We start from the raw sequence: 57,671 nt of genomic DNA, 5'->3' as shown, positions 1-57,671 counted from the left end.
AAAGGAACAGAAAATTAACAAAAATGAGATGGAGATAAAAGGGAATAGTGAGGTGACTCAGTGGATAAAAGGTTATTTGACAATGAAGAAGCCAGCTGGATAAAAGGCATTAAAGATTATTCGATTGAGTGTATTATTATGCTTGATAAGGCAGGCTATATTCGTTATCAAAATACAACGATTTCAAAAGTCTTTGGCTACAAAGAACAAAGTATGCTTGGCAAAAGTATTTTAACGTATATGCATGAAAAAGATCGTGAAGATATTGCAAAATATTTCACAAAACTAACCAATCAAGAAGTCAGTCAATTACAAGGGGAAGTGAGATTTAGAGATGCGAGTGATGTGTGGCGCCATATTACATTACAAGCTTGTAACTATGATAGCCATGTGTTAATTAATTTTATTGATATTACAAAATTAAAACGAAAACATTACTTGGAATTGGACGAATCAACAAGAGACCCTTTAACACATTTACCTAATCAACGTAGTTTAGAGCGCTATGTTGAACGTTTAGTAAATCGTACGAAAAGAAGGCCATTTTTATTTTATAAGATTGATGTTCATGATTTAAAAACTATTAATGATACATTAGGGCGAGAGATTGGTGATCAGCTACTCATTCGTATTGTAGAGCGCTTATTGACTGTCTTTGTTAAAGAAGCTGCATTTATTGCAAGATTAGAAGAGGATGCCTTTGGCTTAATTTTTAAGCATGACTGTGATTTAACAACAGCAAAGGAAATTGCCACACATATTACAGCGACGCTCAATGGTGAGATGATGATTAAAAGTTATACGTTACAAGTAGCTGTGAGTGTAGGTGCTTGTTGTTTTCCAGAAGCGGGCGAGACATTCAAACAATTATCCTTAGCAGCGTCACAAGCTTTGCAGTTAGCAAAGCATAAAAAGGAAGCGGCCTTTGAAATTTATGCGCCGCATTCAAGTGTAGCCGCTTACCGCGCTTTTACGCTACGTCAAGAACTAGTTACAGCTATTGAGCAATCACAATTTGAGTTATATTATCAACCTATTGTCTGTGCTAAGACGGAACATATTGTAGCAGGTGAAGCATTGATTCGCTGGATTCATCCTGTGTGGGGGACTGTATCACCACAAGAGTTTATTCCTGCGCTAGAAGAATCGGGATTGATTGTGTCGCTTGGCGAATGGATTATAGCAGGTGTATGTGAACAATTATCACAGTGGCATCAAGCAGGTTATGGCATTAAAGCCTCTTTAAATATGTCACCCGTACAGCTTTTTAGTGAAGATTTAGCGATGATTGTGGCACAAAAGATTGCACAATATCAATTACCAGCCGATGCCTTAACGATTGAAATTACTGAGACAGTCGCTATTACACAGAAAAAAGTTTTTTTGAATACAGTAGAGGCTTTACGTGCAATTGGTGTTAACATTTCATTAGATGACTTTGGTACAGGTTATTCGTCATTTTCTAAAATTTTGGATATTAAACCACATGTACTAAAACTTGACCGTTCTATGATTAGTCACATCGAAACAGATGCCACAAGTCGCGAAGTAACGGCTGCTTTAATCCAACTCGCACATCGCTTAAATATGCTAGTCGTAGCAGAAGGTATTGAGACACTTGAACAACTTAGAGAAACAGCACGTCTTGGTTGTGACTATTTACAAGGTTACTATTTTAGTAAACCAGTACCAGTAAAAGAATTCTCTTATTTATTGTTGCATCAAGGACACGTAACTTATCAATCAAAGCGTTGACACGTTATATAATGTTTTTTATAATGACGAATATATGTAAAATAACAATGATGGAGAAAAAAACAGCATGCATTGTCGTAGAGAGAGGTTTCTAGGCTGAAAAAACCTTACAATAATACTGTATAATAGCTACTCCTGAGTTTGCAGTTAAACGCTGTCGTTCATGCACGTTACGCATGGCTAAGAAGCAACATTTGTTGTAAATTAGGGTGGTACCGCGATGAATCCTCGCCCCTTACATGGGGTGGGGTTTTTTTGTGAAATTTAAGGAGGAATAAACATGAAAGCAGCAGAAATACGTAAATTATATTTAGACTTCTTTGTGGAAAAAGGACATCAAATTGAGCCGTCAGCACCTTTAGTGCCTATTGATGATGCCTCACTACTGTGGATTAACTCAGGCGTAGCTACATTAAAAAAATATTTTGATGGTCGTGTTATTCCAGATAATCCGCGTATTACAAACGCACAAAAGTCGATACGTACAAATGATATTGAAAATGTAGGTAAAACAGCGCGCCATCATACTTTCTTTGAAATGTTAGGCAACTTCTCTATTGGGGACTACTTTAAAAAAGAAGCCATTCAATATGCTTGGGAGTTTTTAACGGATAAAAAATGGATGGGCTTTGATGCTGAAAAATTATCGATTACTGTGCATCCAGAAGACCAAGAGGCTTATGATATTTGGAAAGATGACATTGGCATTCCAGAAGAACGTATTATTCGTTTGGAAGGTAATTTTTGGGATATTGGTGAAGGTCCATCAGGTCCAAACTCCGAAATTTTCTATGACCGTGGGGAGGCTTATGGTAATGACTTAACAGACCCAGAATTATATGCAGGTGGAGAAAATGAACGTTATTTAGAGATTTGGAATTTAGTATTCTCAGAGTTTAACCATAATCCAGACGGCACCTACACACCACTACCAAAACAAAATATTGATACAGGTATGGGCTTAGAGCGCATGGCTTCTGTTGTACAAGATGTGCCAACAAACTTTGATACAGACTTATTCATGCCAATCATTGAACAAGTAGAAAAAATATCAGATAAAAAGTATCGTGAATCTGATGAGCAAGATGTTGCGTTTAAAGTAATTGCTGACCATATTCGCACAGTAGCATTTGCTGTGGGTGACGGGGCATTACCTTCAAATGAAGGGCGCGGTTACGTGTTACGTCGCTTATTGCGTCGTGCTGTACGTTATGCGAAGCATTTAGGAATTGAAAAGCCATTTATGTTTGAGTTAGTGCCAACAGTTGGAGAGATCATGGTAGACTTCTATCCAGAAGTAACAGAAAAAGAAGCATTTATTCAACGTGTCATAAAGAATGAAGAAGAGCGCTTCCACGAAACATTAGATGGTGGTTTAGCTATTTTTAATGATGTTGTAAAGGCACAAAAAGAGGCAGGGCACAACTTCATCCCAGGTGAAGATGCCTTCCGTTTATATGATACGTATGGCTTCCCTGTAGAATTAACGGAAGAATATGCGGAAGAAGTAGATATGACTGTAGACCATGACGGATTTGAAAAAGCAATGGAACAGCAGCGTGAGCGTGCTCGTGCTGCACGTCAAGATGTGGACTCTATGCAAGTGCAGTCGGAAGTGTTAGCTAATTTAACACAAAACTCATCATTTGTAGGCTATGATACATTGACGACTAAGACAGTAGTATCTGCCATTGTAGCAGGTAGCGAAGCCGTGCAAGTGGCATCAGAAGGGCAAGAAGTATTAGTTGTGTTAGACACAACACCGTTTTATGCAGAGTCAGGTGGCCAAATTGCAGATGCTGGTGTCATTGTGAATGATGCATGTCAAGCACAAGTGAAAGATGTGAAAAAAGCACCGAATGGTCAAAATCTACACACCGTTATAATACTTTCTGGCGAAATGCATGTTGGAGATACCGTTACAGCACAAGTTGATCGCAAGGAACGTAATAAGACGATTAAAAACCATACAGCTACACACTTATTACAGCGTGCGTTAAAAGATACATTAGGCGAACATGTTAACCAAGCAGGTTCATATGTAGGACCAGACCGCTTGCGTTTCGACTTCTCGCATTTTGGCGCTGTAACCAAAGAGGAATTAGAACAAATTGAACGTGTAGTGAATGAGAAAATATGGGATGATATTGCTTTAGTTATTGAAAATAAAGCGATTGATGAAGCAAAAGCAATGGGAGCTATGGCACTATTTGGTGAAAAGTATGGCGACGTTGTGCGTGTTGTCGCAGTTGATGACTATTCGATTGAATTATGTGGTGGGGTACACGTTAAGCGTACATCAGAGATTGGTTTCTTTAAAATCGTATCTGAGAGCGGTATTGGTGCAGGTACAAGACGCATTGAGGCTGTAACAGGCAAAGGTGCATATGAACAAGTAAAAGAAGAACAACATGTGCTAGAAGAAGCTGCGCAGTTAGTAAAAGCAAAAACGACAAAAGATGTGGTGACACGTGTAGTAGCTATTCAGTCAGAGTTAAAAGAAGCACAACGTGAGAATGAGTCATTATCACAAAAAATCGCAAATGCTCAAGCAGGTGCAGTGCTAGACGCAGCTCAAAAAATGGGTGATGTTACAGTGTTGGCAACACAAGTAGAAGCAAAAGATAATAATCAATTACGTCAAATGATGGATGACTTAAAAGCTAAAATGGAACAAGCTGTTATTGTACTAGGCGCTGTAGCTGGTGATAAAGTGATGCTTTGTGCGGGTGTGACAAGTGATTTAGCAGGTAAGGAATACCACGCAGGTAATTTGGTGAAGTATGTAGCAGAGCAATGTGGAGGTAAAGGTGGCGGCCGCCCTGATATGGCAATGGCAGGTGCAAAAGATGCGGAAGCATTACCAACTGCATTACAATCCGTTTACGAATACGTCAAATCTATTTAATAAATTTCAGTAATCGAGTATAATAGAAGGCAAAGGTGCTAGATGCTTAGCACCCCTTCTGAAAGCGAGGTGCTGGAGATGAATAAGTACGATCAAACAATGAAATTTAATTTCCAAGATGAATCAATGGCACAAGAAGTCAAACAAGTGATGTTACAAGTGCATAGTTCATTAGAAGAAAAGGGGTACAATCCGATTAATCAAATAGTGGGTTATCTACTATCTGGTGATCCGGCGTATATTCCTCGCCATCAGGATGCACGTAATGTCATAAGAAAACTAGAACGCGATGAAATTCTAGAAGAACTTGTTAAATTTTATATTAAGCATAATGAGGCGAAAAAATGAGAGTGATGGGTTTAGACGTTGGCTCTAAAACCGTAGGCGTTGCAGTGAGCGATGCACTCGGATGGACAGCACAAGGCGTCGAAATCATTAAAATTAATGAAGCAATTGGCGAATTTGGCATAGCACGTATTAAGGAGCTTGTAAAACAACATAATGTAACTAGCTTTGTTGTAGGGTTTCCTAAAAACATGAATAATACCGTTGGGCCTCGCGGTGAGGCTTCACAGGCATATAAAGCACTTTTAGAAGAAACTTTTGGTTTACCTGTGGTATTATGGGATGAGCGTTTATCCACTATGGCTGCCGAACGTGTATTAATTGAAGCAGATGTAAGTCGCAACAAACGCAAAAAGGTCATTGATAAGATGGCAGCAGTAATGATTTTACAAGGCTATCTAGATAGCAAAAATTAAAGGAAGAGGTGCTTTCCTAATGGAACACGGCGAACGACATATTACAGTAATTGATGATAATGGCGATGAGCATTTATGTGAAGTGCTTTACACATTTGACTCTGAAAAACATAACAAATCTTACGTACTTTACTACTTAGTAGGCAGTGAGGACGAAGAGGGTAACATCGAAATTCATGCTTCATCATTCCAACCAACAGAAGGTGACGAAGGTGGCGATTTAGAGCCAATCGAAACAGAAGAAGAGTGGGAAATGATCGAAGAAGTGTTAAATACATTACAAGATGAATTTGACGAAGAATAAGCACCATTTTAATCACTTAAAAGGATTTTCCTTTTAAGTGATTTTTTTGTGAACAATTTACGCGACTTATGCGTCTTATAATTACAATTGTTTACACTACATATTTTTAGTATGATTGAATAATGTAAGGAGGCAAGAGTGTGATTGACGAAAATAAAAAGCAACAAATGTATAAAAATATGAACGCAAGAAAAGATGAGGTGAACTTCGTGCGTAAAATTGTTGGTTATGTAACACTTGCGATTTTAGCCATCGTACTGCTCGTTGGCGTAGGTGGTTATTTATATGTGAAGAGTGCCTTAAAACCTGTAGACCCCGATTCTACAGAAAAAATTGCTGTAGAAGTACCTATTGGCTCTGGCATAGCACTTATTTCAAAAGAGTTAGAGAAAAAAGGGGTCATTAAAAGTGCACGTATTTTTAAATATTATACAAAATTTAAAAACGAGTCGAGTTTTCAAGCAGGCACATATGATTTAACGAAATCCATGACATTAGACGAAATTATTGAAAGCTTAAAGACAGGCACAATTTACCGCGAACCATTATCTACAATAACCATTCCAGAAGGTTTAACACTAGACCAAATCGGTAGCATTATTGCCAAACATACGGACTATACAGAAAAACAATTTATGAGTTTAGTAACAAGTGATGCATTCATTCAAAAAATGCAAACGCAGTATCCAGAACTTTTAACAGATGCTATTAATAATGAAAATATTCGTTATAAATTAGAGGGATATTTATATCCAGCTACTTACCCGCTCTTTGATGAAAAGCCGTCATTAGAAAGCATCGTAAAACTAATGTTAGATACTATGAATAAAACAGTTATGCAATATAAAGGACTTATGCAGGAGCGTGAGATGACTGTCCATGAGCTAATAACGTTTGCTTCTTTATTAGAGCGAGAAGCAACAGCACAAACAGACCGCGAAACAATTGCTAGTGTCTTTTACAACCGCATTAAAGAAGATATGCCATTGCAAACAGACCCTACAGTTTTATATGCATTAGGTGAGCATAAAGATGTAGTATTGTATAAAGATTTAGAAGTGGATAATCCGTACAATACGTATCAAAATAAAGGTTTACCGCCAGGGCCAATCGCTGCGCCAGGTGATGTGTCAATTCAAGCTGCACTAAATCCAACAACAACAGAGTATTTATATTTCTTAGCAGATGAAAATGGCATTAATCACTTTGCGAAAACGTATGAAGAACATCAAGAAAATGAGAAAAAATATATTAAAACGAAATGATAAATGCGAAAGGAGAAGGTTTCACAACTTGTGTGCCTTCTCCTTTCATGGTACTATAAACAGTGATTTTTATTAAAAAATATCTTAAAATTTTAGCCAGCGAGTGTCTGCTCGCTGTTTTTTGATAATGAGGTGTCCTAGATGGAAGTATCGGATGCGTATATCAATTCTTTTGTCCAACCACGAAATGAATTATTCGTGGAGATGGAACAATTTGCTGAGGCAAATCACGTACCTATCATGCAATTAGCTGCGATTGATGCGCTTAATCAATTATTGCGTATTCAACAGCCAACTCATATTTTGGAGATTGGCTCGGCTATAGGGTATTCTGCCTTACGTATGGCAGAAGCATTGCCTAAAACACATATTGTAACCATTGAACGTGACGCAGAAAGAGTAGCGCTAGCCCAAACATTTTTAGCGCGCTCCGCAGTCCATGACCGTATTACTTTACTTGAAGGTGATGCATTAGAGGTAAATGTGGAGCCATATGGCACAATGTTTGATGCGATATTTATTGACGCAGCTAAGGGACAGTATCAACGCTTTTTTGAAAAGTACGAGAGATATGTGCCAAGTGGTGGCGTCATTTATATTGATAATATGTATATGCATGGTTTATCAGATTTAGCATTACAAGAAGTACCACGACGTAAAAGAACGATGATACGCAATTTAAAAAACTTCACAGATTGGATTATGCAGCACCCGCATTACACGAGTGCTTTTTTACCAGTTGGTGATGGTTTATTATTATGTTTGAAGAGGTGACAATGTTGAATAAACCAGAATTACTCGTAACACCGCAATCATTAGCCCATATTCCAGCTTTACTGGAAGCAGGAGCGGATGCTTTTATTGTAGGTGAACAACAGTTTGGTTTGCGTTTAGCAGGTGAATTTACATTGCAAGACGTAAAAGAGGCAGTAGCATTAGTACATGCTGCTGGTAAAAAGATTTATGTCGCAGTGAATGCGATTTTTCATAATGATCGTATTGAGGCATTAGATGCCTACATTGCAGAGGTGGCAAAATTACAAGTCGATGCTTTCGTATTTGGCGACCCCGCCGTAATTATGGCTTGTAGAGAACAAGGGATTACTATACCACTACATTGGAATCCAGAAACAACAGCAACCAATTGGTTTACAGCTAATTATTGGGGAGAGCGTGGGGCCAATCGCGCTGTATTAGCACGTGAGTTATCAATGGATGAAGTCGTAGAAATTAAGGAAAATGCAGAAGTAGCTGTGGAGGTTCAAGTCCATGGTATGACATGTATGTTCCAATCTAAGCGCCCTTTATTAGGACATTACTTCTTATATCAAGATAAGGTAATGGCGATTGAGAATCGTAAAGATAATCGCAATATGTTTTTACATGATGATGAACGCAGTAATAAATACCCAATTTATGAAGATGTAAATGGCACACATATTTTCAGTCCTAACGATATGTGCATTATTGATGAGTTAGATGAATTATTTGAAGCCGGTATTGATGCTTTTAAAATCGAGGGTGTATTGCAAACTACAACATATGTTACCAAAGTAACGGCATTGTATCGTAAAGCTATTGATACATTTTTTGATGAGGGTGCAGAGGCATACGATGCAATACGCGATGAGTTGCAAGCGGCAGTTGAAGAAATTCAGCCAGACCATCGTCCATTAGATACAGGATTTATCTTTAAAGAAACAGTTTATTAAGAGGGGGTAAGCTAAAGTGGCGTTAGCATTACTAGAAAACGAAAAAATTCGCGAAGTGGTGAACGGTAAGCGAATCATCACAAAGAAGCCTGAATTGCTTGCACCAGCAGGTAGTCTAGAGAAGTTAAAGGTAGCCGTACATTACGGGGCAGATGCGGTATTCATTGGTGGACAGGAATTTGGTCTGCGTTCGAATGCAGGCAACTTTTCCATTGATGAAATGCGTGAAGCAGTGGCATTTGCTAATCCATATCATGCTAAAATTTATGTAACAACAAATATTTTTGCACATAATGAAAACATGGATGGTTTAAAAGAATATTTACAAGATATTGAGTCAGCAGGTGTAACAGGTATTATTGTGGCAGACCCATTAATTATTGAAACATGCCGCACATATGCACCAAAGCTCGAGATCCATCTTTCAACACAACAATCGCTATCGAACTGGAAAGCGGTTAAGTATTGGAAAGATGAAGGCTTACACCGTGTTGTATTAGCACGTGAAGTCGGTGGGGAAGAGATGCGCCTTATGAAAGAGAAGGTTGATATTGAAATTGAAGCCTTTATTCACGGTGCAATGTGTATTGCGTATTCAGGACGCTGTGTACTATCTAATCATATGACAGCACGTGACTCTAATCGCGGAGGGTGCTGCCAATCTTGCCGTTGGGATTATGATTTATATGAATTAGAAGATGGCGAGGAAAAAGCCCTGTATGAGGCTAATCATGAGCCATTCGCTATGAGCCCTAAAGATTTAAAATTGGTGGAAGCTATTCCACATATGATAGAGCTTGGGATCGACTCCTTGAAAATTGAAGGTCGTATGAAGTCGATTCACTATGTAGCTACAGTAGTATCTGTGTATCGCAAAGTGATTGATGCGTATTGCGCAGACCCAGAAAACTTTAAAATTAAGCGTGAATGGCTAGAAGAGCTAGATAAATGTGCGAATCGTGATACAGCAGAGGCTTTCTTCCATGATGCACCAGGGCATGAAGAACAAATGTTTGGCGAACATGGTCGTAAAACCAAATATGAATTTGTTGGTCGTGTCTTAGCTTATGATGAGGAAACACAAATTGTCACACTACAACAACGCAACTATTTTAAACCAGGTGACGAGGTGGAGTTTTTTGGCCCAGAAATTGAAAATTTCCGCATTACAATTGATGAAGTTAAGGATGAAGACGGGAATGTCTTAGATGCTGCACGTCATCCTTTACAGATTGTGACGTTCAAATGTCCATATAAACTCTATCCTGAGAACATGATGAGAAAGGAGAATGACTGATGACAAAGCCTGTCGTCATCGGCATTGCAGGAGGTTCTTGCTCAGGTAAGACAAGTGTAACACAAGCCATTAAAGAGGTATTTCATAATCAATCACTTGTAATTATTGAGCAAGATTACTACTATAAAGACCAATCTCATATGACGTTTGAAGAGCGTCTTAATACAAATTATGACCACCCTAATGCATTTGACAATGTACGTTTAGTGGAGGACATTCAACACCTACTTAACCGCGAGAGCATTGATAAACCAATATATGATTATGTCGCACACACAAGATCAACAGAAGTGGAACATATCGAACCCGCAGACGTGATCATCGTGGAAGGCATTTTAGTACTAGAAGACGAAGCATTGCGTAATTTGATGGATATTAAGATTTTTGTAGATACGGACGCGGACTTGCGTATTATTCGTCGCATTTTACGAGATATTACAGAGCGTGGTAGGACAACAGATTCTGTAATTACACAGTATTTAACAGCTGTGCGCCCAAGTCACAATCATTTTATTGAACCAACAAAACGTTTTGCCGACCTTATTATTCCTGAAGGTGGCGAGAATACCGTCGCTATTGATTTATTAATTACAAAAATTAAGATGGTATTATCCCAATAAAACAGGTATTATAAAGGGGCATAATTTTAAGATACTATTGTTGAAATAGTAATAAAATACGTTTATACTTTCAACTTGTCTCTTTGACAAATTACTTTTGCATAATAGCGATTGACAAAATACAAAGTCTGTATTATGCTAATGCAAATATTGGAAGCATGACAGGATATAAAATTCGATTAGTGACAACGAAATGTAGTTGTTGCTAGTCGAGTTTTATCTTTTTGTGTACATGCCCAATTTTTAAGTGAGTGTATATAAAGGAGTGGAATTACCTTGTCAAACGAAAAAACATATCCAATGACCGAAGCAGGTAAACGCAAATTAGAAGAAGAATTAGAGTACTTAATTACTGAAAAAAGAAAAGAAGTCGTTGAGCGTATTAAAGTAGCACGCAGTTTTGGCGACTTATCTGAAAACTCGGAGTATGACTCTGCAAAAGAAGACCAAGCATTCGTTGAAGGGCGTATTTCAACGCTTGAATCTATGATTCGCAATGCTGTCATCATAAATGAAGATGAAGCCGACAATGGCACAGTATCACTCGGGAAAACGGTTACATTTGTTGAGATTGTAAATGGGAAAGATTCAGACTTTGAAGAAACTTACACAATTGTAGGTTCAGCCGAGGCAGACCCATTAGAAGGCCTTATCTCTAATGACTCTCCAATCGCTAAAAGCTTACTAGGCAATAAAATTGGTGCAACCGTTAAAGTACAAACACCAGGCGGCGAGATGGATGTACGCATTTTAAATATTAAATAAAACAGAGGCTTGTTAAAGGCAATTATTACGATTCATTTGCCTTTAACAAGTTTTTTATTTAGTCACGAAATAAAGAGATGATTTATTATGCAGATAAAAGCATAAGGTGGTAAAATAGTGCTTGAAATGAGGTGCTAAAGTGGAAGAGAAATCTCGAAAACATAAAATGCAAAGTCCTGAACGTAAACAAAAAGCAGATAAACTACTGAACTATTTAATTATCTTTATGATGTTATTAATCGCAAGTACCGCAACAATTATCATAAAAAATACACAAGCAGATGAATTAGCGCGAGAATCAAAAGTGCATGAAAAGAAAGTAGAAGAAGATAAAAAGCTACAAGAAGAAAAGGCAACAGAGGAAAAGCCAACGGAAGAAAAGCAAGATGTATCAAAAGAAGATGCATCCGTATCTACAGAAGGCGAAACGGATCGTAAGACTGAAGTTACAAAGAGCGACGACCCTATTGTGGAAGAAGTTATTGTCGATAAAAACTGGAAACCTACAAAAACAGCTCAAGTTGGTCCACATGTTTCCATGTATCAAAAAGGTACATTAGACTGGGAAGAAAAAATCGAAACATTAAGTCGCACATCAGGTTTAGATGTGGATAACATGATTGTATTGCGTGTTGGTAATAATGGTGGTGCGCAAAATGCGATAGGTGTCGTAACATCACTAGATGGTGTGGAAAAATATCGCATAAGTATGGAATGGGTAGACAATGAAGGTTGGTTACCTGTTAAAATGGAGAAGTTGTACACTACAGAAGGTGCATACTAAGGAGGAAGTTACATGAGAATCGCAGTGATTGGTGCTATGGAAGAAGAAGTGATGGCATTACGTGAGAGTTTAGGAAATCGTGAAGTAATAACTATTGCAAATAGCGAATACACTACAGGTACATATGAAGGAAAGGAAGTTGTTTTACTTAAAAGTGGTATTGGTAAAGTAAATGCTGCAATGGCAACAACAATATTATTGCATCATTTTTCGCCTGACGTTGTTATAAATACAGGTTCAGCAGGTGGCTATGACGCGCAGTTAGACGTAGGTTCTGTTGTGATTTCAGATGAGGTTGTGCATCATGATGTGGATGCTACTGTATTTGGTTATTTGATGGGACAAGTGCCTCAAATGCCTGCTACATATAAAGCAGACGCTAAGCTTTGCCAAATTGCAGAGCAAGCAGTGGCAGCTGTTGGTGAGCATACAAGTGCTATGGGGTTAATTGGTTCAGGCGACTCTTTTATGTATGATCCGAAACGAGTAGAAGAGGTAAGAAGTCATTTTCCTACATTAAAAGCGGTAGAAATGGAAGCGGCGGCTGTTGCCCAAGTTTGCTATCAGTTTAATGTGCCTTTTGTTGTCATTCGTGCCTTATCAGATATTGCAGGCAAAGCTTCTGACGTAACATTTGAAGAGTTTTTACCAATTGCAGCAAAACATTCAACACAAGTGGTATTAGAAGCGATTACGCGTATCTAATAAAAAAGGTTGTCTGAGCATAATGATGCTTAGACAACCTTTTCTATAATCGTTATACTTTTTTTAGTGTGAATGTACTAATCATCATTACAGATAAAATTAATACGAGTGGTACATAGAAACCTGCGGCTACATAAGGGCCTGCAAAATAACTAAGTGTTAAAATAGTACCAGCTGCAGTAATAGGTAAGCCAACAAAATAACCATTTGTATCAGAAACGTTAAAGCGAGCTAAGCGCAGTGCGCCACAAGTAATATATAAAATTGTGACAATCATACCTGCAGCACCAGCATAAGAGAGTGCATACTCATACATAAGAAGAGCGGGTGCTACACCGAACGATATAATATCACTCATCGAATCTAATTGTTTACCAAGCTCCGATTGTTGATTTAATTTACGAGCGACTTTGCCATCATAACGATCCAGTAAAGCTGCAATAAAAATAAATAATACCGCGAAACTAAAATGTTCATTTAAAGTAGCCATAATAGCTGCTCCACCAAATGATAAATTACAAAGTGTAATGAAATTGGCAATATGTGCTTTGAATTTTTTAATAGTGTTATCCACCATATGTGAAAGATACAACGGGTATCCCTCCTTTACACGTAGGATATTTTTTCATTATACTGCTAAATGAGTATTTAAGATAGTAGTAATCATAAGAAAAGGGAGTTAAAAACATGAAAGAACAAATTTATCAAAAACTCATTGAACTAACAAACGGTAAATCAACATCACAAGTATTACGGGCATTTGCGCAAAGTAAGGTCAGCCAATATTTAATAAATGGTTATACTAAAGTTTACGATATTAACTTACAAGAAGTTTCAAAAAATCGCCAACAATTTTCAAGTTTACATGATTTTTTTATTCGAGAGTTAAAACGAGAAGCGCGCCCTATTGCTAATACACATAATGTATTAGTGAGTCCAGTCGATGCTAAAATAGAAGCTTTTGGTGATATTACACCTAACCAAACGTTTATTGTAAAGGGCAAGCCTTATCAATTAGTCGATTTATTAGGGCAGCAAAAGCGTGCAGATGACTACCAAGACGGGCAGTACATTGTATTTTATTTAAGTCCAGCTGATTACCATAGGATGCACAGCCCGGTGGATGCAAAAGTAATGAGACAATATGTGTTAGGTAATGGTTCATATCCTGTCAATCAAGTAGGTCTTACCTATGGTAAAAAGCCTTTGTCTCACAATTATCGAATGATTACACAACTTAAAAATGATAACATAACATGTGAATTTATTAAAGTTGGTGCTACATTTGTTAATTCAATAGTGTTAACAAATACAACAGATACATGGCATAAAGGAGAAGAAGTGGGATATTTTTCTTTTGGTTCAACTGTTATTATGTTATTCAAAAAAGCAGAAATACAGTTCACAGAAAATGTTGTCCCGTCTGCAAAGATTAAGATGGGTGAAGCCTTTGCGACTATGTTATAATGAGTGGCGACAATACGATAGAGTGAGGGGAAATCGTTGTATAATTTTTTATTACCAAAACAATTTGTGACAGACATTTTTCAAATCACACCAGAATTTTTGCGTGAAAAAGGTTTAAAAGGTGTTGTGACAGACTTAGATAATACGTTAATTGAATGGGACAGAGCCGATGCTACAGAAGAGTTAGCAGCATGGTTTTTGATGATGAAAGATGCGGGTATACGGATTATTATTGCCTCTAATAATAATGAAAAGCGAGTGAAACATTTCGCTAAGCCATTAGGCATACCTTATGTGCATCGTGCAAAAAAACCGCTCGGTCGAGGTTTTTATGCGGCTATGATTCAATTAGGTTTGCGCCCACAAGAAACAGCAATGGTAGGTGACCAATTATTAACGGATGTCATGGGAGGCAATCGCATGAAAATGTATACCATTTTAGTGCGTCCTGTTGCACAATCTGACGGTTTAGTGACGAAATTTAATCGCTTTGTGGAGCGTCGTATTTTTAGTGATTTAAAAAGAAAAGGAAAGACAACATGGGAGGATCATTTATGAGTGAAATGCCAACTTGTATTGGCTGCGGAGCCGTTATTCAAACAGCAAATAAAGGAGAGGTAGGTTATGCACCACCATCTTCCTTAACGAAAGAAACAGTGATTTGTCAACGCTGCTTCCGCTTAAAAAATTATAATGAAATTCAGCCCGTATCGCTAACGGATGATGATTTTTTACGCATCTTAAACGGTTTAGGTACACAAGATGGCTTAATCGTTAAAATCGTTGATATTTTTGATTTTAATGGGAGCTGGCTACCAGGTTTGCATCGTTTTGTAGGGAATAATCCTGTATTGTTAATTGCTAACAAAGTTGATTTATTGCCTAAATCTATTAAACCAGGCAAAGTGATTCATTGGCTCAAACGAGAAGCTGCAGCATTAGGTTTGAAGCCTGTTGATGTATTGTTAGTTAGCGCACATAGTGGCAGAGGCATGGATGAGGCGATGACTGCGATTGAACGTTATCGTAAAAAACAAAATGTCTATGTTGTAGGGTGTACTAATGTAGGGAAATCAACATTCATTAATCGTATTATTAAACAAGCAACAGGAGAGGGTGAAGTAATTACTACTTCACATTTCCCAGGCACAACATTAGATATGATTGATATTCCATTAGATGATGGCAGCGCAATGTTTGATACACCGGGTATTATTAATCATCATCAAATGGCACATTATTTAGATGCTAGTGAATTAAAATATATTATGCCTAAAAAAGAAATCAAACCTAAGGTGTTTCAGCAAAATCCAGGGCAGACCTTGTATATGGGGGCTTTAGCACGTTTTGATTTTATTCAAGGGGAGCGTTCCGCTTTCACGGTTTATGTAACAAATGACTTGCCAATACATCGCACTAAACTAGAGAAGGCAGATGAATTGTATGCCAATCATAAAGGTAAACTGTTAACGCCACCATCTGAAAAGTATATTGACCAATTACCCGATTTAGTGCGACATGAATTTACGATTAAAGAGCCAAAGACAGACATCGTAATTTCGGGATTAGGGTGGATTACAGCGCAAGATGCTAATGTCATTATTGCAGCGTATGCGCCTAAAGGTGTCGAAGTATTTATTCGCCCATCATTGATTTAAGGAGTGAAGGTATGAAAAAGTGGTTTGCAGTTATAGGCGACCCCATTGCTCATTCAAAATCACCTCAGATGCACAACACTTGGTTTGCTGAATTAAATATAAATGCGACGTATATTCCCATTCACGTACAAGCACAAGACTTATCAAGAGCCGTTGAGAGCTTGCGACTGCTAGGTGCAAGCGGCTTTAATGTGACAATCCCACATAAAGAAGCCATTTTACCTTTACTTGATGAGCTTGACCCTATGGCGCAAAGAATGGGAGCTGTAAATACAGTAGTGCGTCTAGCCGACGGTCGCTTCAAAGGGTATAATACAGACGGCGTAGGTTTTGTGCGTTCATTAGAAGCGCAAATCGGTACTACTCACCGTAAAGATGCTGTCTTATTAATCGGTGCTGGTGGCGCAGCTAGAGGCATTGCTTTTGCTATGCAACAAGCAGGTTACGATCATATTACGATTTGTAATCGTACAGTGGCACGTGCAGAGGCGCTCGTTCAAGAACTCAATATGGGCACAGCAATTTCATTGCAACAAGCTGAGCTTGACTTAGCCAATTATAACATTGTTATTCAAGTAACATCAGCAGGTCTCAATCAGAACTTTGCACTTCCCTTTGCATTAACTCATTTACAAAGAGGTACAGTAGTAGCTGATATTGTGTATAATCCACTTATTACGCCGTTCTTAGCAGAGGCAAAGCACAAAGAAGCAACAATCGTTACTGGTGTAGGCATGTTTGTCCATCAGGGGGCTATTGCTTTTGAACATTGGTTGCAGCAACAACCTGATACAAATTTAATGATTGCCACCATAAGTGGTAATTAGGAGGATATTAATATTTTATGTTAACAGGAAAACAAAAACGTTATTTACGAGCAGAAGCCCATCATTTAACACCTATTTTCCAAGTAGGTAAAGGTGGCGTGAATGAGGCTATGCTTACTCAAATTGAAGAAGCGCTTGAAGCTCGCGAACTAATAAAAGTCCGCATTTTAGATAATTGTGAGTTTGAAAAAAATGAAGTGGCAGAAGCTTTAGCAGAAGGCACATATGCAGAGTTAGTCCAATTGATTGGTTTAACTGTTGTATTGTATAAAGAGTCTCGCAAAAATAAAAAAATCATTTTGCCTAAGTCAAGCAAATAAATGAAAAAAATCGGTATTTTAGGCGGTACATTTAATCCTCTACACTTTGGACATCTCATGATGGCAAACGAGGCTTTACATGCATTGCAATTAGATGAGGTTCGATTTATGCCTAACAGTGTTCCTCCACATAAACAAGCCACTACCATCTCAGATGAAGCGAGACTAATAATGTTAGACTTGGCATTAGCACCGTATGAATTATTTACGATTGAACGTTTTGAAATAGAACGAGGTGGTATTTCGTATACCGTTGAGACAATGGAGCAATTAGTTCAACGCGAACCACAAACTCAATTTTATTTTATTATAGGTGGCGATATGATAGCTTCACTGCACACGTGGCATCGCATCGATGATTTACTCAATCTTGTAACATTTGTAGGCATATCACGCCCCAAAGTAGAAGCTCATACCACTTATGATGTCATAATGTTGGATGCACCAGCGTTTGATATTTCATCTACTCTGTTACGCCAACGATTTGCACAACAAAAGACCGTACAATTTTTAGTGCCTGATGAGATTGCAACCTATGTTCGAAAGGAAGGTTTATATGGAGCAGAGTCAATTACTAAGCGCGATTAAAACACGTATGCCAGAAAAGCGTTATCAACATACACTAGGTGTTATGAAAACAGCAGTAATATTAGCTGAACGTTTTGGTGAAGATGTAAAAAGAGCAGAGACAGCAGCTATTCTGCATGATATTGCAAAATATGAAGATGAAGCTAAGATGGAAAAGCTAATTCGTGAATATCAATTAGATTACCGTGTATTAGGTTGGGGAAGTGAATTATTGCATGGGCCAATCGGTGCTTTGTATGCTGAAAAAGAATTTGGGATTAAAGACAAAGATATTTTACATGCGATTCACTATCACACGACAGGTAGAGCAGGAATGAGCCCATTAGAAAAAATTATATTTATTGCAGATATGATTGAACCATCACGTAAATTCGAAGGTGTAGAACGCCTGCGTAAAAAAGCCGAAAAAGATTTAAATAAGGCAATGAGTGCTTGTATTCGTCACTCTTTGCAATTTTTAATTGATACAAAACAACCGATATTTCCGTTATCACTAGCATGTTATAACGACTTAATGAATGGAGAGAATGCATAATAATGACATTATTACAAATCGCTTATAAAGCAGTAGATGATAAACATGGTGAAGATATTGTGGTATTAAATATGGAAGGGATTTCTTTATTAGCTGACCACTTTATTATTTGCCATGGTAACTCAGATCGCCAAGTACAAGCTATTGCACGTGAAATACAAGACCAAGCAGCCGAAGCAGGCTATGAAATTCGTCGTGTGGAAGGTTTTGATGGTGCACGTTGGGTATTAGTCGACTTAGGAGACGTTGTTGTACACGTATTCCATAAAGATGAGCGCGGTTATTATAATTTAGAGCGTCTATGGGGAGATGCACCACAACTTGAGGTGCATGAAGCATAATGGCGAGTTATGAGCAATTTGCATATGTATATGACAAATTGCAAGCGGATATACCGTATGATTTATACGCGAATTGGGTGATGCAATTTGCACCTGTTGCTACACATCCTAAACTAGTAGATGTGGGGTGTGGTACAGGCATTATGTTACAACACTTTCAACAAGCAAGCTATGACGTAGCAGGCGTTGATTTATCCGAGGATATGCTCATGTTAGCTAGAGAACGTGTCCCTAATATACCACTTGTTTGTCAATCTATGGCTGAGCTAGAAGGATTCCATGATGTAGATGTTGTTACGATTATTTTAGACTCATTAAATTATTTACAAACCGTAGAAGAAGTTAAATCGACTTTTCTACGTGTCTATGAGAGCTTAAAAGTGGGCGGGCAACTCTTTTTCGATGTGCATAGTTTAACCAAGATGCAGTTGTTTTTAGCGTCACCTTTTACGTATGATGATGGTGATATCACATATCTCTGGCATACGGAAGAAGGGGATGCACCACATAGTATCATTCATGATATGACGTTTTTTGTGGCGCAAGACCACGTATACAAGCGTTTTGACGAAACCCATTATCAACGTACTTATGAACCAGAACAGTATGTAGAATGGTTGCATGAAGTGGGGTTCACTACAGTTGATGTCACAGCTGATTTTACCTTTGATTTACCTGATGAAAAGACAGAACGTATTTTTATACGTGCTGTAAAATAACCATAGTACACTCTTTTCAAATAGAGGCGAATACGTTATAGTGAGTTTATCTCCATAGCATGCCTTCTACTTGGAAAGGGTGTTTCTTATTTTCATGCAGATATGGCATAAATATGGCAGATATGTAATGGCATTAGGAGCTTTACTGCTCGCTATTATTATTTATTATTTTTCCACTACAGAAAGCAGCGATCCACCACCTACGAACGATCCATTCTTACTCGACAATCCCGTTGAAACAACACAACAAACAGCCGAATTAGAACAAGACCCCCCACAACCTGAGACAGTAATTGTAGATGTGAAAGGAGCAGTAGCTCAGCCAGGTGTCTACCCCTTTACAACCGAGCAGCGTGTCATTGATGCGATTGCACAAGCAGGTGGCTATACAGAGGCGGCAGATACAAAACAAATTAATGCTGCAAAGCGACTACAAGATGAAATGATAATCTATGTGCCGCAAATTGGTGAAGAAGCAATGGATCTATCCATGCCATCTTTCCCTTCTACTCAAGAAGCCACAACACCACAGGTAAATATTAATACAGCAGATGAAGCCGCACTAACCACGATTCCTGGTGTTGGTCCAGCTAAGGCAAAGGCTATTATTAGTTATCGTGAACAACAAGGTGCTTATCAAACGATTGAAGATATTAAAAATGTGAGTGGTATTGGCGAAAAAACATTTGACAAGTTAAGTGAATATATTACAGTAAAATAAAGAGAGATAAGGAGGTTATGTTATGGAGCGAATAACATGGGACCAATTTTTTATGGCGCAAAGTCATCTCCTAGCATTACGTAGTACATGCACGCGTTTAGCCGTTGGTGCAACTATTGTCCGAGAAAAACGCATTATTGCAGGAGGTTATAATGGCTCAATAGCGGGTGATGAGCATTGTATTGACCATGGATGTTATGTAGTGGATAATCACTGTGTACGCACAATCCATGCAGAAATGAATGCCTTATTACAATGTGCAAAGTATGGTACATCGACAAGTGGCGCAGATTTATATGTGACACATTTTCCTTGTTTACCATGTACAAAATCCATTATTCAAGCAGGTGTAGCTCGTGTGTATTATGCCACAGATTATAAAAATAATACATATGCGATGGAGCTTTTACATAAGGCAGGTGTAGAGGTTGTACATGTGCCTTTTGAAGAGTGTAAAATTGACTTTTTAATGGACGAAAAAATAAAACTCTACATGAACATGTTACAAGACTTACGTGATGCAGATGTAGCGCCCGAAAAAATTGCAGTACATGAAGAACAGGTGTTGAAATTATTTGGGCAAGCGACAACAAGGTGACTTTTTATTAATCGAAATTGCTATCATTGTAGGAAGTGCTGCTTTATGGCAGTGGACGATGTACGCAAGTGTAATTCAAATTGGTGTATTAGTATGGCTTTATTATAAAAGGAGACCAATAGTATATTATATTGGTCTCTCCCTCATACTAACGATCTATTTTACTTATGAGGCGCCATTGCAACAAGTGCCACCTCAACAATTAACGATTAGCCATCATTATAAAATTGATGGTGACCGTTTAAAAGGATTTATGTGGGATGAAAACCATGCCAAGTGGTATGTGAGTTATCAGTTTCAAAGTGAGGACGAAAAAAATCAATTTACCTCACAATCATTAGCGGGCAAGCAGTTTATCGTTACAGGCACTATTCAAGAGATACCGCCTGCTGCTCATCAGTATAGTTTTTCTATGCCAAATTATTTATGGCAAAATAAAGCAAGTGGTTTTTTTGAGGTAACGACTTGGCAATATGTAAAACAACATTCTTCATGGCAAGTGTGGTTAGCTCAACGCCGATTTGCGATTCAACAACATATCGAAGCGGTGTTTCCTCAACGTTTGCAAGCAGAGGCAAAGGCCTTACTTATTGGCATGCGTGATGGTGTGGATGATACAATGACGCGAGCTTACCAAGTGTTAGGTATTACACATCTTTTTGCAATCTCTGGTTTGCATGTGGGGCTGTTGAGTTATTTATTTTATATGGTTCTTATTCGTCTTGGTGTAAGGCGAGAGTGGGCCTCTATCCTACTACTGATCATACTCCCTTGTTATGCAATACTGGCTGGAGGAGCGCCATCTGTATGGCGTGCTGTAATGGTTAGTTGTTTAGTCATACTCTCAGCCCTTATGAAGCGACGCTTACGTGTGGAAAATGCTTTAGCCCTTACGTTTATTTGTTTTGTTATGGTATTTCCTCGCAGTATTTTTCAAATTGGTTTTCAACTTTCCTATTTAGCCACGTTCAGTATACTTTATTCGCAAAAAATCCTCAGGCATGTTCGTTTTCCAGCCATCTATATTACTATTGTCACACAAATGATGGTAAGCCCTTTATTAATCCATCATTTTTATGAAGTCTCTCTATCTTCCTTTTTCACAAATATCCTATTTGTCCCTCTTTTTGCATGGGTCGTGTTACCTATTAACCTTCTATTATTATTCACAAGTTATTTTTCACTTCACACATGGTTGTTATGGCTATATGCGCCTTTTAGAGATTTACTAACGACTATTATTTTATGGCTAAAAGATGTACCTTTTCAACTATGGCAACCTGGTCAACTTCCGATTTGGCAGTCTTTATTATTGTTAATTACAATCATGTTAAGTTTCATTGCCTTAGAGACAAAACGTCCTCGCTTATACTTTCCATTTATAATAACCATTCTGATAATTCAACTTTCTCCTTACTGGGATAGTCGACTCAAAATTTCCTATATTGATGTAGGACAAGGTGATAGTACTTTAATTGAATTACCTTATCGACAAGGTGTATATGTAATTGATAGTGGAGGTGTACTTCGGTTTGGTAATGAGGCGTGGCGAGAACGCAAACAACCTTTTGAAGTGGGTAGACAAATTGTTGTCCCCTTATTAAAGGGTAAGGGCATTACAAAAATCGATACATTGATCCTTACACATCCCGATGCTGACCATGTAGAAGGGGCTGAAGAAATTATGCAAGAAGTGAAGGTGAAAGAAGTGCACGTTACAGGTGGCACAGCTAAGCCCGTCATGGCAGATGTAGTGGCAGAAGTTAAAAAACAACAAATCCCGTTTTATGTGAAGCGTAGGGGAGATGTGCTCAGAACAGGCGATTATTCTCTTTATTACGTGTCCCCTACAATAGCGAATGAAGGAAAGAATAATGATTCACTAGTAGTATATTTACATTCTCAGCAGTTTACAGCTCTCTTTACAGGAGACTTAGAAGCAGAAGGTGAAGAGTCATTACTACAAGATGCACAATTGCAAAATCTCTCCATTTTAAAAGCGGGACATCATGGCAGTAAGACATCAAGTACGGCTGCTTTTATTGCACATACTAACCCCAAGCTCACCATTTTTAGTGCTGGGCGCAATAATCGATACGGGCACCCTCATCCAGAAGTGTTAGCTCGCTTTGAGGGGCATCATATACTTAACACAGCGCAACAAGGCACAATTGAGGTACATGTTACAAGACAAGGTAATATCATATTACAATAAGCAATTATGAACAATGTATCCTTATTTATAATAAACCTAAAATAGCAAAAAAACAGCACACCGACTACAGTCGGTGTGCTGTTTTCTGGCCTTTGTGTCAGCCTCTTCTACTTGCAAAATTACAACATAGCTACGTATTCGAAAATCGTTGCAATGATGAACATGATGAAGAATACGCCAAATGGTACGACAAATCCGACACCAGCGTCAATTGCATCATTACGTTTTGAATTAATGTTTTCACCTTCAAATGGATTCATTGCTATCCCTCCAATTCTTTAACAATTATAAAACATCACCCCTAAAAAAGCTATATCCATTAGATAAGTTATCAATTCGGTGTGACAAAATTGTTATAAATCAGTATAATGTACGTTACATAAGGAGAGTGACCGTAGTGTTAACAAAAATATGGCGCGATATCGATAAGGGAAATTTACAGCCTGTTTATTTAATTAAAGGTGAAGAGGCCTACTTAGCAGATGAGACTTTGCGCAAAATTAAAACGGCACTTTCACAACAAGAGGAAGCCGAAATGATAACTTACTCTTTAGACGAGACCCCCGTTGAAGATGTGCTAACGGAAGCGGATACTTTTCCTTTCTTTACAGAACATAAATGTATCATTGCAAAAAATGCTAGCTTTTTAAAAGCGAGTGATCGTGATAAAGAAAAAGTGAAGCATGATCTGACAAAGTTAGAGGCCTACTTAAAAAACCCAGCTACATTTTCAGTAGTTGTATTTATTGCCCCTTATGAGAAATTAGATGAGCGTAAGAAAGTAACGAAATGGATGAAAGAGTATGCTACGCTTGTAGAGGCTGTAGTGCCTGAGGAGAGAGACTTAGCCATATGGCTACATGCACGTGCCAAACAATTACAGACAACCATTACAGACGATGCTATAGGGCTTTTAATGAGTATGGTGGGCACCAATATGTTACAACTGAATTTAGAAATTGAGAAATTAGGCTTGTATGTGGGTAAGGAAGGTATTATTACAGAACAAGTGGTGCAATTACTTGTGGCAAAGACGCTAGAGCAAGACGCGTTTAAAATGGTAGATGCTTATTTTGAGCATGACACAGAGACGGCACTGACGATTTATCGCGACTTGATTTTGCAAAAACAAGAACCGATTATGTTAGTAGGTTTATTAGCCTCCACCATTCGCACAATGAACCAAACGTATTATTTGCAAACGAAAGGATATACACAACATCAAATTGCGAAACAGTTAAAAATTCATCCATATCGTGTGAAATTAATGCTTGAAAAACGTAAAAGACCGAGTGAGGAACAATTATTACGAGCGTTATATGCTCTAGCGAATGTGGATTTGGCACTTAAGACTACAGGCAGTAATCGTGAACGTCAATTAGAACTATTTTTACTGCGTCAAATTTAAAAAAGTACGACTGAGCTCATTTCAGTCGTACTTTTTGTTTTATGCAAAGTAAAAAAAGCATCTCTTCTAGAAGAGATGCTTTTAAACAGCTTATGCTTGTTTAGCAAGACGAGACTTCGTACGAGCTGCAGCATTTTTGTGGATTAGACCTTTAGAAGCTGCTGAATCTAATGCTTTAGAAGCTTCACGAACAAGTTCTTGTGCATTATCAGCGTTTTCAGCTTTAGCAACGCGTGCTTTTTTCACAGCAGTACGCATAGAAGCTTTTGCTTGTGAGTTAGCAAGGTTAGCTTTTTCACTTGTTTTTACACGTTTAATAGCAGATTTAATGTTTGGCATGTATGTCACCTCCTAAATAAAGTACGAGATGAGTATTTCTCACGGTTTTCGTAGTCAATACAACAAAAATCATTTTAACAAACTGAACGACAAAATGCAATACATAAATGCAAAGAATATTTACTTGACAGGTTAGTATACACATACCAAAACGAAAAGACAAGAAACTATTTTCTTAATAAAAATAATTTATAGATGTTAAAAAAATTCTATTTTAAAAAGCATTGCTATTATAAGTGCATTGGTGTTAGGATTGAAAGCAATCTAAAATATATAATTCCTATAATAATAGTTGGTTTAATATTTATAAAGGAGAGATGCTTATGACTACAATCACAATTGATGTATTACAAGCATGTGAAAGAGAGCAAGCCAAGGAGTTACTCGTTGAAAGTTATCAACAATATGAAACGAATTACACAAATAAAGCTTACTTTGCAAACTATCTACAAGAGATTAAACAATCATTATATCAAGACAAAGTAGCTTGCGTTTTTATTGCAAAATGTCAAGGCGAGCTATTAGGTATTGTACAGTTGTATCATTCCTCACAAGATGCGTATGATTGGCATGGCATTACCATCCAAGCACCAATTATTCGGTTATTAGCTGTTCATCCTAAGGCAAGAGGGAATGGCATTGCCAAGCAACTCATCAAACATAGTATGACATACAGTAGCGCATTAGGTGCTAAAGCAGTGTATCTTCATACAACCGATATGATGGCAGATGCGATTCGTCTATACGAAAAAATAGGTTTTGTGCGAGATGCTAACTATGAGTTAAACAAAGAAGATTTTCTCATCAAGTGCTATCGCTATGATTTATAAGGAGGAGATCAGATGTCACAACAGAAAAATATCATTGTCTGGGCAAAGGATGGTTGCTCGTATTGTCAGGAAGTACAAGAAGTATTACGTAATAAAAAACTGAATTTTCAAATTGTCAATGTGACAAACCATGATGGGTACCGCGATATTTTACAACAAAAATACGGAGTACGTTATGTTCCAATAGTAGAAATTGGTACAGCGAAGGCGTATCGTGCAGTTACAGCACTAGGCACAGTACATTTATTACAAGTATTACATGAGGAGGGGTTATAAGTGGTGCCGTTAGCATTACAACAACAGCTTGTGGAAATAAGAAGACATTTACATCAATATCCAGAGTTATCTCTACAAGAATACGAGACAACATCCTACATCCAAGAGAAGTTACAACAATATGGTATAACATTGCGGGATACATCATTAGCAACGGGTGTTTTTGCAGATATCATTGGTCAATCAGGACCTATCATTGCTGTGCGAGCAGATATTGATGCATTGCCCATTACAGAAGCTACGCAACTACCTTATGCATCTAAAATAGCAGGTAAGATGCATGCATGCGGGCATGATTTTCATACAGCTGCATTATTAGGTGCGGCTCAATTATTACAACAGAAAAGGTTGGAAATGCAAGGTACAGTTCGATTGATATTTCAACCAGCAGAAGAGCTTGGCGGTGGCGCAGCACAAGTAATTGCGGATGGGCAGTTACGAGATGTAAAAGCGATTATTGGGTTACATAATAAACCAGATTTAGCCGTAGGTACAGTTGGTATTAAGGCAGGCGCTTTAATGGCAGCAGTAGATGCTTTTAAAATTACAATTACAGGTAAGGGAAGTCACGCAGCAATCCCGCAAGCAGGAACAGACGTTATTGTCACAGCCGCACAGCTTATTACACAGTTACAGACAATTGTGAGTCGTAATGTATCACCTTTACAAAGTGCTGTTGTAAGTGTAACGGCGATTCATGGTGGTGCAACATGGAATGTGTTACCTGAACAAGTTACGTTAGAAGGTACCATACGCACTTTTGATGAACATGTGCGACAAAAGGTGAAAGCACGGTTTTATCAACTTACAGAGAGCCTAACGACAATGCATCATCAACAATCTGCGATAATATGGCAAGAATGCCCACCTGCCTTGCATAATCATGCCAGTTTAGCGCAAAAAAGTATGCAAGTTGCTACACAACAAAATTTAACGGTCATTGAACCTGAACCTACCATGGGGGGAGAGGATTTCGCTCAATATTTGCGTCATATACCAGGTATTTTCACTTTTTTTGGCACAGGTGGTACAGAAGAATGGCATCATCCAAAGTTTACTATAGATGAGACAGCATTAGCGCCAGCTGCCTATTACTTATATGAAAGTGCATTACAAATACTTATCAATTTAAAGAAAGGAGATTTATGATGAGTTATGCGATCAGTATATTAGATCAAACACCAGTGTTTCCGAATGAAACAGTGGAACAAGCGTTCCAACATACCATTCGTTTAGCGCAGCAAGCAGAGCAATGGGGGTATCGCCGGTTTTGGTTAGCAGAGCATCATGCAATGCATGAGGTTGCAGGATCATCACCAGAAATTTTACTGGCTCATCTATTAGCTCATACAACAAAAATTCGTCTTGGTACAGGTGGGGTCATGTTAAATCACTATAGCCCATTTAAAGTAGCTGAGAACTTTAATGTGTTAGCCACATTAGCGCCTAATCGCATTGATTTAGGTGTAGGGAAGTCACCAGGAGGCTTTGCCTTATCAACAAAAGCGTTGCAATGTGTTAGTGAAGGCTTTGCACCAAATTTCGAACAAAAATTGCAAACCTTGCAACAATTTATTTATCAACAACCAACTGGGGAATATGCCACATTGCAAGCTTCACCTATTCCACAACATCCACCTACAATGTATGTATTAGGGGGTAGTGTAGAAAGTGCTACATTAGCCGCATCATTGAAAATAAATTACGTCTTTGCCCGTTTTTTACATAGTGACGAGGCATTATTAGCTACATGTGCTAAAGCGTATAAAAAACAATATCCTGAAGGTGAATTTATCGTAGCAGTAACTACTGTGGCTGCTGATACACAACAACAAGCGCTCGCATTACGTCAATATTTCAATTTATTTCACATTCACTTTGTGAATGGCAAAAGAGCAATTGTACAATCAGAAGATCAAATTAAAACGTTGCGACAACAAACAACAGAACCGTTCCATGTAATAGCAAAAGAGATGGCTGTCATTGCAGGTACAGCACAACAAGTACATGCAGAGTTACAGCGTTTACATCAAGCTTACAGCATTGATGAGTTTATCTTGCACACACCATTACGTTTACTAAAGGAGCGAACTCATTCATTTTCATTACTAGGGAGGTATAAGCAATGAAAAAAATAAGTATTTGGTTATTAATAAGCGTATTATTTTTATTTGCTTGTAATTCCGACAAAAATGATAAGAAAACAGAGCTTAAAGTTGCAGCTTCGTCTATTCCACATGCAGAAATTTTAGAAGTTATAAAAGAGGATTTAGCACAAGAAAACATTGACCTAGACATTGTGTTAGCTACAGATGGTATACAAGTCAATCAACAAACAGCAGATGGGCAATTAGATGCTAACTTCTTTCAACATACGCCTTATTTAGAGCAGGTAAATAAAGACAGTCAATTAGATTTAGTGAATGTAGTAGGTGTCCATATTGAGCCATTTGGTGTGTATTCTACTACGCTAACCTCTATTGACGATGTAAAAGAGGGTGCAAAAATAGCCATACCAAAAGATCCTGTTAATTTTTCACGTGCACTACGTCTATTAGCAGCCAACCATATTATCACTTTAAAAGAAACAGATAAAGAAAACATCGTTTTAGAAGATATCACGAAAAATGATAAAAATATAACCTTTATAGCAGTAGAAACAGCGATGTTGAATCGTTCATTAGAAGATGTAGATGCTGCAGCCATTAATACAAATTATGCTTTAGAAGGTGGATTTAATCCGTTAGAAGATGCACTTATTATTGAGGGTGAAGCCTCTCCCTATGTAAATATTTTAGCTGCGACAAGAGAGGGTGCTAAAACAAAAGAAATCCAAATTTTAAAAGAGGCACTTACATCAAAAAAGGTAAAAGATTTTATTTTGCAAACCTATGAAGGTGCTGTTATCCCCGCATTTTAAGGAGGTGTAATAATGATTGAATTTAATGATGTTACAAAAGTATTTACCAATAAAAAACAGCAAGTGATGGCACTCCAAAACATAGATTTACACATTCAACAAGGCGATATCTTTGGTGTGATTGGTTACAGTGGCGCTGGTAAGAGTACATTATTGCGCCTAGTGAATGCTCTCGAAATACCAACAACTGGCGAAGTTTTAGTACAAGGGAAAAATCTTGCTCGCTTATCTAAAAAAGAGCTGCGACAAGAACAAAAGAAGATTGGTATGATTTTTCAGCATTTTAATTTGTTGCAGTCTCGTAATGTATACGAGAATATTGCGTTGCCTTTAGAGTTAGAGCAACAGTCAAAAGTAGATATTGATCGTAAAGTAAAAGAGGCACTAGCTTTTGTTAATTTGACAGATAAAGCGCAACATTTTCCTGAACAATTATCAGGCGGTCAGAAACAACGAGTAGGTATTGCAAGAGCATTAGTAACAAATCCAGAATTATTACTATGTGATGAAGCAACCTCAGCACTAGACCCACAAACAACAATAGCGATTTTACAATTACTTAAACGTGTGAATAAAGTGTTTGGTATCACCATATTACTTATTACACATGAGATGGAAGTTATTAAGGAAATTTGTAATCGTGTAGCAGTAATGGAGGAAGGGGCAATTATTGAAACTGGTCAAGTGTTTGATGTTTTTGCACAACCTAAAAAGGCTACAACTAAACAGTTTGCACAAATGATTGTGCGTGATGATGTACCCGTTGTCATTCACGAATTACTTTCGGCTAATCGTTATCAAGGTCGTGTTTTTCATTTTAAGTTTCTTGGTGATAGCACTGGAAAACCGATTATCTCACATATTGCGAAACATTATGAGGTGGATTTAACTATTTTATTTGGCAATATCATGGAGATTCAATCTACCTTCTTTGGCCACCTTATGGTCGAAATAATTGGTGATGACGTGGAAATTGCTAAAGTATTGCAGTTTGCTGAGCAGTCTCAAGTTAATATACAGGAGGTGTCGTGATGGAAATTAGCTCAGACATCTTAGTAAGGGCATTGCAAGAAACATTGTATATGGTGAGTGTATCGCTCGTATTTGGAGGCATTATTGGTATTGTATTAGGCGTTACTTTAGTTGTTACACGTAAAGGACATATTTTAGAGAATCGTTATGTTTATGCCTTATTAAATCCTATTGTCAATGTTTTACGTTCGATACCTTTTATTATTTTACTCGTTGCCATCATTCCATTAACGCGGCTAATTGTAGGTACTTCTATTGGTACAACAGCTGCCATTGTACCATTAGTTTTACATATAGGGCCTTATTTTTCTCGCCTTGTAGAAAACTCGCTATTAGAAGTGGACGAAGGTGTGATTGAAGCTACGCGTGCAATGGGGGCTACGCCAGTTCAACTCATTATAAAAGTATTATTACCGGAAGCATTTGGTTCATTCGTTTTAAGTTTGACGACAGTAACGATTAGTTTAATTGGAGCTACTGCCATGGCAGGTGCTATAGGTGGTGGAGGCTTGGGTGATGTTGCCATCACATATGGCTATCAACGTTTTGATACAGCCACGATAGTTGTAACCGTTGTTTTACTTGTCGTTATTGTTCAAATTATTCAAAGTATTGGTAATCACTTTGAACGCAAAATAAGACGTTTCAATTAAAAGATAGGAGTGATGATGATGAAAAAAATTGTAGGGTTATTGATAGCGACAATAGTATTACTTATTGCTGGCTGTAGTAATACAGATGCTAATGAACAAACAACAATTAAAGTAGGCATTCGTTCATCAGAAATGAAAACATGGGAATTTGTGAAAGAGCAAGCGGAAAAAGAAGGGTTAACTTTAGAATTAGTAACCTTCTCATCTGCCTATGACCCCAATGATGCGCTGCGTGAAGGTGAGATTGACTTGAATGCTTTCCAACATATTGCTTATTTAGAAACATACAATAATAAAACGAATAGTAAATTAATCCCGTTAGGTACAACAATCATTGCGCCACTAGGTATTTATTCTAATAACATTAAAGCTCTTCCACAGATAGAAGAAGGTGCACAAGTGGCAATACCTAATGACCCCTCCAATTGGGGACGAGCATTAGTATTACTACAAGAAGCGGGTTTACTAACAGTAGTAGATGATTTTGATGGGCTAGGTGGCGAGGATAAAATTAAAAGTAATCCTAAAAATTTGAAGATTATCCCAATGGATTCTTTCACTACGCCAAGAGCAATGGAAGATACAGATATTGCAATTATTAACAATGGTATCGCAACGGATGCAGGTCTTAGTTTAAAAGATGCTATTTTCCATGAGAGTGAAACCGCCAAGCCTTATATTAATATAATTGCTACAGATGACAAGAATAAAGATAATACCAATTTTAAAAAGGTAGTGGATGTATATCAAAGCGACACAGTCAAACAATTTATTGAAAAAAAATACAACGGTAATTATATACCGGTGTCATTATCACGAGATGAGTTAGCACAGTGGAAACAAACATTTACAAACTAATTAAGGAGTGGAAGTACTATGACAAAACAAATAAGATTAGCTGCCTATTTAGTAGGTTCAGGTATGCATGTGGCTTCTTGGCGTCATCCTTTAGCGCAACCTGATGCAAGTATTTCAATTAATGCTCTCATTGAACAAGCTAAAATTGCTGAACAAGGAAAATTTGATTTTGTATTTGCAGCAGATAGTTTAGCTGTTAATCATACATCGCATCCGCAAATACTAAATCGTTTTGACCCTGTAGTTCAAATTACAGCGCTTGCCACTGCAACAACACATATTGGCATTGGTGCTACATCTTCTACCACATATGGCGAACCTTACATTTTAGCGCGCCAATTTGCATCGGTTGATCATATTAGCGGTGGGCGCGTAGGTTGGAATTTAGTTACTACAGCAGATGCTACAGGCGAGACAGCTCAAAATTTTAGTCGTGATAAGCATTGGGAGCACGATCACCGCTATGACAGAGCAGAAGAGTTTATTGATGTAGTGAAGGGTTTATGGGACTCATGGGAAGATGATGCCTTTATTTATAATAAAGAAACAGGAACATTTTATGATAAAAAAAAGGTGCATGAGGTAGGTTATCAAGGTACACATTTTACAGTGAAAGGTCCCTTAAATATCGCACGTTCGCAACAAGCACAACCTGTTATTATTCAAGCAGGCTCATCCATTCCAGGGCAACGACTCGCAGCACGCACAGCAGAAGTTGTTTTTACAAGTTGGGACACGATGGAACGTGCACAACAGCATTACACCCAATTAAAATCACAACTAGCAACGTATGGACGGGAGCATGATGATTTAGTTGTATTGCATGCCATTGCCCCCATTATTGGGCGTACAGCAGAAGAAGCCCATGCCAAGTATGAAGAATTACAACAACTTGTGGACCCTTATGAAAGTTTAAAGTTTGTATCAGGTTATATGGGCAATGTAGATTTCACACAATATGACTTAAATACCCCAGCACGTGAGGTTGTTTTTCCACATGTAAATAGCATTCAAAGTAATTTTAATGAAATGAAAGCTATTATGGATAAAGAAGATTTAAAAGTAGGCGATTTGTACCAGCGATTTTTTAAGCCTGCACGTAAAGACCATTTTATTGGTACACCTACTCAAATTGCAGACGAGATGGAGCGATGGGTAATGGCAGAGGCTACAGATGGTTTTATGATTCAATTTCCTTTAATGCCTCGTGATTTACAAGATTTTGTCACATATGTTGTGCCCATTTTGCAGGCGAGAGGATTATTGCGTAAGGAGTATGAAGGGACAACGTTACGTGAGCACCTCGGACTAAAGAAACCACAAAATCAATTTGTAACCTTAACCGTAGGAGGGAAATCATATGACTAAAATTGTTTTACTATCGGGAAGCCCTAATATAGTGTCAAGTTCACATAAGGTTTTAGAGGTGATAGAACAGTTATTACAAAACAAAGGATTTACAACAGACATTATTAGTGTGACACAATTGCCACAACAAGACTTAATGACAGGGAATTTTGGCAGTAAGGCATTACAACCTTTTATTCAGCGTATTGAACAAGCAGACGGTGTAATTGTAGCGTCACCTGTATATAAAGCATCATATACAGGCGTGTTAAAGAGTTTTTTTGATTTGCTACCCCAACAGATTTTTCAACGTAAAACAGTATTACCTATTATGACTGGTGGCTCAATCGCTCATTTACTTGCTATTGATTACGCTTTTAAACCATTAATTACGACACTAAAGGGGCAGGCTTTACAAGGCGTTTATGTTGTAGATGAACAAATGGATAAAAATGCCCCTCATATCATTATAGACGAGGCAGTTTGGCAACGATTGCGCCAACAACTTGAGGCATTAGATGAAGCTATTGCCTTACAAAAAGTATATTAACTTGTTTAGGATGGAGGCGTAAATAGCAATGAATCTTGATAATGTTGAGACTTTTTTATACGTTGTACATTTTAAAAGTATTCAACAAACTGCTGATGCCTTATTTTTAACACAACCTGCCATATCAGCACGCATTAAAGCACTAGAAAAGGACTTAGCAACTACCTTGTTTTTACGAGAAGGAAAATATCTCACCTTAACAGAAGCTGGGCATCAATTCCTACCATTTGCCCATCAAATTAGTCAGGCTATGCATACCAGTAGAGCTCAATTGCGAGATCTTGCTCAAACAGCAGCATTAACGATTGGTACGACGCCTCTTATATCAGAGTATATTATGCCAAAGCTCCTTCCAAAGCTTACTGCTCACCAAATAAAGCATGTCACATTACCAACAGAAGATTTGCTTACTGAAGTAATACAACATGAGGTGGACGTTGCCTTAATGATGGCTGTAAATCAACAAGGCATCCAGCAAGAGAGAGTGATGAGCAATCCTATTCAGCTCATCGCTCCTCTAAACCATCCTTTAATAAAACAGCAAAATGTGACACTTCAACAGCTTGCAAAAGAATCGTTTGTGCTGTTTGAGTCTGGCGAAGCTAGCCATCCTATTTTTGCGGCAGTTGAAGCAACACCACATATTGCATTGACAACTCACCATGTAACCGTAGCTAAATCTTTTATTAAACAAGGATTAGGCATCGGTTTTTTGCCATTGCTTTGTATCACCAAGGAAATAATAGCAGGTGATTTTGCTGTTATTCCCACCAATCATCTTACCAAACTGCAACAAGATATTTATTTAACATATCGAGATGAAGCAAAAGTGACCGTTATTCGTGAGGTAATGGAAAGTATCTTTACATGATTGATATGTAAACGTTAGGATAATAACGTGACAGTGTTGTAGTTTAATGAAGGTTCATAGTATAATTCTAGTTAGTTTAAATAGGAGTGAAATACATGAACCGAGAAGAAAGAATGAAGCGTCAAGAAAATATCCGCAATTTCTCCATCATTGCGCATATCGACCACGGTAAATCTACACTGGCTGACCGTATTTTAGAACATACACAAGCCTTAACAAAACGCGAAATGAAAACACGTTTATTAGACTCTATGGATTTAGAGCAAGAGCGTGGGATTACGATTAAATTAAATGCTGTACAATTGAAGTATCAAGCAAATAATGGCGAAATTTATACGATGCATTTAATCGACACACCTGGACATGTCGATTTTACGTATGAGGTATCACGTAGCTTAGCGGCATGTGAGGGCGCTATTTTAGTTGTGGATGCAGCACAGGGTATTGAAGCACAAACATTAGCTAACGTTTATTTAGCATTAGATAATGATTTAGAAATTTTACCTGTTATTAATAAAATTGACTTACCAGCTGCTGACCCTGAGCGTGTGCGTAATGAAATTGAAGAAGTAATTGGGCTAGACGCATCTGAAGCTGTACTTGCCTCAGCAAAAGCAAATATCGGGATTGGCGAAATTTTGGAACAAATTGTAGCGCAAGTACCAGCACCACAAGGTGATCCTGAGGCGCCATTACAAGCCTTAATATTCGACTCTGTATATGATGCTTATCGAGGTGTTATTACCTCAATCCGTATTGTAGAAGGTAAAGTAAAACCAGGCGATAAAATTCGCATGATGGCAACAGGCGCAGAATTTGAAGTAATTGAAGTTGGTGTACATACACCTCATGCTACACCTGTTGAAGAGCTAACTGTAGGTGATGTAGGTTATTTAACAGCTTCTATTAAAAATGTGGCAGACACACGTGTTGGTGACACCATTACATCTGTAGACCATCCAGCCGAAAAAGCATTGGCAGGTTACCGCCGTTTAAATCCGATGGTATTCTGTGGTTTGTATCCTATTGATACATCCAAATACAATGATTTGCGTGAAGCGTTAGAAAAACTTGAATTAAACGACTCTGCGTTAGAGTTTGAGCCTGAAACTTCACAGGCACTTGGCTTTGGTTTCCGTTGTGGCTTCTTAGGTTTATTGCATATGGAAATTATTCAAGAACGTATTGAGCGTGAGTTTAAAATTGATTTAATTACAACAGCTCCATCTGTAATTTATAAAGTATTTATGACAGATGGTTCGGAACTTATGGTCGATAACCCAGCCATGATGCCAGACCCACAAAAGATTGATCATGTGGAAGAGCCGTATGTTAAAGCAGCAATTATGGTACCAAATGATTACGTAGGCGCTGTAATGGAGTTATGTCAAAAGAAACGTGGTAATTTCATTGACATGAATTATTTAGATACAACGCGTGTTGCGGTAAATTATGAATTACCATTATCTGAGATTGTCTATGATTTCTTTGACTACTTAAAATCAAGTACAAAAGGCTACGCTTCATTTGACTATGAATTAATTGGTTATAAAACGTCTAAGCTTGTGAAGATGGACATTTTACTAAATGGCGAACAAGTCGATGCTTTAAGCTTTATTGTACACCGTGACTTTAGCTATGAACGTGGTAAAGTGATTGTAGACAAATTGAAAGAGTTGATTCCACGTCAACAATTCGAAGTGCCCGTACAAGCAGCGATTGGTCAAAAAATTGTGGCACGTTCAACCATTAAATCTATGGGTAAAAACGTATTAGCCAAATGTTACGGTGGTGACATCTCACGTAAACGTAAATTACTTGAAAAACAAAAAGCAGGTAAAAAGCGTATGAAGCAAGTTGGCTCAGTAGAAGTACCACAAGAGGCCTTCATGGCTGTTCTCAAAATGGACGAGGATAAATAAGCTAATCTAGCAAGCTTTGTGGCAGTTTCGCATAGGTAGAGAAAGCGATAAAAAGGGTGTTTGCCTACGGTTTGCCTACGTGACATTTTATTACAAATAAAAACATGCCAGTTAGTGGGGACTAATTGGCATGAAAAAGTTATTCTTGGCTATCGTTTAAAGCTCTTTCAAATTTCATTTTTTGTGTAAGGTGGGCGTATAAGACTTGATATACGGCCACAGAGAAACACCATCAATAGCACAAGCCATCACGACTACGCTTTATTTTAGTCATGATGGCTTTTTTATTAATCCAAAGCTCTCTTTGTTTCATATGTAAGTGTTCTGTATGTGGTACGCATGGGTATCATTTTGAGACAAGGTTGTAAATTGATAAGTGTAGCGCATTTATACAATGCGTATGGTAATAGGTATGACATCTGGCGTTGAAGGGTCGGTTATTGTAGAAATAACAAGTGACATGTCCAATTCTTCTCTAGGGTCAGGGAAAAAGTAAGGATAGGCTTCTATTACAGCTAATTCCGCATGAGCGGTAGCGTTGCTAGTAATATCTTGTGATAAATGCACCAACTCATCACGTATACTTGAGCCGTCTGCAAAAAGATCTTTGGCTTGTATCGTAATAGACTCTTCACCTTTATTTTGTATTTCGTACTTTACTTTTAAAGTATGTCCATCATTATCATTATACGTTGTGTTAATAGTCAATAATGTAATTTTGTATTTCGTATTATCTACTACAACTTCGTTAACATTTGTAGTGCCAACTTTTAAACCTTTGGTATGTTCGTCATTAACTCCTTCAATCGATAAATGTACTTGTTTCGTTTGACAAGCAGTTAAAAAGATTAAGCTGATAAAGAGTGTGATTGCTATAAAACTTTTCCTCATTAGTGTATCTCCTTTATACAAATTAACTAAATTTAACCATAAAATTAAGATGATTACAAATGAATAATGGAATTTACGTAACTATTAGCTGCTAGTAATATGTGAAGTACTCATACCTATTTTTTAGTTGATCAGTAGTGGAGGCTATTATGATAGACCTCTTTGTAGCGCATTATTTAATGGGCAGATAACATAAAATAAGGTGGTATTAGCTGCGGTTATAGTTGCCAAGGAATGCTGAGTTACGTTTTTTCTGAGTGGGAGCAAAGGCGTATATGTTTGTTTTTCTTGAATTTTAAGCAGTTTGTTTAAAAGCATACACGAAAGGGAAAATTAATGATAAAATTGTGCTAATAGTTGGTTAGGAGTTGTTAAGGATGGAACAACAGGTTTTTACAAGCGGTGAAGCGGCTCGTTTTTTACATGTCAGTACATCAACTTTAACTAAATATGCAGGCTTACTAGAAGATAATGGACATAAGATTCAACGCAATCCTAAAAATCACCGTTGTTTTTATGGCGATGATATGGCGAGGATTAAGGCAATGGTGATTTTAAACCGTATGCGTTCTATTCCATTAGAAGAAGCGGCAACTTTAGTCACAAAGGCAGATGCTGATATTGCAGCTATTTTAAAGTTGGATAAAGAAAATGTTGTACAAGGCGATGTGCCAGCAGTTCAACATAAAGAGGTATTAGCGAAGCAAATTCAACATGTGTCTACAGAGTTAGATGGTATCCTCTCTCAAGTGCAAGCGCAAGAGCAACTACATAAAGATTTTGTAGAAGATGTGAGTGATATTTTAACCCAACAATCAGATGTGATTAAAAAACAAAATGATTTAATTGATCAATTGTTACGCGAGCAAGCTAAACAAAAGAAAAAGCGCTCATGGCTGAGCCGATTATTATTCAAGTAATCAGGAATGTTATAGCATTCCTGATTTTTTTTAGCTAAAATTAGGCAAGAAGAAGGATTTTAGCAAGGCTTCACTTATTTCATTGTTCATTTTAACGTACAATAAAAAAGGGAATACGTAGTTTGAAGGAGAGTGCCTAATGAAAAATAGGATACAAAATATCATTAAAATTTATACAAACGATTTAAAAAACATTGCAACTAATTGGGTAGCGATGGTACTTATAGGCGGTTTAATATTTTTACCTTCACTTTACGCGTGGTTTAATATTTATGCTTCATGGGACCCTTATGGGCAGACTAATCAAATGCAAGTAGCCATCGTCAATGAAGATGAAGGTGCGACTGTTCAAGGGGAAGACATTAATGTTGGTGATGAACTTGTCATTAACTTGTCAACCAACAAAAATTTTGATTGGAAATTTACCAAACGTGAAGAAGCCATTGACAAGGTACGTATGGGGGATTATTTTGCAGCTGTTATCATACCAGCTAACTTTTCGACAAAATTAACATCAGTCTTACAAGACACTCCTGAACAAGCAACGATTGAATATTATGTTAATGAAAAGATAAATTCAATTGCGCCAAAGATTACAGATAAAGGGGCAAGTGGTATTGCTGAACAAATATCAAGCGAATTTATTTCTACTGTAAATGGCACAATCTTTGAAATATTTAATGAATTAGGTATCGAAATTGAAAAAGAGGTACCAAACTTTGAAAAATTCGAAGAGTATATCTTTTTAATTGAAGAAAATTTACCTGAGATTGAACAAACGATGAATCAATCAGCAGAAGATGGGGAGAAAGCAGCTGGACTTGTTAAAGAAGGTTTAGCGATGATGCCAGAAGTACAAAAAACAACGACAGAAGGTTTAACAACTGTACAAAGTGCCACATTGTTACTAAGGGAAGCGGAGGTAACATTAAATAATTTATCACCAATGGTAGAAAAAGATTTACAACGTGTACAAAAGATTACGAAAGATGTCGAATCTTTTTTAAGCCAATTAGCCAATACAAATTTAGACACAGCGAAATTAGACCAAGCGCTAGCTGATTTACAAAGCCAACTTAAGACGGCACAACAAGTTGTAGAAGAATTGATTCAGCATGTAGAAGCGATTGGCGACATTGGACAAAATGCGGAGCAAGCTCGTCAAGCATTAAAACAAAAAGTACAAGCAGCGATTGATGAGATCAAGACGCATTACGACACCTCGTCCATTGAAGAACAACTCGCTAATGAAAAAATTGTGCAAGAACTGGAGCGCATTTTGCAATCCATTGATCAACTGCCGAATGCTAAAGAGCGTGAACAACTTGTTTTGAATAAATTGTATCACTTACAAACTGTTTTAACAGAATTTGGACGTAATTTAGATGCTGTAAGCCAAATTGATATTAATGATGCGACGATTAAACAAAATATTAAAAACTTGCAACGTGTTGCAGGCGAGACGTCTATTCAAATTGATGGCTTCTTGAAACAATATAAAAACGACTTAGAGCCAAAAATTAAAGATATGTTAGCAGGTGCTAAAAATAGTTTAACAGGAGCTACAGATATTTTAACTAAAGTGCAGGGCATGATACCAGAAGTAACACAAATCTTAAAAAATACAGATGGTTCATTACAAAAGGCGAATGATACATTAGCAAAAATCCAAACGGATTATCCTGCGTTAAGTGAAAAGATTATCGACCTTGCGAATAAGTTACGTACATTAAATAATGAAGCAGATATACATGAAATTATTCAACTCCTTAAAAATAATGCTTCTGCAGAGCGTGATTTTTTTGCCGACCCTGTAAAAGTAGAGAATCATAAAATGTTCCCTATTAAAAATTACGGTACAGGAATGATGCCATTTTATACGGTATTATCGATTTGGGTAGGTTGTTTATTGTTAATCTCTTTATTATCCGTTAATATTCACCATAACGGCGAATATACTATTAGAGAAGTATATTTAGGACGCTTATTGACGTTTAGTACATTTGCTTTATTGCAAACGACAATTATTACGATGGGCGATATTTTCTTATTTGACTCGTCTATTAGCGCACCTATATTATTTGTGTTATTTGGCATTTTTATTGCAGGTGTTTTTATTACAGTAGTTTATACACTTGTGTCTGTTTTTGGTGACGTTGGTAAAGCGATGGCTATTGTTATGTTAGTTTTACAAATTGCAGGCTCAGGAGGCACATATCCTGTACAATTGCTACCGAAGTTTTTCCAAATGATTAATCCATTCCTTCCGTTTACTTACGCTATCGAGTTAATGCGTGAAGCAGTAGGTGGTATTATTTGGTCTAAAGTATGGTTAGACATTGGTGTATTATTTACAGTAGGTATTATCTTCTTGTTGTTTGGTTTATTCTTTAAGAAAATTTTAAGTGAAAAGACCGAAGCCCTGTTGAAGAAGTCAAGAGAAACCGACATTATTCATTAATTGTGTATGATCACAAACAGCAGATAAGTGGTAAGGGATGCGTATCATTTTCCTTTACCACTTATTTTGTTAAAAGCCTATATTTTTGGAGGAAAATGATGACAATAGAAAAAATCATTCGTGCATCACAAGATAAGGTAATGATGTTACAACAACATAAAAAAGCCTACTTTTATCAAACCATCCTTGGTGGTATGTATATTGGATTTGGTATGTTATTATTGTTGACTTTAGGAAGCCAATTACAAGGTGAACCTTATGTTAAATTAGTACAAGGTGCAACATTTGGTATTGCACTTACTTTAGTGCTGATGGCTGGTGCAGATTTATTTACAGGTAATCCATTATTGATGACTATTACATATCAAACAAAACATATTACTAAAATACAAGCGGTGCAAGCAACAATAAGTAGTTATATTGGGAATGCTATAGGTGCTGTTATCATAGGCTCGTTGTTTTATTGGTCAGGCTTAATGCACGAGGCATTTCAAGAAGGGGTTATCCAAACTGCAACCCTTAAGATAACACCTTCCTTTACGGCTCTTTTGGTAAGAGGTATTTTATGTAATATGTTAGTGTGCATTGCAGTTTGGGCGAATTTCAAAATGCAAACAGAAGTAGGGCGTATTCTTATTATTTTTTGTTGTATTCTGCCTTTTATTACAATGGGGTTTGAACATAGTATTGCTAACATGACATTATTTAGTGTAGTTGCTCAGTTGCCACAGCATAATATCACTCTGCTTAATATGTTAAGTAATTTGCTACCTGTTACAATTGGTAATATAATTGGTGGTGTTTTTATTGCGCTTGCTTATTTATCAACGGTCGTAACTCAAGCAAAATAAATGGAGGTAGCCCTCTTGTCATTAGAAGAGCAAGTGTATCTAGAGGATTCCTTCGCGAAGTGCGATGTTATTCCCTATAATAAAACAAGATAATAAAGAGAGTAGGTTGTATTATGGCACGAGGCATTTATATTCACATTCCGTTTTGTCATCAAATTTGTAATTATTGTGATTTTAATAAGTTTTATTTTGCAAATCAGCCTGTAGACGATTATATTGAAGCCGTTGGTCAAGAGTTACATATTTGGCATCAACGCTCACCAGAAAGCTTTGCCCAAGTAGAAACAATATTTCTAGGTGGGGGTACACCAACAGCATTGTCTGCACAACAACTTAGCCGCTTATTAAGCTTAATTCAACAATATGTACCTATACAACAAATTAAGGAATTTACATCAGAAGCCAATCCAGATGAATTAACAGAAGATAAATTAATCGCTTTAATCGAAGGTGGCGTTAATCGTTTAAGTATGGGCGTGCAATCATTTGATTTGACACTTTTACATCGCTTAGGACGTACACATAATAATGGTGATGTTTTTCATACGATTGATACAGCAAAAAAAGTAGGATTTACAAATATTAGCATTGATTTAATGTATGGTTTACCAGACCAAACGATGGCACAATGGCAACAATCTTTGCAAACGGCATTAGATTTACAATTACCTCACTATTCCGCGTACTCTTTATTAGTAGAGCCGAAAACCATTTTTTATATTGAATATAATAAAGGTCGCTTGCCATTGCCAACACCAGAGTTAGAAGCACAAATGTATCGTATATTAATGCAAGAAATGGATAAACATCAAATGCATCAATATGAGATTAGTAATTTTGCTAAAGCTAATCATCAATCGCTACACAACACAATTTATTGGGATAATGATGAGTACTTTGGTATAGGAGCAGGTGCACACGGTTATGTCAATGGTATACGTTACAGCAATCATGGCCCTCTAAAAAAATATATGGAGGCTGTTCAAGAAGGTGATGCACGTATTCATGAGCATATTGTAAGTATGAGTGAGTGTATGGAAGAGCAGATGTTTTTAGGGCTTAGAAAAACAGCTGGTGTAAATGAGCAACAATTTTACGAACGCTTCAATCAAAGTATAGAGACTGCTTTTCCAAAAGTGGTTACGCCACTTATCGAACAAGGTTTATTAGAACGTCAAGCTAGTCATTTGCGTCTTACGAAACAAGGTCGTTTTGTTGGCAATACAGTATTCTCACAATTTTTATTAGAACAGTGAGCGTTACCGTTGACATCAAACGTATCGTTTGATAAATTATAACTATATTAGCACTCCCTATTAATGAGTGCTAACAGAGGTGATGAAAAATGTTAACGAATCGACAGCTAGAAATTTTGCAAGTCATCGTAGACGATTTTATCACGTCAGCACAACCAGTAGGCTCACGACAAATTTCGAAAAAAGAGCATATTATGTATAGTCCAGCTACAATTCGAAATGAGATGGCAGATTTAGAAGAAATGGGATTGCTTGAAAAAACACATACATCTTCAGGGCGTGTGCCTTCCGATAAAGGGTACCGATTTTATGTAGACCATTTATTACAGCCAAAAAAGCTGAAGCGAGATGAGCTGCAACAAATCAAATCTGTTTTTACGAGTCAACAATTAGAAACAGAGCAAGTGATACGTAAATCGGCTGCTATTTTATCACAGTTGACGTCGTATACGTCTATTATGTTAGGTCCAGATGTTCAAAGCCATCGTATTAAAAAGTTTTCCATTGTATCGCTAAATGATGATACAGCAGTAGCTATTATTGTGACAGATCGAGGACATGTCGAAAATCGCATATTTACGATTCCAGAGGATTTTACTGCTTCTGATGTAGAGAAAGCTGTTAATATATTGAATGAGCGTTTATATAATGTGCCACTTGATCAATTTGCTATTTTACTAGAAGTAGAAGTCCAGCGATTGTTACAGCAACATATCCATTCGGCACATCAATTTATTACAGCTTTAACACAGACAGCACCAAGTGAAAATAAGCTTTTCTATGGTGGAAAAACAAATATGTTAAGACAGCCTGAGTTTCATGATGTGGATAAACTTCGTTTGTTAATGGATATGATTGAAACAAGACAAGACGTGTTTAATTTATTCATTCCAAATGCAAGTGGTATTCAAATTCGTATCGGCTCAGAAAATGAGCAGTTAGCGATGGAAAATTGCAGTGTGATTACTGCGTCGTATCAAGCTGGTGAAAGTCAAGGAGCCATTGCCATTATAGGCCCTACTCGCATGGATTATGAACGTGTAATCACATTAGTTGAGTTGGTGCGTAGCGATTTAACACGAGCCTTTTCAAAAGGCTGAGTAGGAGGTCAATCATGACAGAAGAAAAAAAAGAGACACTGCCAGTTGATGAAGTGGAGACAGCTGAAGAAGCGACTGTCACTGAAGAATCAACTGAAACAGTAGAAGAAAAAACAACGGAGCAATTACTACAAGAGGAAATCGAAACGTTAAAAGCACAACTTGCGGATGAGCAAGAGCGCCATTTGCGTTTACGTGCAGACTTTGACAATGTGCGTCGACGTCAAACAACAGAGCGCGAGGCCATGCAAAAATATCGTGCGCAAGGTTTATTAACAGATTTACTTCCTGTTTTAGATAATTTTGAGCGCGCATTACAAGTTGAAGCAACGACAGAAGAAAGCGCATCGATTGTTAAAGGCATTGAGATGGTTTATAAATCATTAGTAGAAGCTGTTGAAAAAGAAGGCTTAACTGTGATTGAGGCACTCGGTAAAGAGTTTGACCCTAATTTCCATCAAGCTGTTATGCAAGAACAAGATGCCGACCAGCCATCAGGCGTAGTGTTACGCGAAATGCAAAAAGGCTATCAATTAAAAGACCGTGTTATTCGTCCATCTATGGTTTCTGTTAACGAATAATTCGTTTTAAATAAAGCAAAGAACAATGATTATTTAGGAGGAACATAAATTATGAGTAAAATTATTGGTATTGACTTAGGTACAACAAATTCATGCGTGTCTGTATTAGAAGGTGGCGTGCCTGTAATCGTAGCTAACCCAGAAGGTAACCGTACTACACCATCTGTTGTATCTTTCAAAAATGGTGAAAAACAAGTTGGTGAAGTAGCAAAACGCCAATCTGTAACAAACCCTAACACAATTATGTCTATTAAATCAAAAATGGGTACAAATGAAAAAGTCACAATTGAAGATAAAGATTATTCACCACAAGAAGTATCTGCAATGATTTTGCAATACTTAAAAGGTTTCGCAGAAGACTACCTTGGTGAAAAAGTAACGAAAGCTGTTATTACTGTACCTGCATACTTCAGTGACGCACAACGTCAAGCAACAAAAGACGCGGGTAAAATCGCTGGTTTAGAAGTAGAGCGTATCATTAACGAGCCAACAGCAGCAGCACTTGCTTATGGTTTAGAAAAACAAGACCAAGACCAAAAAATCTTAGTTTATGACTTAGGTGGCGGTACGTTTGACGTATCCATTTTAGAACTTGGCGATGGCGTTTTTGAAGTATTAGCAACTGCTGGTGATAATAAATTAGGTGGCGACAACTTTGATGATGCTGTTATTGATTACTTAGTAGCAGAATTCAAAAAAGAAAATGGCATTGACCTTTCAAAAGATAAAATGGCTGTTCAACGTTTAAAAGACGCAGCTGAAAAAGCGAAAAAAGATTTATCAGGTGTCACATCAGTTGATGTATCACTACCATTCATCACAGCAGGTGCTGACGGTCCATTACACTTAGAAGTGAAATTAACACGTGCTAAATTTGATGAATTAACACATGACTTAGTAGAGCGTACAATTGGACCAGTTCGTCAAGCATTATCAGACGCAGGTTTATCAGCTTCTGAAATTGACCAAGTGATTTTAGTTGGTGGTTCAACACGTATTCCAGCTGTACAAGAAGCCGTACAAAAAGAGACAGGCAAAGAGCCACATAAAGGTGTTAACCCTGATGAAGTAGTAGCGATGGGTGCAGCTGTACAAGGTGGCGTACTTACAGGTGATGTACAAGATATCGTATTACTAGACGTAACACCATTATCATTAGGTATTGAAACTATGGGCGGTGTATTCACAAAATTAATCGACCGTAATACAACAATTCCAACATCTAAGTCAGAAGTATTCTCAACAGCAGCTGATAACCAACCAGCGGTAGATATTCATGTATTACAAGGTGAGCGCCCAATGGCTGCAGATAATAAAACATTAGGTCGTTTCCAATTATCTGATATTCCAGCAGCACCACGTGGTGTGCCACAAATCGAAGTAACATTTGATATTGACAAAAATGGTATCGTTTCTGTAAAAGCGAAAGATTTAGGTACGCAAAAAGAACAAACTATTACAATTCAATCTGATTCAGGTTTAACAGATGAAGAGATTGAGCGTATGGTTAAAGATGCAGAAGCAAATGCAGAGGCAGATGCAAAACGCAAAGAAGAAGCAGAAATCCGCAACCAAGCAGATCAACTTGTATTCCAAGTGGATAAAACAGTAACAGACTTAGGCGAGCAAATTACAGAAGAAGAAAAAACATCTGTTGAAGAAGCACGTGATGAGTTGAAGAAAGCACTTGAAGGCGAAGATACAGAAGCTATCAAAGCAGGTAAAGAAAAATTAGAAGGCATTTTACAACCTTTAGTAATGAAAGTGTATGAGCAAGCGGCTCAAGCTGCCCAAGCAGCTCAAGGTGAAGCGGGCGAAACACCAGAAGGCGGTAAAGATGACGACATTATCGACGCAGACTTTAAAGAAGTAAAAGACGATAAATAATTGAACTATTAGAGCCAAAGCTGTGTTGGCTTACTATGTCGACAAAGTCCAAGCTTAGGGCTTTGTCGATATTTTTTAGTGCGAAAACAAGCAACTCTTGTTAGAATGAAACGTATGTTAAAGAATCGGAGTGTGAATGATGGCAAAACGCGATTACTATGAAGTATTAGGTGTAGAAAAATCGGCATCTAAAGACGAACTCAAAAAAGCCTATCGTAAATTATCAAAACAATACCACCCAGATATTAATAAAGAAGCGGGTGCGGACGAAAAATTTAAAGAAATTGCAGAAGCATACGAAGTATTAAGCGATGATACAAAGCGTGCAAACTATGACCGTTTTGGTCATGCAGGAGCTAATCAAGGTTTCGGTGGCGGAGCAGGCGGCTTTAGTGGTGGCGGTTTCGGTGGATTTGAAGATATTTTCAGCTCATTCTTTGGCGGTGGAGGCCGTCGTGACCCAAATGCACCAAGACAAGGAAATGACTTGCAATACCGTGTCGATTTAACCTTTGAAGAAGCTGTGCATGGCGTTAAGAAAACAATTAAGATTACAAAAGAAGAAGAATGTTCAACTTGTCATGGCTCTGGCGCAAAACCAGGCACAAAGCCAACTACATGTTCACATTGTAATGGTACAGGTGAGATTAACCAAGCGGTAGATACACCATTTGGTCGCATGATGAATCGTTCAACGTGTCGTTATTGTGATGGTACAGGTAAAGAAATTAAAGAGAAATGTTCAACTTGTCATGGTGCGGGTAAAGTAAATCGTCCAAAAACGATTGAAATTACAGTGCCAGCAGGTGTGGATAATGGTCAACAAATGCGTGTCTCAGGTGAGGGAGAGCCAGGGATCAACGGTGGTCCAGCAGGAGATTTATACGTTGTATTCCGCGTAAAACGTCATGAATATTTTGACCGCGATGGTGATGATATCTTCTTTGAATTAAATATCCCGTTCACCACAGCTGCATTAGGCGGTACAGTAGAGATTCCTACATTGTCAGGTAAAGGTGAATTAAATGTTAAAGCAGGTACACAATCTGGTCAACGCCAACGTTTGCGTGGTAAAGGCGTGAAAAATGTTAATGGTTATGGTACAGGTGACCAAATTATTACAATTAATGTAGTCACACCAACAAAAATGACAGAACGACAAAAAGAGTTATTAAAAGAATTTGCTGAAATTAGCGGTGATGAGCTAGGTGATGGTGATTCATTCTTTGATAAAATGAAAAAGAAATTTAAATAAGAGGAGTGGCGAACGTGCATTGGACTGAAATTTCCATTCATACAACGAATGAAGCAGTAGAAGCTGTATCCCATATTTTACATGAGGCTGGTGCTAGCGGTGTTGTAATTGAGGACGCAGCCGATTTAACGAAAGAGCGAGAAGACCGATTTGGTGAGATTTATGCACTGGATGCTAATGATTTTCCGGATGACGGAGTTATTGTGAAAGCTTATTTATCGGAATCAAGCTTTTTGCATGAAACAATTGAAGAAGTGAAAGCAGCTATTACAAATCTACATGCTTTTAATATTGATGTTGGTCGTAACATTGTAACGATTAAAGAAGTGAATGAGGAAGATTGGGCAAATGCTTGGAAACAGTATTACCACCCTGTTAAAATTTCGCAACGCTTTACTGTCGTACCATCTTGGGAAGCTTATGAGCCAGTTGATAGTGATGAGTTAATCATTGAGCTTGACCCTGGTATGGCTTTTGGCACTGGCACTCATCCTACAACTATTTTATGTCTACAAGCACTGGAACAATATTTAAAAGAAGGCGAGACTGTAATTGATATTGGCACCGGCTCAGGTGTATTATCAATTGGTGCAGCCCTTTTAAAAGCAAAACATGTACATGCCCTTGATTTAGATGAAGTAGCTGTGCGTGCAGCAAAAGAAAATATTGCATTAAATCGTGCCGATGATGTAGTAGAGGTACACCATGGTAATTTATTAGATACCGTAAAACAACAAGCCGATGTTGTAGTAGCTAACATTTTAGCAGAAGTGATTTTATCATTTACAGACGATGCCTTTAAAGTAGTGAAACCAGGCGGCTTATATATTACATCAGGTATCATTGGTGCCAAAAAAGAAGAAGTAAAAGCAGCACTAGTTGCGTCTGGTTTTGAAATTGTTGAAACAGTAACGATGGAAGACTGGGTAGCAATTACAGCTAAGAAACCACAATAAAACAGAACGCCAATAGCAAATTTGTTATTGGCGTTTTTTTGAGGAGTGATGGGAATGCAACGCTATTTTAGCGAACAAGAATTTGTAAATGATAGGTTAACGATTACAGGAGACGATGCAAAACATATCTCACGTGTAATGCGTATGGCTGTTGGAGATGAAATAATTGTTGTAGTCAAAGCAGAAGCACATATTTGTAAGATTACACAAATAGATGAAGCAATTTCAGTAGTGACCACGAATCAAATAATTACATCGCCTGAAATGCCTGTACAAGTTACGATAGCGTGTGGTTTACCAAAAGGTGATAAATTGGAGCTTATTACACAAAAAGGCACAGAGTTAGGGATGCATGCACTTATTCCATTTGAGGCCAAACGTTCCATTGTAAAATGGAATGACAAAAAAGGTGTAAAGAAAGTAGAGCGGTTGCAGAAGATTGCCAAAGAAGCTGCTGAACAAAGTCACCGCACAATAATACCAGTGATACAACAGACGAGCACTTTTTCACAGCTTATTGCACAACTAGTACAATACGATATGGTATTCCTTGCCGATGAAGAGGAAGCAAAAACAATAACAAGTCAGTCCTTTAAAGAGCATCTGCAACAAGCAAAAGAGCGAGGTGTACAATCTATACTTTGTATTTTTGGCCCAGAAGGTGGTATTGACCGTCAAGAACAACAGCAGTTAAAAGCATCAGGTGCTCATATTGTAGCTTTAGGGCCAAGAATTCTACGTGCTGAAACAGCACCGTTATACGCATTATCTGCCATTTCATATGCGTATGAATAATTTTTACATTAAATGGACTTATTAATAAATATAACGTATGATAAATGTGACAGAATACGGATAAGAAAGGAGAAAAGCGATGATTGATCTAATCAAAAAAATACGAGCACATTTAATTATAAACAGTATTGTTTGTATTGCTTTAGGCGCATTTATTTTATTTAAGCCCAAATTAACGTATCATTCTGTAGTCATTATTTTTTGTTTATACTTAGCATTACTTGGTATGATTAGCTTATTTAATGGCTTTCAAGCTAAAAAAGCACATCATAATCCCCTAGCATTATATACAACAGGTGTATTTTATGTAGTTCTAGCTGTTATACTTTATTTCTTTGCAGATGAGATTATTAAAATTGTGCCATTATTGATTGGTGTCATTATTTTACTAATTGGTGTACGTCAATTAATTCATACGATTGGCATTGACCGTAATGCTGGTATCAATAAGAGTATTTTCTATATTTATAGCGTTGGTTTAATCGCCTTAGCTTTATTCTTATTGATTCGTCCAGTAGAAAGTATTGTGACATTGTTCCAAATATACGGTGCAAGTTTAATTGCGATCGGTATTATTGATTTACTATTGTATATTTATTTAAGACGTAATTTTAAAATTCATAGAGTATAGTAATGAAATAATGAACACACTTAAAAGCATCATTTTCTTTGATAAGGAAAATGATGCTTTTTATGATGTGTAAAAGGCCAGAGATTTTGATTGATAAAGTTAGCTGTGTCCCAACTTCTTTTGAATATACGTCTATTATTAGAAAATCACTTACGGATCGTTAACATAACCATTTTGAGATTAGGCTATAAAGTTCAGCAGTAAATCAAGCACTTAAATAAATTGTAAAGTTGTTTTGTGCGAACCTGATGTGGCGAACCCGAAGTGCCCATGAAATCCCTGGGGGGTTCGCACACCAGATAACCAAAATAAAGGGCTGATGGAATCGAATAGGATGAAGAACTTTCCAATAAACCCTAGATATAGTACAATAAATGCGTGAGATAACCATATCTCGCAGTCACTCCCTACATGGGGAGTGTGGATTGAAATAAATCCGTGATCCAACATCTCTTGAATCTCTGCAGTCACTCCCTACATGGGGAGTGTGGATTGAAATTCAATAGGTGCCTGTATGGTCACCACATTACCTATGTCACTCCCTACATGGGGAGTGTGGATTGAAATATTGTTAGATGTTTATTAATTGGTATGGGTGCGCCGTCACTCCCTACATGGGGAGTGTGGATTGAAATATCTTGTGAAAGGCTTGATAGTTTCGATTGCATCGTATCGAGTCATTCTCTATATGAGCAGGTGAATTGAAATAATATATGATGATTTATTAAGAGACTGAATAATGTTGTTCATACAGTAAAAGCCACTTTCTCTCAGGAAAGTGGCTTTTACTATATATGACATATATGTGTTACCATAGTATTGAATAATTAATGGGAGGTAATACCATGACTCAGAAAGAATATATCGTTAAAAGTTTGATTCATAATTATCGAAGCGAAGAGAAGTCTATAGTTGAGCAGTTATTTTTCAAAGCACATCATAATGTAACCATTGGTACGTATAGAGAGCAAGTGTGGCAAGAATTATTTGAAAATATAGTACCAAAGAAATTCGTGGTAGAACAATCTGTTTTTATTATTGATTCTGAAGGAAAGATATCAAGTGAAGTGGATTTGGCCATTTTAGATGTGATGTATACACCATATATTTTTAAAAAAGGTCAATTGAAGTTTATTCCGATTGAAGCTGTAGCTGTAGCTATTCAATGTAAAAGTATAAGCCGTACAAAGTTTAAAGATTTAAAGCTTTGGACAGAATCTATTAAAGCGCTTAAAACTGTTCCAATAGGTATTGCTAGAATGGCAACCATGATTAGCCAAGGCGGGAGTCTAACGCAAAAATCTACAAGACCTTTACTTGTATATTGTTATTTAGGGGAATCAAAGCAAGATAAGAATGAAAAACTTTTTGATATTTCAATACGGGCTAACCAAGAAAAGGGACAATTAGAAGTCTCAATTAAATCAACATTTAACAAATTGAATGATGTGTATCGAGAATTAAATTTCTGTAAAGAAGCAGACTTCAAAGCTGATGAAGGATTAAAAAACCGACAACTAGAAGATTATCGTGTGAAAGAAAAAGAAACTGAGGTCTCTTTATTATCGTTAAACTTTATTTTAAATCAAGCATTAATGTTGTTAAATAATCCAATGTTATTTCCGCATAAAGCATATGTAGAGATGTTCAATAAAGAAAGGGTATGAGACTTTGCATAAAGTTAGTTTTCACACACAAGTATTAAGCCCACTCATGAGTTATGGTAGTGAGTTAAAGCCAGAGTTGCGTGCTACAGAAATAAAAGCTCTTATGCGTCAAACTTTTCGAATTAGTCATGTTTTATTAGATAGCAAATCTTTATTTATAGAAGAGAGTAAATGGTTTGGTGATGTTAAAACAGCTTCTTCACCAATCAGTTTACAAATAAAAGATAAAAAAGAAGTGTGTATTCGCCAAAATCTTTTGCTGCACGATAGGAAAAGTGAAGAAGCATCTAATAGAGAAATGCGTTGCTTTAGTGAGGCTACAGAATTCACTTTACTATTACGTGGAAAAAACTTGTTAACAGCAGATAAGTTTAAAGAGTATCAAGACCTCTTGCGTTTTTCTATTTATTTGGGAGGTATCGGACGAAGAAGTAGGCGCAGTAGAGGTGCGATTAATTTTAAAGATCATATGTGTGCCAATAAAGAGGATTTAATAACTTTTTTAATGGCTATGCTAGATAAATTTTCTCCAAGTTGTTTTATACGAAAAGCAAATATGATTATTAGTTCAAGTAATCCTACTAATCGTCCAACAATTGAAAAAATAGAAATTGGTGAGACCTTAAACGAAGAATCTATTCAACAATTTTTAAAAGCTGTTGATCAAGCATCTCATGATAGCCGTAGAAAAGAAAATGGTCAGCTTTTTGCAACAGGAGCTATAAAGGATAGAAAAATTACCGGATCTGAAAAATTTGCTTCAAGTCTAATGGTTAGTCTTGTTAAGACGAAAGACCAATGTATATATCCTATTTATGTTTTTGTAAAACCTGTTACTGGTATGAAAATTTACGATAATAGAGAAGAGTTTTTAACTTATGTAGAAGGAGGCAAGTCATGAGTAACGCATTAATGCTGTTTACTATAGGTCCTGTTCAGCAATTTGTGGGCCCCTCAAGAAAACTTAAAGATTTATATTCAGGTAGCTTTTTACTTTCACATCTAGCTATTCAAGCGAAAGAATTTTTTGAGAAAAAACAAGTGAAAGTGATTATTCCTGCTCCCAATATTGTAAGTGCGCCTAATCGACTTGTTGTACAAGTTGAAAATATTGAGGAAGCTGAGCAATTAGCTAAAGCAGTAAATACTCATGTACACCAAGAGTTTTTAAATATTAGCAAAAAAGTTTTTGAAAAAAGTAATTTGATGTTTACACAAGAAGTTAAACAGCAGTTAGAAACTTTTTTAGAAACTAATTGGGTCGTACAGCAAAATAATGGTACATTCCAAACTAACTATAAAAATCTTCTTGTGAATATGCATGGCATTAAAAACACACGTATGTTCAAACAAATTACAGAAAAGCCTGGACGGAAATGTGATTTGTATGAACAGTACAATGCTTTAATCACCAGCAATGAAAAGTCATTACAGAACTTACAACGTACGAATTTGAAACGTGGAGAAAACCTTTCAGCAATTTCTCTAGTCAAGAGAAATCTTGATAAATGTAAATTGCAATATTTTGATATGGAAGTTAGTTCTGTAGCTTACATGTTACTAAAAAGCTATTTACCCTCCACAGTTAATTTAGATAAATTAAAGGATGAAGGGTCTGAAGCTTTATTTGATTTGAAAAATAATGAAGATATTTCAAACCACAAAGAATACAAACCTGAGACTAAACAAACTGCCTTAGGTTTATATGACCAATATTCAAATGAGATTGGCAGCCCTTATTATGCGATTGTGAAGTTAGATGGGGACGGTGTTGGCACAAAATATCAAGAAGTGACTAGCATTGAAATTTCGCAAAACTTAAGTGAAGCTATAAGTGGATTTTCTCAAAAAGCTAAAGAAATCATAAAAGAGAATCAGGGCGTATGTGTATTTGCTGGTGGCGAAGATATACTGGCTTTTTTTCCGTTGCATAAATTATTTAAAGCTTTATCCATGTTAATAAAGGAATTTGGCATGATTAAGGAATTAAACTATCAAGGGACACTATCTGCGGGCATAATCATTACCCATTTAATGACGCCACTTAAGCCTTTACTAGAGCAGGTGGAGAGTTTAGAGGCTCATGCAAAAGCAATAGATGAAGATAAAGCAGCGTTCTCTATGAATATTATAAGAAGAGGTGGGCTCACGACCCCTTTACGTATGAAGTTCGGAAAAGATGGAGAAAATCTAAAGGTAGTAGAAGAATTAATTAAAACTCTTCATCTTCAAGAAAATTCGACGTCCTTTATTCAAAATGTGCTCACGTTATTAACGAGTATTAAATCTACAGTAAATGAAGAGATGTTGATAGTGTTACTACGTAAGTTATTGACGAACAGTTTAGCTAACGCTAGCCTAGAAGAACAACTGGGAGTTTTTATTAGCGTCTACGAAGTAGTAGATAAAGATATAGAATCATTTTTATCTCTATTACAACAATCTACGTTTTTGGCAAGAAATATACGTAAGGAACAACCTAGGGGGAGGTTAGAAATTGATGTATAAGATAGATGCTGTTGATACTCTTACCTTTAGAGGGGCTAACCCATACGATGCAGGAGTAAACTTTCATAGTGCTAGTTTGTTTCCTCCTTCTCCTGCCACATACGCGGGAGCATTTAAAAATAAAAATGAACTGAAAGATAGAGAATTAAAAGTCGGCTTTAATGGGCTTATGCTAGATAATGAATACGCCTTTCCACAGCCGCTAGATACAATTGTTGTGAATGATTATATTCATACAATGCACCTAGAGAAGTCAAGTCATAGTAGTCATGAGTTAGCTTATAAGTTAGTGCCTTCTCAAAAAGTAGATAAAAAACTAAAAATACTAGGTGGAGCTTACCTGAAGCTCAGTGCATTTGCAGAGTATCTAGAAGGAACAGAACAACAGGCGTATGTAGCATTAGGAAACTTTATCACAAAAGAGACACATACAGGCATAGCGATGAAATGTGATACACATACTACTGAAGAAGGTATGTGGTATACCGAAGAATCCATACGTTTAAAAACTTCGAACCATACTTGTTCGTTAGTGACAGATGTAATTAAAAAATCGCCTCTTGTTGATGGTGACATAGTAAAGTTAGGTGCTAATCAACGACTAGCTACAGTAACTAAAACGGATGGATTAACCATAAAAGGTCCTAAGACAAGTAAATACTTCAAGTTGTATTTTGCAACACCAGCTATTTTAAAGCATGGGTGGTTACCAAGATGGTTAGACCCTGTAACAAAGGAAGGCGTATTTACTCATAAAAGAAGACGTGTAAAGCTTAAATTATTAGCAGCGGCAATAGGAAAACCTGTTCCTATAGGAGGATACTCCAACAATGGGCCGCGTCAAATGCACTTAGCAATCCCAGCAGGAAGTGTGTATTACTTTGAAGTCTTAGAAGGTAAGCTGGAAAATATAGAAAAACTCTTCCATCAAAAATGTATAAGTGATTACCGTAATCAACTAGGATTTGATTATGAGTGGTGGAGCAGATTGGTTTATTGTGATAGAGGGTTTGGCTATACAATCGTAAGTAGCGTTGAGGAGGAAATATTTAAATGACAATTATCCATGATAGATTTATACACTTACTGTCTCCAATGCATGTAGGGGGCAATTTTGAATTTAGCGTAGTAGATCAACCAATTCAGCGAGAGGGACACACTGGTTTTCCTAAAATTGAAGCATCAAGCTTTAAAGGAAGTGTCCGCCATTATTATGAAAGAGTAACGAGTGAGGAAGTGAAAGAGAGCCAGTTGTTTGGTTCTACTGAACAAGCAGGCAAGTTAACATTTACTGATGCAAGCATATTATTTTTCCCTATTCGCTCCGCAAAAGGTGTGTATGCTTTAATTACCTGTCCGACCTTACTAAAAAGGTATTCTGCTAGTAGTAATATTAGTATCGAAGATAACCAAGCTAGCGTTACTTCTAAGAAGCTATGCATTGATAATAATGTATTATTAGATGAATATTTATATGAAAATGTGGAAGAAGACTCTGATTTTAAAGAGTTAGTTAGTGGAATTCAAGGTTATATGCCAGAAGTAGAGCTTACTGACCGAGCTTTATTATTATCAGATGATGACTTTGCTTATTTTGTCAAAAATCATACAGAGATTATTACGAGAACTGCTATAAACTCCGAAAAAGGTATCGTAACAGACGGAGCATTGTTTAGTGAGGAATATGTTCCGATGGAAGCTATTTTCTACGTGCAAATTCATGGTGAGACTAAATATATAGAACTCTTAGATTTAGATGTATTGCAAATAGGAGGTAATATGACTCTTGGGAAAGGATTTGTTAAAATCTACAAGGGAGGGGACATATAATGAGAAATATCCAAAATGAAAGAGCAGCCTTTGCCTATGAACGTGTAAGTAGTATAAAGGATAAAAAGAAATTTTTTTCTTTAGTCCGTACGGTCCCAGCTAAAATTCAAATGACAGGTCTAGCGACGACTACAGCTTTTTTATACTCTAAAAAGAAGGAAGAAGAACATAAGGAACTTTATAATATAATATCTAATTGGTTAATCACACAAAAATTATTAAAAAAAGAAACTGAACTTATGAAGGCCATTACTCAATCTACCAATGAACAATATCGAGCGATGGCTAATGAGGTACAGCAATTATTAATATGGGTGAAGCGTTTTGCAGAAGGAATGACTCCAAATGAAAAATAAATACTATGTGCCATCAGCTGCTCAAGATTTTATAGGGAAAAGTTCTAATCATTATTCTGATTTTTATCGCTACTCCTTTAAAACCGAGGGTGGTAAGTTCGTACCTAAGATGAATAAGTCTCTGATTAAGCAACTGGTACCTCAAAAGTTAACTCTCTATCGAGAATATTTAACCCGGAATTTTGATGAGGTCATTACATTGGCGTATAAACCAGAGAAATTAATAATTAATAGTGCTCTAACACCCTATACAGGTCATGCTACAACAGCACTACATAGTGTTTATGGTGTCCCTTATATCGAGGGATCCTCAATAAAAGGGCTTGTGAAAAGTTGCATACTTCAAGAAATGCCTACTGTTGAACAGCAGGAGTGGTTTAAGTATGCATTTGGTGTAAGTAGCGAAAATAGTAAGGATAAGTATGGCCAAGGAAATATTGTGTTTTTAGATAGTTTTCCTGAAAAGGAATATAACTTGGTTCAAGATATTCAAGCACCACATTATTGGAAATATTATCAAAGTGAAGGGGGTCAACCGGCAACTGATGATTCAAATCCAAATGTTTTTAATTTTTATGTAGCTGAAAATACTACATTTATTATTCAAATAGGTATTTTAGAGAAATCAAAACCGATTACTAAAGAAATTTTAGATTATAGTATACAAGCTCTGTGTGATTATGGTTTAGGTGGTAAAACAGGAGTGGGATATGGATTAGCGGATACAGTAGAAGATGTCTCACAGTTATATCAACAGAAATTTCTTCAAAGGAAAAAGCAAAAAACTCGACAAGAAGAAGCTGAAAGAGAAAAGAAGCGTGTAGCAAGTTTATCACCTATTGATTATTTACATGAACAAATTGATAAGCTAACGCTAAACGAGCAAGATATAGAGCTTTCAAAGAGTGGAATCTTTAACGAAGTCATTAAATTGAGTACAGAAGATACAAAGTTAGCTGAAAAGCTATTGAATTATTGGCAATCAATACCTAATATGAGGGGTTCCAAAAAGCAGAAAGAAAAGGTTAGTCAGCTAAAGAAACTATTATAATAGAAATGCGAACCCCAAGTGCCCATGAAATTAGCGGGGGGTTCGCACACCAGATGACTCAAATAAAGGGCTTATCAAATAGCATAGAATAAAGAAATTTCCAATAAACCCTAGACATAGTACCATAAAGGCGTGAGATAACCATATCTCGCAGTCACTCCCTGCATTGGGAGTGTGGATTGAAATTCCGTCATCGGCATCGCTTGGTGTGTTAGCATACTGTCACTCCCTACATGGGAGTGTAGATTAGAATTTAAGTATGCAAGCAACTATAATAAAAGCCGTTACTTACTAGGACTAAACCTAATAGGTAACGGTTTTTTCTTTGCTTATTTAATTTCTACATTTACAGGAATATTTTCAATCTCATCAAAAATTTCATGGTTGAAAATGTGTAAGGACATTTTTAAGTTTTCTTTTAGTTCAAGAAAATCATAATTTTCCACTTCCATAATGTTCATTACAGCTTTAGCCTTTTTACCATCTGCAACTTCTTGAGACGTACTGTAGATTGTAGATTCAAAATGATAATATATTTTCTAATACAAGTTTGTCTCCATCTTTTTCTTTTATTTTACAATCAGTACAGGACATTTTGCTGTTTTTAACACTTTGTGACTCACACTACCAATCACAAATTCTTGTAACGTATTTAAACCTCTACTCCCAAGAATAATAATATCTATTGCATGTTGGTTAGCGAAACGTACGATTTCTTCACTAGGCGAGCCATGTAAGATTTCTGTTTGATAAGTGACATGAGCCAAAGATAAGAGTTGTTCAATCGGTGCCACTTTTTGTTTT

At 37.0% G+C, this 57,671-nt stretch carries 61 protein-coding genes; 56 read left to right on the top strand and 5 right to left on the bottom strand.

The window, feature by feature from the left end:
• The first annotated feature begins 60 nt into the window (after positions 1-60).
• The 13 genes from IEW44_RS11125 (at position 61) to mtnN (ending at position 12,876) form a co-directional block, all read left to right on the top strand.
• Entirely contained in the window at positions 61-1,755 is a 1,695-nt protein-coding gene (locus IEW44_RS11125; RefSeq protein ID WP_188615125.1) for a sensor domain-containing protein, read from the top strand.
• Positions 1,756-2,035: 280 nt separating this feature from the next.
• Complete coding sequence (gene alaS / locus IEW44_RS11120; protein ID WP_188615124.1) at positions 2,036-4,663, top strand: alanine--tRNA ligase; 2,628 nt, start codon at positions 2,036-2,038, stop codon at positions 4,661-4,663.
• A 78-nt stretch (positions 4,664-4,741) separates the two neighbouring features.
• Positions 4,742-5,011: an IreB family regulatory phosphoprotein gene (locus IEW44_RS11115; protein WP_188615123.1), complete on the top strand. Its 270-nt coding sequence runs from the start codon at positions 4,742-4,744 to the stop codon at positions 5,009-5,011.
• Positions 5,008-5,424, top strand: a complete 417-nt coding sequence (ruvX, locus tag IEW44_RS11110; protein WP_188615122.1) for a Holliday junction resolvase RuvX — start codon at positions 5,008-5,010, stop codon at positions 5,422-5,424. The genes IEW44_RS11115 and ruvX overlap by 4 nt, the downstream gene beginning before the upstream one ends.
• Positions 5,425-5,443: 19 nt before the next feature.
• Entirely contained in the window at positions 5,444-5,728 is a 285-nt protein-coding gene (locus IEW44_RS11105) for a DUF1292 domain-containing protein (protein ID WP_188615121.1), read from the top strand.
• A 140-nt stretch (positions 5,729-5,868) separates the two neighbouring features.
• Positions 5,869-6,993 (top strand): endolytic transglycosylase MltG, encoded by a 1,125-nt coding sequence (mltG, locus tag IEW44_RS11100; RefSeq protein WP_188615120.1) that lies wholly within the window; start codon positions 5,869-5,871, stop codon positions 6,991-6,993.
• Positions 6,994-7,134: 141 nt separating this feature from the next.
• Positions 7,135-7,767 (top strand): O-methyltransferase, encoded by a 633-nt coding sequence (locus IEW44_RS11095; protein ID WP_188615119.1) that lies wholly within the window; start codon positions 7,135-7,137, stop codon positions 7,765-7,767.
• Positions 7,768-7,772: 5 nt separating this feature from the next.
• Positions 7,773-8,705 (top strand): peptidase U32 family protein, encoded by a 933-nt coding sequence (locus tag IEW44_RS11090; RefSeq protein ID WP_188615118.1) that lies wholly within the window; start codon positions 7,773-7,775, stop codon positions 8,703-8,705.
• Between the two features lie 16 nt (positions 8,706-8,721).
• Complete coding sequence (locus IEW44_RS11085) at positions 8,722-10,002, top strand: peptidase U32 family protein (protein WP_188615117.1); 1,281 nt, start codon at positions 8,722-8,724, stop codon at positions 10,000-10,002.
• Positions 9,999-10,622 carry a uridine kinase gene (gene udk, locus IEW44_RS11080; protein WP_188615258.1) on the top strand — a complete coding sequence of 208 codons (624 nt, stop codon included), beginning with the start codon at positions 9,999-10,001 and terminating at the stop codon, positions 10,620-10,622. The genes IEW44_RS11085 and udk overlap by 4 nt, the downstream gene beginning before the upstream one ends.
• Before the next feature lie 276 nt (positions 10,623-10,898).
• Positions 10,899-11,387 (top strand): transcription elongation factor GreA, encoded by a 489-nt coding sequence (greA, locus tag IEW44_RS11075; RefSeq protein WP_188615116.1) that lies wholly within the window; start codon positions 10,899-10,901, stop codon positions 11,385-11,387.
• Between the two features lie 139 nt (positions 11,388-11,526).
• Positions 11,527-12,171: a YrrS family protein gene (locus tag IEW44_RS11070; RefSeq protein ID WP_188615115.1), complete on the top strand. Its 645-nt coding sequence runs from the start codon at positions 11,527-11,529 to the stop codon at positions 12,169-12,171.
• A 12-nt stretch (positions 12,172-12,183) separates the two neighbouring features.
• Positions 12,184-12,876, top strand: a complete 693-nt coding sequence (gene mtnN, locus IEW44_RS11065) for a 5'-methylthioadenosine/S-adenosylhomocysteine nucleosidase (protein ID WP_188615114.1) — start codon at positions 12,184-12,186, stop codon at positions 12,874-12,876.
• A 52-nt stretch (positions 12,877-12,928) separates the two neighbouring features.
• Here mtnN and pssA read toward each other — a convergent pair whose 3' ends face one another.
• Entirely contained in the window at positions 12,929-13,468 is a 540-nt protein-coding gene (gene pssA / locus IEW44_RS11060) for a CDP-diacylglycerol--serine O-phosphatidyltransferase (RefSeq protein WP_188615113.1), read from the bottom strand.
• A 95-nt stretch (positions 13,469-13,563) separates the two neighbouring features.
• On the opposite strand from pssA, the gene IEW44_RS11055 reads away from it, so the two are divergent.
• The 12 genes from IEW44_RS11055 (at position 13,564) to IEW44_RS11000 (ending at position 22,865) form a co-directional block, all read left to right on the top strand.
• Positions 13,564-14,343 carry a phosphatidylserine decarboxylase gene (locus IEW44_RS11055; RefSeq protein ID WP_188615112.1) on the top strand — a complete coding sequence of 260 codons (780 nt, stop codon included), beginning with the start codon at positions 13,564-13,566 and terminating at the stop codon, positions 14,341-14,343.
• Between the two features lie 36 nt (positions 14,344-14,379).
• Complete coding sequence (locus tag IEW44_RS11050) at positions 14,380-14,901, top strand: YqeG family HAD IIIA-type phosphatase (RefSeq protein WP_188615111.1); 522 nt, start codon at positions 14,380-14,382, stop codon at positions 14,899-14,901.
• Complete coding sequence (yqeH, locus tag IEW44_RS11045; protein WP_188615110.1) at positions 14,898-16,001, top strand: ribosome biogenesis GTPase YqeH; 1,104 nt, start codon at positions 14,898-14,900, stop codon at positions 15,999-16,001. Before IEW44_RS11050 ends, yqeH begins: the two co-directional genes overlap by 4 nt.
• An 11-nt stretch (positions 16,002-16,012) precedes the next feature.
• Entirely contained in the window at positions 16,013-16,828 is an 816-nt protein-coding gene (aroE, locus tag IEW44_RS11040) for a shikimate dehydrogenase (RefSeq protein WP_188615109.1), read from the top strand.
• Between the two features lie 17 nt (positions 16,829-16,845).
• Positions 16,846-17,148, top strand: coding sequence for a ribosome assembly RNA-binding protein YhbY (gene yhbY, locus IEW44_RS11035; protein WP_188615108.1), 303 nt, complete (start codon positions 16,846-16,848; stop codon positions 17,146-17,148).
• Entirely contained in the window at positions 17,149-17,736 is a 588-nt protein-coding gene (locus IEW44_RS11030) for a nicotinate-nucleotide adenylyltransferase (protein ID WP_188615107.1), read from the top strand.
• Positions 17,705-18,271 (top strand): bis(5'-nucleosyl)-tetraphosphatase (symmetrical) YqeK, encoded by a 567-nt coding sequence (gene yqeK / locus IEW44_RS11025; protein WP_188615106.1) that lies wholly within the window; start codon positions 17,705-17,707, stop codon positions 18,269-18,271. Before IEW44_RS11030 ends, yqeK begins: the two co-directional genes overlap by 32 nt.
• Before the next feature lie 2 nt (positions 18,272-18,273).
• Positions 18,274-18,612, top strand: coding sequence for a ribosome silencing factor (gene rsfS, locus IEW44_RS11020; protein ID WP_188615105.1), 339 nt, complete (start codon positions 18,274-18,276; stop codon positions 18,610-18,612).
• The gene (locus IEW44_RS11015; RefSeq protein ID WP_188615104.1) at positions 18,612-19,331 is read left to right on the top strand and encodes a class I SAM-dependent DNA methyltransferase; all 720 of its coding nucleotides are present in this window, start codon (positions 18,612-18,614) and stop codon (positions 19,329-19,331) included. Before rsfS ends, IEW44_RS11015 begins: the two co-directional genes overlap by 1 nt.
• A 94-nt stretch (positions 19,332-19,425) precedes the next feature.
• Positions 19,426-20,052 (top strand): helix-hairpin-helix domain-containing protein, encoded by a 627-nt coding sequence (locus tag IEW44_RS11010; RefSeq protein WP_188615103.1) that lies wholly within the window; start codon positions 19,426-19,428, stop codon positions 20,050-20,052.
• Between the two features lie 22 nt (positions 20,053-20,074).
• Positions 20,075-20,650 (top strand): ComE operon protein 2, encoded by a 576-nt coding sequence (locus tag IEW44_RS11005; RefSeq protein ID WP_188615102.1) that lies wholly within the window; start codon positions 20,075-20,077, stop codon positions 20,648-20,650.
• On the top strand, positions 20,628-22,865 hold the full coding sequence (locus tag IEW44_RS11000; RefSeq protein WP_188615101.1) for a DNA internalization-related competence protein ComEC/Rec2: 2,238 nt from the start codon (positions 20,628-20,630) through the stop codon (positions 22,863-22,865). Before IEW44_RS11005 ends, IEW44_RS11000 begins: the two co-directional genes overlap by 23 nt.
• Positions 22,866-22,984: 119 nt before the next feature.
• Here IEW44_RS11000 and IEW44_RS10995 read toward each other — a convergent pair whose 3' ends face one another.
• A complete protein-coding gene (locus IEW44_RS10995) occupies positions 22,985-23,125 on the bottom strand; it encodes a YqzM family protein (protein ID WP_188615100.1) in 141 nt (46 codons plus the stop codon).
• Between the two features lie 137 nt (positions 23,126-23,262).
• Between IEW44_RS10995 and holA the strand changes: the two genes are divergently transcribed.
• Complete coding sequence (gene holA, locus IEW44_RS10990; protein WP_188615099.1) at positions 23,263-24,273, top strand: DNA polymerase III subunit delta; 1,011 nt, start codon at positions 23,263-23,265, stop codon at positions 24,271-24,273.
• A gap of 90 nt (positions 24,274-24,363) precedes the next feature.
• Here the strand turns inward: holA and rpsT are convergent, their stop codons facing one another.
• On the bottom strand, positions 24,364-24,612 hold the full coding sequence (gene rpsT / locus IEW44_RS10985; protein WP_188615098.1) for a 30S ribosomal protein S20: 249 nt from the start codon (positions 24,610-24,612) through the stop codon (positions 24,364-24,366).
• Between the two features lie 323 nt (positions 24,613-24,935).
• Here rpsT and IEW44_RS10980 point away from each other — a divergent pair, with 323 nt between their 5' ends.
• From IEW44_RS10980 to lepA, 12 genes are all read left to right on the top strand, one after another.
• Positions 24,936-25,442 (top strand): GNAT family N-acetyltransferase, encoded by a 507-nt coding sequence (locus IEW44_RS10980; protein WP_188615097.1) that lies wholly within the window; start codon positions 24,936-24,938, stop codon positions 25,440-25,442.
• Positions 25,443-25,454: 12 nt separating this feature from the next.
• The gene (locus IEW44_RS10975; protein WP_188615096.1) at positions 25,455-25,718 is read left to right on the top strand and encodes a glutaredoxin family protein; all 264 of its coding nucleotides are present in this window, start codon (positions 25,455-25,457) and stop codon (positions 25,716-25,718) included.
• Positions 25,719-26,867 (top strand): amidohydrolase, encoded by a 1,149-nt coding sequence (locus IEW44_RS10970; protein ID WP_188615095.1) that lies wholly within the window; start codon positions 25,719-25,721, stop codon positions 26,865-26,867.
• Entirely contained in the window at positions 26,867-27,847 is a 981-nt protein-coding gene (locus IEW44_RS10965) for an MsnO8 family LLM class oxidoreductase (protein WP_188615094.1), read from the top strand. Before IEW44_RS10970 ends, IEW44_RS10965 begins: the two co-directional genes overlap by 1 nt.
• Positions 27,844-28,638 (top strand): MetQ/NlpA family ABC transporter substrate-binding protein, encoded by a 795-nt coding sequence (locus IEW44_RS10960; protein ID WP_188615093.1) that lies wholly within the window; start codon positions 27,844-27,846, stop codon positions 28,636-28,638. The genes IEW44_RS10965 and IEW44_RS10960 overlap by 4 nt, the downstream gene beginning before the upstream one ends.
• Before the next feature lie 12 nt (positions 28,639-28,650).
• Positions 28,651-29,670, top strand: a complete 1,020-nt coding sequence (locus IEW44_RS10955) for a methionine ABC transporter ATP-binding protein (protein WP_188615092.1) — start codon at positions 28,651-28,653, stop codon at positions 29,668-29,670.
• Entirely contained in the window at positions 29,670-30,323 is a 654-nt protein-coding gene (locus IEW44_RS10950) for a methionine ABC transporter permease (RefSeq protein WP_188615091.1), read from the top strand. The genes IEW44_RS10955 and IEW44_RS10950 overlap by 1 nt, the downstream gene beginning before the upstream one ends.
• An 18-nt stretch (positions 30,324-30,341) precedes the next feature.
• Positions 30,342-31,181, top strand: coding sequence for a MetQ/NlpA family ABC transporter substrate-binding protein (locus IEW44_RS10945; protein WP_188615090.1), 840 nt, complete (start codon positions 30,342-30,344; stop codon positions 31,179-31,181).
• A gap of 18 nt (positions 31,182-31,199) precedes the next feature.
• Positions 31,200-32,549, top strand: a complete 1,350-nt coding sequence (locus IEW44_RS10940; RefSeq protein WP_188615089.1) for an LLM class flavin-dependent oxidoreductase — start codon at positions 31,200-31,202, stop codon at positions 32,547-32,549.
• The gene (gene ssuE, locus IEW44_RS10935) at positions 32,542-33,078 is read left to right on the top strand and encodes an NADPH-dependent FMN reductase (protein ID WP_188615088.1); all 537 of its coding nucleotides are present in this window, start codon (positions 32,542-32,544) and stop codon (positions 33,076-33,078) included. Before IEW44_RS10940 ends, ssuE begins: the two co-directional genes overlap by 8 nt.
• Before the next feature lie 28 nt (positions 33,079-33,106).
• A complete protein-coding gene (locus IEW44_RS10930) occupies positions 33,107-33,949 on the top strand; it encodes a LysR family transcriptional regulator (protein ID WP_188615087.1) in 843 nt (280 codons plus the stop codon).
• A gap of 95 nt (positions 33,950-34,044) precedes the next feature.
• Positions 34,045-35,871, top strand: coding sequence for a translation elongation factor 4 (lepA, locus tag IEW44_RS10925; protein WP_188615086.1), 1,827 nt, complete (start codon positions 34,045-34,047; stop codon positions 35,869-35,871).
• Positions 35,872-36,258: 387 nt separating this feature from the next.
• On the opposite strand, the gene IEW44_RS10920 is transcribed toward lepA, so the two are convergent.
• Positions 36,259-36,762 (bottom strand): hypothetical protein, encoded by a 504-nt coding sequence (locus IEW44_RS10920; RefSeq protein ID WP_188615085.1) that lies wholly within the window; start codon positions 36,760-36,762, stop codon positions 36,259-36,261.
• A 377-nt stretch (positions 36,763-37,139) separates the two neighbouring features.
• On the opposite strand from IEW44_RS10920, the gene IEW44_RS10915 reads away from it, so the two are divergent.
• From IEW44_RS10915 to cmr6, 18 genes are all read left to right on the top strand, one after another.
• Positions 37,140-37,682 carry a MerR family transcriptional regulator gene (locus IEW44_RS10915; protein ID WP_188615084.1) on the top strand — a complete coding sequence of 181 codons (543 nt, stop codon included), beginning with the start codon at positions 37,140-37,142 and terminating at the stop codon, positions 37,680-37,682.
• Positions 37,683-37,821: 139 nt separating this feature from the next.
• Positions 37,822-40,143, top strand: coding sequence for a YhgE/Pip domain-containing protein (locus IEW44_RS10910; protein WP_188615083.1), 2,322 nt, complete (start codon positions 37,822-37,824; stop codon positions 40,141-40,143).
• 98 nt (positions 40,144-40,241) lie between these two features.
• Positions 40,242-40,994, top strand: coding sequence for a formate/nitrite transporter family protein (locus IEW44_RS10905; RefSeq protein ID WP_188615082.1), 753 nt, complete (start codon positions 40,242-40,244; stop codon positions 40,992-40,994).
• Positions 40,995-41,107: 113 nt separating this feature from the next.
• Positions 41,108-42,250: a radical SAM family heme chaperone HemW gene (gene hemW / locus IEW44_RS10900; RefSeq protein ID WP_188615081.1), complete on the top strand. Its 1,143-nt coding sequence runs from the start codon at positions 41,108-41,110 to the stop codon at positions 42,248-42,250.
• An 89-nt stretch (positions 42,251-42,339) separates the two neighbouring features.
• Entirely contained in the window at positions 42,340-43,350 is a 1,011-nt protein-coding gene (hrcA, locus tag IEW44_RS10895; protein ID WP_188615080.1) for a heat-inducible transcriptional repressor HrcA, read from the top strand.
• A 14-nt stretch (positions 43,351-43,364) separates the two neighbouring features.
• The gene (grpE, locus tag IEW44_RS10890; protein ID WP_188615079.1) at positions 43,365-43,931 is read left to right on the top strand and encodes a nucleotide exchange factor GrpE; all 567 of its coding nucleotides are present in this window, start codon (positions 43,365-43,367) and stop codon (positions 43,929-43,931) included.
• 51 nt (positions 43,932-43,982) lie between these two features.
• Positions 43,983-45,818 (top strand): molecular chaperone DnaK, encoded by a 1,836-nt coding sequence (gene dnaK / locus IEW44_RS10885; RefSeq protein ID WP_188615078.1) that lies wholly within the window; start codon positions 43,983-43,985, stop codon positions 45,816-45,818.
• Positions 45,819-45,957: 139 nt separating this feature from the next.
• Positions 45,958-47,073, top strand: coding sequence for a molecular chaperone DnaJ (gene dnaJ, locus IEW44_RS10880; protein WP_188615077.1), 1,116 nt, complete (start codon positions 45,958-45,960; stop codon positions 47,071-47,073).
• Positions 47,074-47,087: 14 nt separating this feature from the next.
• Positions 47,088-48,029 carry a 50S ribosomal protein L11 methyltransferase gene (prmA, locus tag IEW44_RS10875; protein ID WP_188615076.1) on the top strand — a complete coding sequence of 314 codons (942 nt, stop codon included), beginning with the start codon at positions 47,088-47,090 and terminating at the stop codon, positions 48,027-48,029.
• Positions 48,030-48,083: 54 nt separating this feature from the next.
• Positions 48,084-48,824, top strand: a complete 741-nt coding sequence (locus IEW44_RS10870) for a 16S rRNA (uracil(1498)-N(3))-methyltransferase (protein ID WP_188615075.1) — start codon at positions 48,084-48,086, stop codon at positions 48,822-48,824.
• A 79-nt stretch (positions 48,825-48,903) separates the two neighbouring features.
• Positions 48,904-49,455: a DUF308 domain-containing protein gene (locus IEW44_RS10865; RefSeq protein WP_188615074.1), complete on the top strand. Its 552-nt coding sequence runs from the start codon at positions 48,904-48,906 to the stop codon at positions 49,453-49,455.
• Positions 49,456-50,300: 845 nt separating this feature from the next.
• The gene (locus IEW44_RS10860; protein WP_229704225.1) at positions 50,301-51,122 is read left to right on the top strand and encodes a DUF6602 domain-containing protein; all 822 of its coding nucleotides are present in this window, start codon (positions 50,301-50,303) and stop codon (positions 51,120-51,122) included.
• A gap of 4 nt (positions 51,123-51,126) precedes the next feature.
• Positions 51,127-52,023, top strand: a complete 897-nt coding sequence (locus IEW44_RS10855) for a hypothetical protein (RefSeq protein ID WP_188615072.1) — start codon at positions 51,127-51,129, stop codon at positions 52,021-52,023.
• Positions 52,020-53,630 (top strand): type III-B CRISPR-associated protein Cas10/Cmr2, encoded by a 1,611-nt coding sequence (gene cas10, locus IEW44_RS10850; protein WP_188615071.1) that lies wholly within the window; start codon positions 52,020-52,022, stop codon positions 53,628-53,630. The genes IEW44_RS10855 and cas10 overlap by 4 nt, the downstream gene beginning before the upstream one ends.
• Positions 53,623-54,687 (top strand): type III-B CRISPR module-associated Cmr3 family protein, encoded by a 1,065-nt coding sequence (locus IEW44_RS10845; RefSeq protein ID WP_188615070.1) that lies wholly within the window; start codon positions 53,623-53,625, stop codon positions 54,685-54,687. The genes cas10 and IEW44_RS10845 overlap by 8 nt, the downstream gene beginning before the upstream one ends.
• Positions 54,684-55,460, top strand: a complete 777-nt coding sequence (cmr4, locus tag IEW44_RS10840; protein WP_188615069.1) for a type III-B CRISPR module RAMP protein Cmr4 — start codon at positions 54,684-54,686, stop codon at positions 55,458-55,460. The genes IEW44_RS10845 and cmr4 overlap by 4 nt, the downstream gene beginning before the upstream one ends.
• Positions 55,460-55,816: a type III-B CRISPR module-associated protein Cmr5 gene (gene cmr5, locus IEW44_RS10835; RefSeq protein WP_188615068.1), complete on the top strand. Its 357-nt coding sequence runs from the start codon at positions 55,460-55,462 to the stop codon at positions 55,814-55,816. The genes cmr4 and cmr5 overlap by 1 nt, the downstream gene beginning before the upstream one ends.
• Positions 55,806-56,867 (top strand): type III-B CRISPR module RAMP protein Cmr6, encoded by a 1,062-nt coding sequence (gene cmr6 / locus IEW44_RS10830; RefSeq protein ID WP_188615067.1) that lies wholly within the window; start codon positions 55,806-55,808, stop codon positions 56,865-56,867. Before cmr5 ends, cmr6 begins: the two co-directional genes overlap by 11 nt.
• A 569-nt stretch (positions 56,868-57,436) precedes the next feature.
• On the opposite strand, the gene IEW44_RS10825 is transcribed toward cmr6, so the two are convergent.
• A partial coding sequence (locus tag IEW44_RS10825) for a universal stress protein (protein WP_188615066.1) occupies positions 57,437-57,671 on the bottom strand: 235 nt, incomplete at its 5' end.

The sequence above is a fragment of the Lysinibacillus alkalisoli genome, from assembly GCF_014643595.1.
GTDB lineage: Bacteria > Bacillota > Bacilli > Bacillales_A > Planococcaceae > Metalysinibacillus > Metalysinibacillus alkalisoli.
Note: the sequence above shows the minus strand (reverse complement) of the source record. Positions and strands in the feature narration are given on the sequence as shown.

Coding starts and splice junctions, on each gene's coding strand:
- alaS (WP_188615124.1), top strand. CDS start 2,036: ATGAAAGCAGCAGAAATACGTAAATTATATTTAGACTTCTTTGTGGAA.
- IEW44_RS11115 (WP_188615123.1), top strand. CDS start 4,742: ATGAATAAGTACGATCAAACAATGAAATTTAATTTCCAAGATGAATCA.
- ruvX (WP_188615122.1), top strand. CDS start 5,008: ATGAGAGTGATGGGTTTAGACGTTGGCTCTAAAACCGTAGGCGTTGCA.
- IEW44_RS11105 (WP_188615121.1), top strand. CDS start 5,444: ATGGAACACGGCGAACGACATATTACAGTAATTGATGATAATGGCGAT.
- IEW44_RS11095 (WP_188615119.1), top strand. CDS start 7,135: ATGGAAGTATCGGATGCGTATATCAATTCTTTTGTCCAACCACGAAAT.
- mtnN (WP_188615114.1), top strand. CDS start 12,184: ATGAGAATCGCAGTGATTGGTGCTATGGAAGAAGAAGTGATGGCATTA.
- IEW44_RS11055 (WP_188615112.1), top strand. CDS start 13,564: ATGAAAGAACAAATTTATCAAAAACTCATTGAACTAACAAACGGTAAA.
- yqeH (WP_188615110.1), top strand. CDS start 14,898: ATGAGTGAAATGCCAACTTGTATTGGCTGCGGAGCCGTTATTCAAACA.
- aroE (WP_188615109.1), top strand. CDS start 16,013: ATGAAAAAGTGGTTTGCAGTTATAGGCGACCCCATTGCTCATTCAAAA.
- yhbY (WP_188615108.1), top strand. CDS start 16,846: ATGTTAACAGGAAAACAAAAACGTTATTTACGAGCAGAAGCCCATCAT.
- IEW44_RS11030 (WP_188615107.1), top strand. CDS start 17,149: ATGAAAAAAATCGGTATTTTAGGCGGTACATTTAATCCTCTACACTTT.
- yqeK (WP_188615106.1), top strand. CDS start 17,705: ATGGAGCAGAGTCAATTACTAAGCGCGATTAAAACACGTATGCCAGAA.
- rsfS (WP_188615105.1), top strand. CDS start 18,274: ATGACATTATTACAAATCGCTTATAAAGCAGTAGATGATAAACATGGT.
- IEW44_RS11015 (WP_188615104.1), top strand. CDS start 18,612: ATGGCGAGTTATGAGCAATTTGCATATGTATATGACAAATTGCAAGCG.
- IEW44_RS11010 (WP_188615103.1), top strand. CDS start 19,426: ATGCAGATATGGCATAAATATGGCAGATATGTAATGGCATTAGGAGCT.
- IEW44_RS11005 (WP_188615102.1), top strand. CDS start 20,075: ATGGAGCGAATAACATGGGACCAATTTTTTATGGCGCAAAGTCATCTC.
- IEW44_RS10995 (WP_188615100.1), bottom strand. CDS start 23,125: ATGAATCCATTTGAAGGTGAAAACATTAATTCAAAACGTAATGATGCA.
- rpsT (WP_188615098.1), bottom strand. CDS start 24,612: ATGCCAAACATTAAATCTGCTATTAAACGTGTAAAAACAAGTGAAAAA.
- IEW44_RS10980 (WP_188615097.1), top strand. CDS start 24,936: ATGACTACAATCACAATTGATGTATTACAAGCATGTGAAAGAGAGCAA.
- IEW44_RS10975 (WP_188615096.1), top strand. CDS start 25,455: ATGTCACAACAGAAAAATATCATTGTCTGGGCAAAGGATGGTTGCTCG.
- IEW44_RS10965 (WP_188615094.1), top strand. CDS start 26,867: ATGAGTTATGCGATCAGTATATTAGATCAAACACCAGTGTTTCCGAAT.
- IEW44_RS10960 (WP_188615093.1), top strand. CDS start 27,844: ATGAAAAAAATAAGTATTTGGTTATTAATAAGCGTATTATTTTTATTT.
- IEW44_RS10955 (WP_188615092.1), top strand. CDS start 28,651: ATGATTGAATTTAATGATGTTACAAAAGTATTTACCAATAAAAAACAG.
- IEW44_RS10950 (WP_188615091.1), top strand. CDS start 29,670: ATGGAAATTAGCTCAGACATCTTAGTAAGGGCATTGCAAGAAACATTG.
- IEW44_RS10945 (WP_188615090.1), top strand. CDS start 30,342: ATGAAAAAAATTGTAGGGTTATTGATAGCGACAATAGTATTACTTATT.
- IEW44_RS10940 (WP_188615089.1), top strand. CDS start 31,200: ATGACAAAACAAATAAGATTAGCTGCCTATTTAGTAGGTTCAGGTATG.
- ssuE (WP_188615088.1), top strand. CDS start 32,542: ATGACTAAAATTGTTTTACTATCGGGAAGCCCTAATATAGTGTCAAGT.
- IEW44_RS10930 (WP_188615087.1), top strand. CDS start 33,107: ATGAATCTTGATAATGTTGAGACTTTTTTATACGTTGTACATTTTAAA.
- lepA (WP_188615086.1), top strand. CDS start 34,045: ATGAACCGAGAAGAAAGAATGAAGCGTCAAGAAAATATCCGCAATTTC.
- IEW44_RS10920 (WP_188615085.1), bottom strand. CDS start 36,762: ATGAGGAAAAGTTTTATAGCAATCACACTCTTTATCAGCTTAATCTTT.
- IEW44_RS10915 (WP_188615084.1), top strand. CDS start 37,140: ATGGAACAACAGGTTTTTACAAGCGGTGAAGCGGCTCGTTTTTTACAT.
- IEW44_RS10910 (WP_188615083.1), top strand. CDS start 37,822: ATGAAAAATAGGATACAAAATATCATTAAAATTTATACAAACGATTTA.
- IEW44_RS10905 (WP_188615082.1), top strand. CDS start 40,242: ATGACAATAGAAAAAATCATTCGTGCATCACAAGATAAGGTAATGATG.
- hemW (WP_188615081.1), top strand. CDS start 41,108: ATGGCACGAGGCATTTATATTCACATTCCGTTTTGTCATCAAATTTGT.
- hrcA (WP_188615080.1), top strand. CDS start 42,340: ATGTTAACGAATCGACAGCTAGAAATTTTGCAAGTCATCGTAGACGAT.
- grpE (WP_188615079.1), top strand. CDS start 43,365: ATGACAGAAGAAAAAAAAGAGACACTGCCAGTTGATGAAGTGGAGACA.
- dnaK (WP_188615078.1), top strand. CDS start 43,983: ATGAGTAAAATTATTGGTATTGACTTAGGTACAACAAATTCATGCGTG.
- dnaJ (WP_188615077.1), top strand. CDS start 45,958: ATGGCAAAACGCGATTACTATGAAGTATTAGGTGTAGAAAAATCGGCA.
- IEW44_RS10870 (WP_188615075.1), top strand. CDS start 48,084: ATGCAACGCTATTTTAGCGAACAAGAATTTGTAAATGATAGGTTAACG.
- IEW44_RS10865 (WP_188615074.1), top strand. CDS start 48,904: ATGATTGATCTAATCAAAAAAATACGAGCACATTTAATTATAAACAGT.
- IEW44_RS10860 (WP_229704225.1), top strand. CDS start 50,301: ATGACTCAGAAAGAATATATCGTTAAAAGTTTGATTCATAATTATCGA.
- cas10 (WP_188615071.1), top strand. CDS start 52,020: ATGAGTAACGCATTAATGCTGTTTACTATAGGTCCTGTTCAGCAATTT.
- IEW44_RS10845 (WP_188615070.1), top strand. CDS start 53,623: ATGTATAAGATAGATGCTGTTGATACTCTTACCTTTAGAGGGGCTAAC.
- cmr4 (WP_188615069.1), top strand. CDS start 54,684: ATGACAATTATCCATGATAGATTTATACACTTACTGTCTCCAATGCAT.
- cmr5 (WP_188615068.1), top strand. CDS start 55,460: ATGAGAAATATCCAAAATGAAAGAGCAGCCTTTGCCTATGAACGTGTA.
- cmr6 (WP_188615067.1), top strand. CDS start 55,806: ATGAAAAATAAATACTATGTGCCATCAGCTGCTCAAGATTTTATAGGG.